Source organism: Reichenbachiella sp. 5M10, from assembly GCF_002742335.1.
Classification (GTDB): domain Bacteria; phylum Bacteroidota; class Bacteroidia; order Cytophagales; family Cyclobacteriaceae; genus Reichenbachiella.
In genome coordinates this window covers 3,503,407-3,561,077 of record NZ_MDGR01000007.1, presented here as the reverse complement: position 1 = coordinate 3,561,077, position 57,671 = coordinate 3,503,407, and the positions used below count along the sequence as shown (strand labels likewise).

At 42.9% G+C, this 57,671-nt stretch carries 58 protein-coding genes and 4 tRNA genes (2 of these 62 only partly in view); 56 read left to right on the top strand and 6 right to left on the bottom strand.

All coding sequences use genetic code 11. From position 1 onward, the window contains the following. Positions 1-1,121 carry the beginning of a carbohydrate-binding protein gene (locus BFP72_RS14240; protein ID WP_099599770.1) on the bottom strand. Its footprint begins 1,867 nt before the window's first position, so only the first 1,121 of its 2,988 coding nucleotides appear in the window; it begins with the start codon at positions 1,119-1,121; the stop codon falls past the left edge of the window. Between the two features lie 450 nt (positions 1,122-1,571). On the opposite strand from BFP72_RS14240, the gene BFP72_RS14235 reads away from it, so the two are divergent. Together BFP72_RS14235 and BFP72_RS14230 are read left to right on the top strand one after the other, a co-directional pair. Beyond that, positions 1,572-3,086, top strand: a complete 1,515-nt coding sequence (locus BFP72_RS14235; protein WP_099599769.1) for an NAD(P)H-hydrate dehydratase — start codon at positions 1,572-1,574, stop codon at positions 3,084-3,086. Between the two features lie 135 nt (positions 3,087-3,221). Then, on the top strand, positions 3,222-3,611 hold the full coding sequence (locus BFP72_RS14230) for a T9SS type A sorting domain-containing protein (RefSeq protein WP_099599768.1): 390 nt from the start codon (positions 3,222-3,224) through the stop codon (positions 3,609-3,611). 104 nt (positions 3,612-3,715) lie between these two features. On the opposite strand, the gene BFP72_RS14225 is transcribed toward BFP72_RS14230, so the two are convergent. Then, positions 3,716-6,667, bottom strand: coding sequence for a DUF2723 domain-containing protein (locus BFP72_RS14225; protein WP_099599767.1), 2,952 nt, complete (start codon positions 6,665-6,667; stop codon positions 3,716-3,718). Between the two features lie 196 nt (positions 6,668-6,863). Here BFP72_RS14225 and BFP72_RS14220 point away from each other — a divergent pair, with 196 nt between their 5' ends. The 5 genes from BFP72_RS14220 (at position 6,864) to BFP72_RS14200 (ending at position 16,112) form a co-directional block, all read left to right on the top strand. Beyond that, positions 6,864-9,344 carry a M1 family metallopeptidase gene (locus tag BFP72_RS14220; RefSeq protein WP_158233418.1) on the top strand — a complete coding sequence of 827 codons (2,481 nt, stop codon included), beginning with the start codon at positions 6,864-6,866 and terminating at the stop codon, positions 9,342-9,344. Between the two features lie 114 nt (positions 9,345-9,458). Next, the gene (locus tag BFP72_RS14215) at positions 9,459-10,019 is read left to right on the top strand and encodes an RNA polymerase sigma factor (protein ID WP_099599765.1); all 561 of its coding nucleotides are present in this window, start codon (positions 9,459-9,461) and stop codon (positions 10,017-10,019) included. Positions 10,020-10,101: 82 nt separating this feature from the next. Continuing rightward, positions 10,102-11,043, top strand: coding sequence for a FecR family protein (locus BFP72_RS14210; RefSeq protein ID WP_099599764.1), 942 nt, complete (start codon positions 10,102-10,104; stop codon positions 11,041-11,043). 73 nt (positions 11,044-11,116) lie between these two features. Next, positions 11,117-14,356, top strand: a complete 3,240-nt coding sequence (locus BFP72_RS14205; RefSeq protein ID WP_099599763.1) for a SusC/RagA family TonB-linked outer membrane protein — start codon at positions 11,117-11,119, stop codon at positions 14,354-14,356. Positions 14,357-14,363: 7 nt separating this feature from the next. Further along, the gene (locus BFP72_RS14200) at positions 14,364-16,112 is read left to right on the top strand and encodes a RagB/SusD family nutrient uptake outer membrane protein (protein WP_099599762.1); all 1,749 of its coding nucleotides are present in this window, start codon (positions 14,364-14,366) and stop codon (positions 16,110-16,112) included. A 114-nt stretch (positions 16,113-16,226) separates the two neighbouring features. Here BFP72_RS14200 and BFP72_RS14195 read toward each other — a convergent pair whose 3' ends face one another. Continuing rightward, complete coding sequence (locus BFP72_RS14195) at positions 16,227-18,026, bottom strand: metallophosphoesterase (protein ID WP_221406526.1); 1,800 nt, start codon at positions 18,024-18,026, stop codon at positions 16,227-16,229. A 252-nt stretch (positions 18,027-18,278) separates the two neighbouring features. Next, on the bottom strand, positions 18,279-20,078 hold the full coding sequence (locus BFP72_RS14190; RefSeq protein WP_221406525.1) for a M1 family metallopeptidase: 1,800 nt from the start codon (positions 20,076-20,078) through the stop codon (positions 18,279-18,281). 338 nt (positions 20,079-20,416) lie between these two features. On the opposite strand from BFP72_RS14190, the gene BFP72_RS14185 reads away from it, so the two are divergent. From BFP72_RS14185 to BFP72_RS13945, 49 genes are all read left to right on the top strand, one after another. After that, positions 20,417-20,502: transfer RNA gene (locus BFP72_RS14185), tRNA-Tyr, on the top strand. A gap of 38 nt (positions 20,503-20,540) precedes the next feature. Further along, a tRNA-Gly gene (locus BFP72_RS14180) sits at positions 20,541-20,613 on the top strand. Positions 20,614-20,623: 10 nt separating this feature from the next. Next, a tRNA-Thr gene (locus BFP72_RS14175) sits at positions 20,624-20,695 on the top strand. 120 nt (positions 20,696-20,815) lie between these two features. Further along, on the top strand, positions 20,816-22,003 hold the full coding sequence (gene tuf / locus BFP72_RS14170) for an elongation factor Tu (RefSeq protein ID WP_099599759.1): 1,188 nt from the start codon (positions 20,816-20,818) through the stop codon (positions 22,001-22,003). Positions 22,004-22,117: 114 nt separating this feature from the next. Then, positions 22,118-22,190 (top strand) — tRNA-Trp (locus BFP72_RS14165). Between the two features lie 27 nt (positions 22,191-22,217). Beyond that, on the top strand, positions 22,218-22,409 hold the full coding sequence (secE, locus tag BFP72_RS14160; RefSeq protein WP_099599758.1) for a preprotein translocase subunit SecE: 192 nt from the start codon (positions 22,218-22,220) through the stop codon (positions 22,407-22,409). 21 nt (positions 22,410-22,430) lie between these two features. Then, the gene (gene nusG / locus BFP72_RS14155) at positions 22,431-22,988 is read left to right on the top strand and encodes a transcription termination/antitermination protein NusG (RefSeq protein WP_099599757.1); all 558 of its coding nucleotides are present in this window, start codon (positions 22,431-22,433) and stop codon (positions 22,986-22,988) included. 2 nt (positions 22,989-22,990) lie between these two features. Next, positions 22,991-23,434, top strand: coding sequence for a 50S ribosomal protein L11 (gene rplK, locus BFP72_RS14150; protein WP_099599756.1), 444 nt, complete (start codon positions 22,991-22,993; stop codon positions 23,432-23,434). A 12-nt stretch (positions 23,435-23,446) separates the two neighbouring features. Beyond that, positions 23,447-24,145 carry a 50S ribosomal protein L1 gene (gene rplA / locus BFP72_RS14145; RefSeq protein WP_099599755.1) on the top strand — a complete coding sequence of 233 codons (699 nt, stop codon included), beginning with the start codon at positions 23,447-23,449 and terminating at the stop codon, positions 24,143-24,145. Positions 24,146-24,198: 53 nt separating this feature from the next. Further along, positions 24,199-24,729: a 50S ribosomal protein L10 gene (gene rplJ, locus BFP72_RS14140; protein WP_099599754.1), complete on the top strand. Its 531-nt coding sequence runs from the start codon at positions 24,199-24,201 to the stop codon at positions 24,727-24,729. Between the two features lie 40 nt (positions 24,730-24,769). Then, the gene (gene rplL / locus BFP72_RS14135; protein WP_099599753.1) at positions 24,770-25,150 is read left to right on the top strand and encodes a 50S ribosomal protein L7/L12; all 381 of its coding nucleotides are present in this window, start codon (positions 24,770-24,772) and stop codon (positions 25,148-25,150) included. A 133-nt stretch (positions 25,151-25,283) separates the two neighbouring features. After that, positions 25,284-29,156 (top strand): DNA-directed RNA polymerase subunit beta, encoded by a 3,873-nt coding sequence (gene rpoB / locus BFP72_RS14130; protein WP_099599752.1) that lies wholly within the window; start codon positions 25,284-25,286, stop codon positions 29,154-29,156. Between the two features lie 53 nt (positions 29,157-29,209). Then, positions 29,210-33,523 (top strand): DNA-directed RNA polymerase subunit beta', encoded by a 4,314-nt coding sequence (gene rpoC / locus BFP72_RS14125; RefSeq protein ID WP_099599751.1) that lies wholly within the window; start codon positions 29,210-29,212, stop codon positions 33,521-33,523. Continuing rightward, positions 33,516-33,851: a DUF3467 domain-containing protein gene (locus BFP72_RS14120; protein WP_099599750.1), complete on the top strand. Its 336-nt coding sequence runs from the start codon at positions 33,516-33,518 to the stop codon at positions 33,849-33,851. The genes rpoC and BFP72_RS14120 overlap by 8 nt, the downstream gene beginning before the upstream one ends. Before the next feature lie 213 nt (positions 33,852-34,064). Continuing rightward, positions 34,065-34,445, top strand: coding sequence for a 30S ribosomal protein S12 (gene rpsL, locus BFP72_RS14115; RefSeq protein WP_073122854.1), 381 nt, complete (start codon positions 34,065-34,067; stop codon positions 34,443-34,445). Between the two features lie 16 nt (positions 34,446-34,461). Continuing rightward, the gene (rpsG, locus tag BFP72_RS14110) at positions 34,462-34,929 is read left to right on the top strand and encodes a 30S ribosomal protein S7 (RefSeq protein ID WP_099599749.1); all 468 of its coding nucleotides are present in this window, start codon (positions 34,462-34,464) and stop codon (positions 34,927-34,929) included. 12 nt (positions 34,930-34,941) lie between these two features. Next, positions 34,942-37,041: an elongation factor G gene (gene fusA / locus BFP72_RS14105; RefSeq protein WP_099599748.1), complete on the top strand. Its 2,100-nt coding sequence runs from the start codon at positions 34,942-34,944 to the stop codon at positions 37,039-37,041. A 20-nt stretch (positions 37,042-37,061) separates the two neighbouring features. Further along, positions 37,062-37,367 (top strand): 30S ribosomal protein S10, encoded by a 306-nt coding sequence (rpsJ, locus tag BFP72_RS14100; RefSeq protein ID WP_089356797.1) that lies wholly within the window; start codon positions 37,062-37,064, stop codon positions 37,365-37,367. Between the two features lie 181 nt (positions 37,368-37,548). Further along, positions 37,549-38,181, top strand: a complete 633-nt coding sequence (rplC, locus tag BFP72_RS14095) for a 50S ribosomal protein L3 (RefSeq protein ID WP_099599747.1) — start codon at positions 37,549-37,551, stop codon at positions 38,179-38,181. Between the two features lie 2 nt (positions 38,182-38,183). Continuing rightward, complete coding sequence (rplD, locus tag BFP72_RS14090) at positions 38,184-38,813, top strand: 50S ribosomal protein L4 (RefSeq protein WP_099599746.1); 630 nt, start codon at positions 38,184-38,186, stop codon at positions 38,811-38,813. Positions 38,814-38,817: 4 nt separating this feature from the next. Next, positions 38,818-39,105: a 50S ribosomal protein L23 gene (gene rplW / locus BFP72_RS14085; RefSeq protein ID WP_099599745.1), complete on the top strand. Its 288-nt coding sequence runs from the start codon at positions 38,818-38,820 to the stop codon at positions 39,103-39,105. An 11-nt stretch (positions 39,106-39,116) separates the two neighbouring features. Further along, positions 39,117-39,938 (top strand): 50S ribosomal protein L2, encoded by an 822-nt coding sequence (rplB, locus tag BFP72_RS14080; RefSeq protein ID WP_099599744.1) that lies wholly within the window; start codon positions 39,117-39,119, stop codon positions 39,936-39,938. A gap of 3 nt (positions 39,939-39,941) precedes the next feature. Continuing rightward, on the top strand, positions 39,942-40,217 hold the full coding sequence (gene rpsS, locus BFP72_RS14075) for a 30S ribosomal protein S19 (protein ID WP_099599743.1): 276 nt from the start codon (positions 39,942-39,944) through the stop codon (positions 40,215-40,217). Positions 40,218-40,227: 10 nt separating this feature from the next. Then, on the top strand, positions 40,228-40,617 hold the full coding sequence (rplV, locus tag BFP72_RS14070) for a 50S ribosomal protein L22 (RefSeq protein ID WP_099599742.1): 390 nt from the start codon (positions 40,228-40,230) through the stop codon (positions 40,615-40,617). Then, positions 40,617-41,351: a 30S ribosomal protein S3 gene (gene rpsC, locus BFP72_RS14065; RefSeq protein ID WP_099599741.1), complete on the top strand. Its 735-nt coding sequence runs from the start codon at positions 40,617-40,619 to the stop codon at positions 41,349-41,351. Before rplV ends, rpsC begins: the two co-directional genes overlap by 1 nt. A gap of 44 nt (positions 41,352-41,395) precedes the next feature. After that, complete coding sequence (gene rplP / locus BFP72_RS14060; protein WP_099599740.1) at positions 41,396-41,815, top strand: 50S ribosomal protein L16; 420 nt, start codon at positions 41,396-41,398, stop codon at positions 41,813-41,815. 31 nt (positions 41,816-41,846) lie between these two features. Next, entirely contained in the window at positions 41,847-42,044 is a 198-nt protein-coding gene (gene rpmC / locus BFP72_RS14055; protein ID WP_099599739.1) for a 50S ribosomal protein L29, read from the top strand. Positions 42,045-42,051: 7 nt separating this feature from the next. After that, complete coding sequence (gene rpsQ / locus BFP72_RS14050; RefSeq protein WP_099599738.1) at positions 42,052-42,309, top strand: 30S ribosomal protein S17; 258 nt, start codon at positions 42,052-42,054, stop codon at positions 42,307-42,309. 2 nt (positions 42,310-42,311) lie between these two features. Beyond that, positions 42,312-42,680, top strand: a complete 369-nt coding sequence (gene rplN / locus BFP72_RS14045; protein WP_099599737.1) for a 50S ribosomal protein L14 — start codon at positions 42,312-42,314, stop codon at positions 42,678-42,680. A gap of 33 nt (positions 42,681-42,713) precedes the next feature. After that, on the top strand, positions 42,714-43,034 hold the full coding sequence (gene rplX / locus BFP72_RS14040; RefSeq protein ID WP_099599736.1) for a 50S ribosomal protein L24: 321 nt from the start codon (positions 42,714-42,716) through the stop codon (positions 43,032-43,034). Beyond that, positions 43,027-43,587: a 50S ribosomal protein L5 gene (gene rplE, locus BFP72_RS14035; protein WP_099599735.1), complete on the top strand. Its 561-nt coding sequence runs from the start codon at positions 43,027-43,029 to the stop codon at positions 43,585-43,587. The genes rplX and rplE overlap by 8 nt, the downstream gene beginning before the upstream one ends. Before the next feature lies 1 nt (position 43,588). Next, positions 43,589-43,858 (top strand): 30S ribosomal protein S14, encoded by a 270-nt coding sequence (gene rpsN / locus BFP72_RS14030; protein ID WP_099599734.1) that lies wholly within the window; start codon positions 43,589-43,591, stop codon positions 43,856-43,858. A 75-nt stretch (positions 43,859-43,933) separates the two neighbouring features. Beyond that, positions 43,934-44,329 (top strand): 30S ribosomal protein S8, encoded by a 396-nt coding sequence (rpsH, locus tag BFP72_RS14025; RefSeq protein ID WP_099599733.1) that lies wholly within the window; start codon positions 43,934-43,936, stop codon positions 44,327-44,329. A gap of 10 nt (positions 44,330-44,339) precedes the next feature. After that, the gene (gene rplF, locus BFP72_RS14020) at positions 44,340-44,891 is read left to right on the top strand and encodes a 50S ribosomal protein L6 (protein ID WP_099599732.1); all 552 of its coding nucleotides are present in this window, start codon (positions 44,340-44,342) and stop codon (positions 44,889-44,891) included. A gap of 9 nt (positions 44,892-44,900) precedes the next feature. Continuing rightward, positions 44,901-45,248, top strand: coding sequence for a 50S ribosomal protein L18 (gene rplR, locus BFP72_RS14015; protein ID WP_099599731.1), 348 nt, complete (start codon positions 44,901-44,903; stop codon positions 45,246-45,248). A gap of 6 nt (positions 45,249-45,254) precedes the next feature. After that, the gene (gene rpsE / locus BFP72_RS14010) at positions 45,255-45,773 is read left to right on the top strand and encodes a 30S ribosomal protein S5 (protein WP_099600798.1); all 519 of its coding nucleotides are present in this window, start codon (positions 45,255-45,257) and stop codon (positions 45,771-45,773) included. Positions 45,774-45,777: 4 nt separating this feature from the next. Further along, positions 45,778-45,957, top strand: a complete 180-nt coding sequence (gene rpmD, locus BFP72_RS14005; protein ID WP_221406524.1) for a 50S ribosomal protein L30 — start codon at positions 45,778-45,780, stop codon at positions 45,955-45,957. A gap of 31 nt (positions 45,958-45,988) precedes the next feature. Further along, a complete protein-coding gene (gene rplO, locus BFP72_RS14000; protein ID WP_099599729.1) occupies positions 45,989-46,435 on the top strand; it encodes a 50S ribosomal protein L15 in 447 nt (148 codons plus the stop codon). 3 nt (positions 46,436-46,438) lie between these two features. Continuing rightward, positions 46,439-47,758, top strand: coding sequence for a preprotein translocase subunit SecY (secY, locus tag BFP72_RS13995; RefSeq protein WP_099599728.1), 1,320 nt, complete (start codon positions 46,439-46,441; stop codon positions 47,756-47,758). 13 nt (positions 47,759-47,771) lie between these two features. Next, positions 47,772-47,990 (top strand): translation initiation factor IF-1, encoded by a 219-nt coding sequence (infA, locus tag BFP72_RS13990; RefSeq protein WP_073122829.1) that lies wholly within the window; start codon positions 47,772-47,774, stop codon positions 47,988-47,990. A gap of 6 nt (positions 47,991-47,996) precedes the next feature. Further along, on the top strand, positions 47,997-48,113 hold the full coding sequence (gene ykgO, locus BFP72_RS13985) for a type B 50S ribosomal protein L36 (protein WP_099599727.1): 117 nt from the start codon (positions 47,997-47,999) through the stop codon (positions 48,111-48,113). 2 nt (positions 48,114-48,115) lie between these two features. Further along, positions 48,116-48,493 (top strand): 30S ribosomal protein S13, encoded by a 378-nt coding sequence (gene rpsM, locus BFP72_RS13980; protein WP_099599726.1) that lies wholly within the window; start codon positions 48,116-48,118, stop codon positions 48,491-48,493. Positions 48,494-48,502: 9 nt separating this feature from the next. After that, positions 48,503-48,895: a 30S ribosomal protein S11 gene (gene rpsK, locus BFP72_RS13975; protein ID WP_099599725.1), complete on the top strand. Its 393-nt coding sequence runs from the start codon at positions 48,503-48,505 to the stop codon at positions 48,893-48,895. 24 nt (positions 48,896-48,919) lie between these two features. Further along, complete coding sequence (gene rpsD, locus BFP72_RS13970) at positions 48,920-49,525, top strand: 30S ribosomal protein S4 (protein ID WP_099599724.1); 606 nt, start codon at positions 48,920-48,922, stop codon at positions 49,523-49,525. Positions 49,526-49,557: 32 nt separating this feature from the next. Continuing rightward, complete coding sequence (locus BFP72_RS13965) at positions 49,558-50,547, top strand: DNA-directed RNA polymerase subunit alpha (protein ID WP_099599723.1); 990 nt, start codon at positions 49,558-49,560, stop codon at positions 50,545-50,547. A 2-nt stretch (positions 50,548-50,549) separates the two neighbouring features. Beyond that, positions 50,550-51,125: a 50S ribosomal protein L17 gene (gene rplQ / locus BFP72_RS13960; RefSeq protein WP_099599722.1), complete on the top strand. Its 576-nt coding sequence runs from the start codon at positions 50,550-50,552 to the stop codon at positions 51,123-51,125. 114 nt (positions 51,126-51,239) lie between these two features. Continuing rightward, positions 51,240-52,349, top strand: coding sequence for a glutamine-hydrolyzing carbamoyl-phosphate synthase small subunit (gene carA / locus BFP72_RS13955; protein ID WP_099599721.1), 1,110 nt, complete (start codon positions 51,240-51,242; stop codon positions 52,347-52,349). Next, positions 52,346-53,623 carry a phosphopyruvate hydratase gene (eno, locus tag BFP72_RS13950; protein ID WP_099599720.1) on the top strand — a complete coding sequence of 426 codons (1,278 nt, stop codon included), beginning with the start codon at positions 52,346-52,348 and terminating at the stop codon, positions 53,621-53,623. Before carA ends, eno begins: the two co-directional genes overlap by 4 nt. A 204-nt stretch (positions 53,624-53,827) precedes the next feature. Further along, positions 53,828-55,018: a DUF5009 domain-containing protein gene (locus tag BFP72_RS13945; protein ID WP_099599719.1), complete on the top strand. Its 1,191-nt coding sequence runs from the start codon at positions 53,828-53,830 to the stop codon at positions 55,016-55,018. Positions 55,019-55,044: 26 nt separating this feature from the next. Here BFP72_RS13945 and BFP72_RS13940 read toward each other — a convergent pair whose 3' ends face one another. Together BFP72_RS13940 and BFP72_RS13935 are read right to left on the bottom strand one after the other, a co-directional pair. Further along, a complete protein-coding gene (locus tag BFP72_RS13940) occupies positions 55,045-55,692 on the bottom strand; it encodes a response regulator transcription factor (RefSeq protein WP_099599718.1) in 648 nt (215 codons plus the stop codon). Next, on the bottom strand, positions 55,692-57,671 hold the 3' portion of the coding sequence (locus tag BFP72_RS13935; protein ID WP_099599717.1) for a tetratricopeptide repeat-containing sensor histidine kinase. Its footprint extends 156 nt past the window's final position; the window shows 1,980 of its 2,136 coding nt (coding positions 157-2,136); its start codon lies off the right edge, out of view; the stop codon is at positions 55,692-55,694. Before BFP72_RS13935 ends, BFP72_RS13940 begins: the two co-directional genes overlap by 1 nt.

Here is a 57,671-nt window from a genome sequence, read left to right as displayed (position 1 = left end):
TTGTATGGGTCGTTGGGATGAATGGTCCAGAGCGTTTTGTCGTGCGACATTTTTTTGAATGACCATGGGAAGTAGTCCACGTCGTTGTTGATGCACCAATCGGTCATGTTTCGCAAGTTGTTGTTGTCACTTTCACCGTATTCCCCCAGTATCATGGGGACATTGAGTTTGTTGCAGATGGCGAGTCGGCCGTTGAGTGCCGAGACGTCATGGGAGTAGTGGTGTGTCTGGTAGACGAGGTTGTTGTCCCAGCGGTAGTTGATGCCACTTTGGTTTTGTGTTTCGGGATCCATCCAGTCTAGTTTTTGCATGTCCGAGCCCCACCAGCTGCCTTCTGCCACGATGATGTGGTTGTTGTCTACTTGGCGGATGGCATTTCGCATGGTGATCATGGAGGCCATCAGTTCGAACTCACGACCAGGCTGGGGGACGGGCTCGTTGATCAAGTCATAGCCCCAGATGACGGGTTCGTTTTGATAGTAGTCCGCAATGTGACGCCATACATCAGCTGCGATGTTGACATTGTTTCCATCCCAGAAGGTCACCGTCTCGCGCGGTTGGCTGGCGTTGGAGTTGACATTGTCCGAGTGGTCGCCGGGATTTTGGTAGCCGGGAGCAGCGTGCATGTCGAGTAGGATGTACATGTCATGTGCACGGCAAAAGTTGACTAAGCGATCGATGTATGCAAAACCTCGGTCTGAGGGTGCGTTGCTGTTGTAGTCCCAAAAGAGGTTGTAGTGAAAGGGCACACGTACCGAGTTGAATCCAAGGACTTTGAGATCTGCGATGGCCTGCTCGGTGACGTAGTTCATGCGCCACTGGTGCTCAAATTCAATGGCTTGATTGAGATCACCACCGAAGGCATCCTTGACGGAATTGAAAAACTGCGTGTGTGTTCGGTAATTGAAATCACCCATCATGAGGTAACCTTCCCAGAGCAGCCAGTTGCCGAGATTCATGCCGGTGAAGTAGATGTCGTTTCCGTTTTCGTCTACGATCTGTGTGCCATTCGTGTGAATGTACTGCGCGTAGAGACGGGTGCTAGGATACATGACCGCCAGACCGAGTAAGGCCATGACGGTAGCCGTCTTCCAGTTGAGGTTCGTTTTGTTTTTTTTCATAGTAATTAGTTTTAAGTGAAGCCTTGTCGGTTTGTAGATTCACTCTCTCATGCTTTCATAATCAATCAAATAGCCAACCGGTCAAACCTCAGGCATTGTGAATCAAATGTCTCTCGAAGCGAATAAAGAAGCTATTCGTAGTAGTGGATTGGTGGACGAACGTAGAATGGATATTTTATTACGTGTTGTTTGTCAGTGTGTTACGTGTTTTTCCTGCATTGCAATAAGTAGACTTGTGGGAGTGTCAGAACCTGTAGAATGGCGTAGTTGGACGGGTACTCCTCCTCTAAGTTTATCAATTGACTGATGGAGAGAGAGTTCTAGAGACTGTAGGGTACGATGAGACTTGCCCAAGATCATGTTTAACCAGCGGGGTAGTTTTTCTTAATATTAGGGCAATCACCTAAGTCTCTTTATTCATTAAATTGGTCGTTTTAAAATCATAACTGCATGAACATCAATCTTTGCCTCAAAATTCTCAATGCCGCACAAATCCACCAAACAGACCAGCATACGATCGCTCATGAGCCGATTGCATCTGTGGATCTAATGGAACGAGCCGCCACTTGTTTTGTACACGCTTTTCGCGAGCACTATACGATGGACGAACCTGTCAGGGTGTTTTGTGGGAGGGGAAACAATGGAGGGGACGGCTTGGCTATCGCTCGACTGTTGCTAGATGCAGGGTATGGTGTAGAAGTGTGCCTGCTTGGTGAGGAGGACCAAGGAACGCCCGATTTTCTACTCAATCTACAAAGATTGAAAGGCATGTTAGATCCCATTTGCATACGACGAAAAATGGATCTTCCCCCAATAGCAGAGGGAGAAATCATAGTGGACGCTCTGTTTGGATCAGGTTTGTCAAGACCCATTGAGGGGATGTATGCTGCATGTATCGAAGCAATAAATGAGAATGCTGCACACGTTGTAGCGGTTGATATCGCCTCGGGATTGGGATGTGATCAATGCTACGATGAGGGAAGCGTGATGCTGGTGAGACATACGATTACTTTTCAGTCTCCCAAGCTGATGCAGTTACTCCCAGAGAATGATCCGCATGTCGGACATTTGGAAGTCGTGGATATCGGACTGGATGCAAAGTTTATTGCTACCATTCCGTCCACCTATTACTTGATGACTCAACCTTTCGTCCGGTCGATGTTTCAGCCTCGCAAGAAGTTTGCCCACAAGGGAGATGCAGGTCGCGCCATGATTGTAGCAGGGAGTTATGGAATGATGGGGGCAGCGGTATTGGCTGCTGGGGCTTGTCTACGCACAGGGGTAGGACTCCTGACGATGTGTCTGCCCCGATGTGGTGTGAATATCATGCAGACAAGTGTGCCAGAAGCAATGGTAAGGCCTACGGCTGGAGATTGGATCGAAGGGTTTATTGATTTGGAGGGCTTTGATGTCGTAGGAGTGGGGCCTGGTATCGGTACGGAACAGCAGACTGCCGATTGTCTGAAACTACTGATAGGGTCCAGCAAAGTGCCGTTGGTTCTGGATGCAGATGCCTTGAATATACTGAGTCAGCATCCTACTTGGTTGGAGTACTTGCCCAAGGGTAGTGTTTTGACTCCCCATCCAGGGGAGTTTAGACGTCTGGTGGGGGAGTGGGACAGTGATATCCACAAGTTGCAGCTGCTGGTTGAATTTGCGGAGCGCTATGAAGTGAATGTCTTGCTCAAGGGAGCACATACCGCTGTGGCAAACCCATCGGGACAGCTCTTCTTCAATTCAACAGGGAATCCAGGTATGGCGACTGGCGGTAGTGGAGATGTACTGACGGGAATGGTTACTTCCCTGATGGCGCAGAAGTACAGTGGATTGGAAGCGGCACTGATGGCATGCTATCTCCACGGTTTGGCTGGAGATCTCTATGCTCACCAATGGAACGAACAAAGTTTGATTGCTTCGGATCTCGTGGATTGTATCCCTGGTGCCTACCTAGAAATGGGGATTTGATCTGTTTTTTGACAGGTGCTGTTCCATTATGATCTCAAAATAGAGCAACTTTAAAATTAAATTATTATATTCATTTAAACCATATCGAGATTATTCTCGTTGTTTTTGCAGCAGTGTTTCTAGAGCGTAACAAATATGAAAACAAAAGGAGTCATATTGGGTCTCATATTGAGCAGTGTTGTCTTTGTATCACGAGGACAATCCACTGACTCTGCGCCCGTATATGCTTCTAATTCGGAAACGGGGCTCTATCAAGAGCCAGTGCTTCAGCTTGACAATCAAATAGACATCTATCCCAATCCTTCGGTCGAATTTGTCATCATTAACATCAAGAACTCCACATTGAGAGATGTATCATTTCAGTTGCACAGCGTGATAGGCAATACGGTGACCGTCGAGGCAGAGAAAATAGCCAAGGATCGATTCAAGATTGATTTGAGGACCTTTTCTTCAGGGTATTACTTCCTCATCATAGAGGACGAATTGAGCCAATTCAAGCAAGCTCACAAGTTTTTGAAAAAATAATAAGTTCGCAAATATAATTTACGGTTGAATAAGTAAAAGAAAAGCCCGAGCAGTTGCTTGGGCTTTTCTTTTGTCTTTGCGGGAAATGTGTACTCTCTAGGATGTTACTGCTGCACCATGCCGTAGTAGTTGCGAAAGAGTGTTTCGTACTTCTGAGCGAGCTCGTTGTTGTCTGCGGCCCTGAAGGTCCTCGCTAGTTCGCTCAGTGAGATTAGGTTTTTCTGCAATTCGAAGCGGTCATTGATACCTTCTTCAAACATGTATGCGAGGGTTTCGTCTGCGCGTGTTCCGATTTTTTCTGCCATTTTGGTGGCTCTTTCTTCCTCGTTGAGGATCATCAGATAGTTGACTTGCTGTACACTGAAGTGGTCAAATCGAATGGCATCATCAGGCATCACCTCGAGGCATTTGAAGACGGCCTCTTTGGCTCGCTCCGTATCTCCTTCGAGGAGCAATGCGTCGATGAGTGTATTGAATGTCGCACGATGGTTGAGTACGAAGTTTCGGTAATCTTCTGAGTAGTACACGTCAGGGTTGTCGAGTTCTCTCCAGTGGAAGTTGTTCATCAAATTGTCGAACATCTTGTCGGTATCGACCATCATCTCATTGCCTGCTGGGTTGGCTATCGGTAGCAATCGAAACGCATTCCCTTCTTGCATCATATATTTTTTGATGTTGAAGTTGACACTTGATGCGGAGGTGTTGTTGAAATAGATTGGACGTTCCCAGTTGTTGTTGACGATGAGATCAAGGATCGCAAGGTCTTTTTTCTCCAATCCGTTTCCTTTCATGCTCCAGGTCATTTTGTCCACGAGCATTTTTTCGTACTTCTCAGGGATGATACCTTGGGTTTGTACACGTGCCGTGTCTACGTCTAGATAGAAGTTTTTGGCGGGTACTGAGTTGTACTTGCTGATTGAGGTAGGGACCTGTAGTGCAGGATGCTCTTCGTTGATGAGTTTGATGAACTGCTTGGCATTCATGACTCCTCCTTTGATGTTTTGTCTTTCGACCAACGGGAGGTAATCATTGAGGCCACCCTGTGCGTATCTTTCTAGACTCAATCCAAACGGGAGAGGCTTGGACTCGTAAGCATCTCGCATCATTTGGGCGATGTACCAGTCCGTGTTGAAGTAGCTAAGTACGATGACTCGTACGTCTGTACGGAAGCCTTCGACCTCTTGTACATACCAAAGAGGGAAGGTATCGTTGTCTCCACCGGTAAAGATGATGGCATTTTCCTCACAAGAGGCCAAGAAATTTTTTGCCGAATCTACGGAGAAGTATCGGTCAGATCTATCGTGATCATCCCACCCCTCGGATGCCATGATGGCTGGAGCGGACAAACAAAGTACGATAGACAAGATCGCTGCGACGTTGCCTGCTTTGACGAGTTTGCGGAGTCCTCTGAAAATCGGAATCACAGCTAGCCCTATCCAAAACGCAAAAGCGTAATATGATCCAGCATAGATGTAGTCTCTTTCTCGTGGCTCGGTCGGTGGGGAGTTGAGATAGAGCACGATGGCGACTCCAGTCAAAAAGAAGAGCATTGCGACGAAGGCAAAGTTTCTTGGGTCTTTGTAGTACTGAAAGAACAAGCCAATGATTCCTAACAATAGCGGGATCATGAAGAACTTGTTGCGGCCTTTGTTTTCGTCGAGCATGGATGGTACGTCAGCGAGAGCTTCGGGTATGCTGAGCCAACTTGCTCCTTGGATATCGGAGGCTCTACCGGCGAAATTCCACATGAAGTAGCGGAAATACATGGTGCCAATCTGATGGCGAAGCATGAAGTAGATGTTGTCAGAGAAACTCGGTTTTTCACCTTTCTTTAACCCCATTACTTCGCGGTATTTTTGGATGTGTCCTGGTTGCGCACTGTAGGTCCTAGGAAGGATCGTAGTTTGCTTTGGATCGTATCTGTACTCTAGTTTGTAGTCCGAGATTTCGTATTTTTCCTTTCCTTTTTTGTACACGGCGGCTCCTTTGTCCTGACCGATCAGTTCGGCGGTGAAGTACTGTCCATGTAGGAGCGGACGACTACCGTATTGCTCGCGCTTGAGGTAAGAGACGTAGCTCAATACATCCTCTGGGTTGTTTTCGTCAATGGGAGGATTGTAGTTGGAGCGAATCAATACGATCGAATACGAAGAGTAGCCGATCAATATGAATGCAAAGGACACCAAGATGGTGTTCATGGTGACTTTGTTGTTTTGTACAGAGTAGTAGATTCCGTAAATCAATCCTCCTAAACAGACGACCACAAAGAAGATGATCCCCGAACCAAATGGGAGACCGAGGTTGTTGACAAAGAATATTTCTAGGACACTGGCCATACTCGGGAGACCAGGAATCACACCACTCATGATGATTATGACTATGGCACCACTGGCGGCAAGTGTGACTATTATTCCTTTGGTGCTGACTTTGTTTCTTTTTTTGAAATAATAGATCAATCCCAGTGCAGGGATGGTGACGAGGTTGAGCAAGTGGACACCTATAGATAGGCCAACGACAAATGCAATCAAGATGATCCAACGGTTTTCGTCCGAAGGATCTTGGATGTTTTCCCACTTAAGCATCGCCCACACGACAAATGCAGTAAAGAACGAAGACATCGCATACACCTCTGCCTCTACTGCCGAAAACCAAAAGGAGTCGGAAAAGGTATAGGCGAGTGCGCCGATGACTCCACTGCCGATGATCAACAAATAGTTGGTGAGGTTGGCTTCTGTGGGGACTAGTTTTTTGGCAATATGCGTGATTGACCAAAACAGAAATAAAATCGTGAAACCACTGCTCAATACACTGAGCATGTTGATCCAGTAGGCTACTTTTTCGACATCCCCACCTGCAAAGAATGAGAATAAGCGACCCAAAAGCAGAAAGAGTGGCGCTCCTGGTGGGTGAGGTACTTCGAGTTTGTAGGATACAGCTATGAACTCTCCGCAATCCCAAAAACTGGCAGTCGGCTCTACGGTCAAAGCATAAACGGTGGTGGCGATCAAGAAGATGATCCAGCCGGTTATGTTGTTAAGTCTGTTGTAATCAATCATGAATGTATAATAATTAGACTGGCGAAAATAGTAATTATTGGGCAAAGAGGGGTGGACTTTGATCTTATCTTGCAACGGTCTGCGTCGACGAGTTCGATTTTATCTTTTGTCAACAGTCATGTGGATCAAGTATTATATTATAAATTCGTCTCCAGTATTATTTTTCACGGCTGATCACAGCCCAATCTTGACAAGTATGCGCACATTGACGTCTCTAGTTTGTATGGTTTTGGTGTCTCTCATGATCACTCCACTTTGGGCTCAGGAGGATTCGTCTGGGTATGAGTATTCGGCTTGGATGCAATATCGTGCTTCGGAAACTCGCTATTTTGATTTGCTTCATACCGACTTGCAGGTATCCTTCGATTGGGAGAGGCAGGAGCTCATTGGTCTGGCAGTCCTAGAGCTCAGGCCGTATTTTTATGCCCAGGAGGATGTGACGCTTGACGCTAAAGCCATGGAGATCAAATCGGTCGTTTTGCGTGGGGCAGATGGACAATCCAGAGCGCTAACTTATGAGTACGATGATGCTGAGCTTCATGTGTTGCTTGGACGTGTGTATGAGCGTACAGATACGTTGATGTTGGCTATCGAATACATCGCCAAACCCAACGAATGGGAAGCGGGTGGCAGTGAAGCGATCACTTCTGACAAGGGGCTTTACTTCATCAATGCGGACGGGACCGACCCCAACAAACCACAGCAGATTTGGACACAAGGGGAGACGGAAGCTAGTTCGATTTGGTTTCCGACGATTGATGCACCGAATGAGCGCTGTACGCAACAGATCGCCATCACGGTTCAAAACAAATACAATACTTTGTCCAATGGATTGATGATTGATCAGCAAGATCACGGGGATGGGACGCGTACCGATACCTGGCGCTTGGAGATCCCTCATGCACCCTATCTGTTTATGATGGCTGTGGGTGAGTACGCAGTGATTCGGGATCAGTGGAGGGAGATGCCACTGGCCTATCATGTGGAGAAGGATTATGCCGAAGACGCTCAGGCGATATTTGGGCATACACCCGAAATGATAGAATTGTTTTCTCAGCTATTTGGGGTGGATTATCCTTGGCCCAAATATGATCAGATCATCGTACGGGACTTTGTCTCTGGTGCGATGGAGAATACCACCGCTTCGGTATTTATGGAGCGAGCACAGGTACACAAAAAGGAACTATTGGATTACAACTGGGATGATTATATCTCTCATGAACTGTCGCATCAGTGGTTTGGAGACTATGTGACCTGTGAGTCCTGGTCCAATCTGACGCTCAACGAAGGGTTTGCCAGCTATGCGGAGTATCTGTGGAACGAACATAAATATGGTCTCGATGAAGCAGACTACAACTTGCTCAGTGACCGAGAGGTTTATTTTGAGGAGGCAAGCGATGAGCCAAAAGAATTGATACGCTACTACTATGAGGACCAAGAGGATATGTTTGATAGTCATTCCTACAACAAAGGGGCAGCAGTGATTCATATGTTGAGAAACTACCTTGGGGATGATGCCTTTTTTCTTGGGATCAAGGAGTACTTGACCACCCACGCGCTGGAGTCTGTAGAAATAGCGGATTTGCGTGTTGCATTCGAAAAGGTATGTGGCGAGGACCTCAATTGGTTCTTTGACCAGTGGTTCTTTTTCGAAGGGCATCCAGAGATCATTGTGAGTCAACTGTACGAGCAGGACACGTTGACATTGACCGTGCAGCAAGTGCAAGGAGAAGAGAGTCCTATATATAAATTGCCTTTGTTCATAGATATATGGTCAGAGGGCAAGAGTCAAAACTACCCAGTGATCCTTGAAGATGAGGTGGAGAGCTATCAGTTTTATTTGCCAGTAGAACCAGATTTGGTAGTCTTTGATAGCGAGCGACAATTGCTGGCAGAGGTCACTCACGCTAAGTCTGCCGAAGAGTATGCTTTTCAGATGAAACATTCGAAGAGTTACCAAAGCCGGCAGGAGGCTGTAGAGGCGCTGTTTCTGATCAAGGATAAAAAAATCCAGCAATCGATTCTGACTGCTGCGTTGCAAGACCCGTTTTATGCGATTCAGCAGAGCGCACTCGATTATATGATTGCCCATGAGGTCAAGCCCAAAAAATATGCAGAACTCATCGATGAGGCGAGTCAAAATGAATCCTCGAAGGTGAGAAGCTATGCGTTGCGTTATTTGGCAGAGGATGATTTCGAGGAGCACCGAGACAAGATCCAACAGTCACTTGATGACCCGTCTTATCTGGTGCAGAGTGTGGCACTGGCGAGTTGGGTCGAAAACGGAGAAACGCTGACTTCTGCCCAGTTGAAAGCATTTTCGGCCGAAGACAACATCAACATCCTTTTGGCTATGTCGGAGTATTACAATCTGCAAACCGACGATGCTTCCTACGATTGGTACGTCGGTAAATTTGGTCACATTGATGAGGAGGCCTTGTACTATCTGCTGCAGAGCTATGCCGAAAAATTGGTCGATGCACCAGAAGCACGCAAAGCAGAGGCCGTCAAGATATACAATGACATAGCCCGTGAGCATGCCAGCTACATCGCCAGGCTGTCGGCCTTTCAGGGGCTACTGCTCATGTCGGATGTCGAAGGGGTTGATCAGATGCTTGATGAGATCAAAGCAGAGGAAAAGGACCAACGGCTCCAAGCGTATTACGACCAGTTCTAGCCACTGATACAGTGACGTATCGAATTCATAATAAAATAATTTTGTCTTAAATGAATAGAAGCATAGTGAGGATAACTTGCTAGGGAAAATCAATGCAACAGTGATACCCTAGCCATGAGCTACCCGAGTGATGCCGAACTTCTGGATTTATTGAAAAAGGACGGTAGACGTGCTTTTGACACGATCTATCGGAAGTACTGGGAGCAGTTGTATCTCTATGCTTTCAGAATGTCAGCAGATCGTGAGCTTGCCCAAAACATCATCCAAGATGTATTTGTTGGACTATGGCACAAATTGGACCATCTTGAGATCACTGCTTTGGATACCTATTTGTTTCAAGCGGTCAAGTACCAAGTGTTCAAACACTACCGAAATCAGAAGTTTTCTAGAGAAGTACTCGAGAGCCAGTTCGAAGAGTTCGTGGTAGAGAATCCCATATCAGCTGCAGATTCAGAATTGTCTCAGTCTATTTTTACCTTCATCAACCAGTTGCCTGAAAAACGCAAGGAGATATTTCTGATGAACAAACTGCACGACCTGAGTATCGAGCAGATTGCCGTCGAAATGAAGATTTCCAAACAGACTGTTAAGAATCAATTGACATCTGCCTTGAAGCAGCTTCGTCTCGATCTCAATGACCTCATGCTACTCTTGCTAGGGCTCTTCTTTTGGTAACGATTCCTTGATCTATTCGTAACACGGCGCGATAGTACGATCCCTAGTGCTTGGGTACTCTCCTACGAACAAGTAATTGAAGATGAAGAAGAGGACTCACATATTGGCTGTACTCGTGGACAAGTATCTCCGCCAAAAGACGACCCGAGAAGAAGAAAACCTATTGGACGATTTTGCGACAAGCCGTCGAGGGGGAGATGAATGGGATGATCAGGTTCTAGGAGGAAAAGAGGAGGTAAGCCAAAAGATATGGAGGCAAATCCACACGACCATCGATCATGAAGAGAGTAAGGTACGACCACTGTATCTATCACGGTATCGCATATCGATAGCTGCGAGTGTCTTGCTGGTGCTTGGACTGGGGTTACTTGTAAGTCGCCCATGGATGTCTCATACATATTTGCTGTCGACAGGCGCGGCGATGGATTCGGTTCAGATGGTAGACGGGTCGATGATCTACCTAGGGGCACATTCTACACTGAGCTATACATCGGATTACAATGAGACTAGCAGAGCGATTACCTTGAAGAGAGGCAATGCTTTCTTTGATGTGACCAAAAATCCAGACAAGCCTTTTGTGATTCGCTCTGGAGCGATAGAGACGACGGTGCTGGGTACTTCATTCAATATTGAGATGGAACAAGAGCACTACAGGGTCAGTGTTCGCACTGGAAAGGTGCGTGTGGCATCTGCTACCGCAGCGGTCAATCTGCTGCCCAATCAGGAAGCTTATTTTGCGAAATCTACCCAACATCTGGATATGAGGCCTATATCTAGCCCCGTCCTCACACAGTGGTTTGAACGTGACCTAGCCCTCACCAAGGTGAGTTTAGAAGAAGTGCTCGCGGTGCTTGAGTATAAGTTTGGGGTGAAATCACAAGTAGCTCACCGTGAAGTACTCGATACGCAGGTGACGCTGCATATCCCTGAGGGAGCAACGCTAGATCAGGTCATTGTACAATTGAACTATATAACCAATAATCTCAAAATAGAAATGCATGGAGAAAAAATCACGATAGAATAATAGCAAAAAAACCGCAGTTGCGCCAACAACTACGGTATCAAATCAAAGCATTGTAAAAACAAATACTTAAATAATGTATTCAAATATAATTTTTTATAAATCAAAAACAACGGCGTGCCTCGTAATCCTATTGATGGCGATGGCTGCTGCATGGCCGACTTGGGCCAAAGGAGATTTTCCTCAAATCAATTTAGAAATCAAGAATGCTAGCCTCGTGCAAATATTTGCGCAGTTGAGTGAGCAGACGGAGTACAAGTTTAGCTACGGAGAGCATATTATTTCGGATCAGTCAGCGTATACTGTAGCCTACAAAAACAAGCAGCTTAGAGAAGCCTTGGATCTATTGTCGGAGGAGGCGGGGTTCAGCTACACGGTGTTGGATCAAATGGTGTTGGTTCGAAAAAATCAAGCCCCCGAATTTGGGCCCGTCGAGGAAGTCAAAGGGCGTGTTGTGGATGAAAACAATATGCCACTTCCTGGTGCCAATGTGATCGAGGTAGGGACTACCAATGGAGTAGTGACCAACGTCAACGGCGAATTTACGATCGAGCTGTCAGAGGCAGGAGCTCGGGTGACGGTATCGTTCATCGGCTATGACTCAGAGGAGACTGCATCTAGCGCCAACATGGTCGTGCAACTATTTCCTAGCTTGCAGAGCTTGCAAGAAGTGGTAGTGATAGGGTACGGCACTACTTCCAAAGCGGATGTGACGGGTTCGCTGACCAAAGTCGACAGTGACCATTTCCGACAAGGAATCAATACCTCGCCTGAGCTCCTCCTCCAGGGGAAAGCTGCAGGGGTACGTGTGATCAGTTCGAGTGGAGAGCCTGGTGCTGGTGTGGACGTAATGATACGTGGAGCGGGATCGATTCGTAGTGGCAATTCACCACTATTTGTGGTGGATGGTGTTCCGCTGAGCAATGCAGACGTGAGTCCAGGAGGTCCCGATAGTGGAATTGGGGGCTCTCGGGCCAAAAATCCACTCAATTTTCTCAATCCATCTGACATAGCATCTATCAGCGTGCTCAAGGATGCATCGGCCGCAGCGATCTATGGTGCCCGTGGGTCCAACGGTGTGATTATTATCACGACCAAAAAGGGTAGAAAGGATGAAGGAACCCTAACCTTGGATAGCTATGTAGGAGTTTCTCAAGTAGCCAAAAAATTGGATTTGCTGGATGCGAAGACATATGCCGCCAACAATCCTGATCAAGTGTATGATCCCAACGTGTCCACAGATTGGCAGGATGAGGTGTTTAGAAATGCACTCACGACGAGCAATAGCCTGTCGTTTTCGAAGGGGACGGATTCGGGCAATTACTATGCATCTATCAGTCAAATGGACCAGGAAGGAGTGATCACTGGAAGTGATTTTGAGCGCCTCTCTGGGCGTATCAATGTGATGGAGTCCTTTTTTGATCAACAGCGCCTCAAGGTCAAATTGAATTTGACAGCCTCACAGACAACGGACCATTCCGTACCCACCAGCGAAAATGCTGGCGCGACGGGAGAGCTGATTACCCACATGCTCAAGGCTAACCCGACCAGGCCAGTGTATGATGCGGATGGAGAGTTGTTTGATTTTGATACCGAAGGGAGCTACAACCCGCTTTATATGTTGGATTTCTACGACGATGAGACGCGTACTTTGCGGGTATTGGGGAATCTCGAAGTGAACTTTAGAATTGTGGATGGGCTGGAGTATCAGTTCAACTATGGTATCGATCGATCTTTTTCAGAGAGAAATACGACGTTTTATCCAAACACTACAGAGATCGAAACCACTGGAGCGTATTACCAGCAGAATTATGAGAATTACAATCACTTGTTGGAGCATTATTTGACGTTCAGCAAGGTCATGGGAGATTCTAAGTTGGATCTTTTGGGAGGATTTTCGTATCAGAAGTTTGAGCGCTCGGGTACCATGTTTGGATTGAGAGAATTGGATGACAATAGTGTAGATCCAGCCAACAATCCAAGCGTGGCAGGCAATCAAGAAGCGATAGAGACGACGGGTTTTGCAGAGATCAACGAGCTGCAGTCGTATTTCGGCCGATTCAATTATACCTACAAAGGGAAATACCTCGTCACTGCATCGATGAGAGCAGACGGGTCGACTCGTTTTGGGGAAAACAACAAGTATGGTTACTTTCCTTCTTTTGCGGCAGGCTGGAATATCTCCGATGAGGGATTCTTAGCACAATCTAGCGTGATCAGTACTTTGAAACTACGCTCAAGTTGGGGGCAGACAGGTAACCAAGAGGTGCCCAACAAGGTGACACAAGAGACCTACTCTACTACATCTAGCAATGGCTACTACCTCAATGGAGAGGATGGAGAGCTGGTCAATGGAGTGACCTATACACGTACGGCCAACCCTGATTTGAAATGGGAAGTGGTGACACAATTTGATGTTGGGTTTGATTTTGATTTGTTCCAAGGAGGGCTCTACGGTAGTATCGATTATTACAACAAAGAGACAACCGATGCAATTCTGTTGTTGCCTGCGATACAGCCCAACTTCTCCAGTGTTTGGACCAATATGGAAGGCAAAATTGTCAATCAAGGAGTAGAGTTTTCTTTGGGAAGTCGTATCATCAATAGCGATAATATCACTTGGACGCTGGACGTAAACGGCGCTACACTAAAAAATGAAGTCAAGAATCTACCCGTCACGGAGATCCTGTCAGGCAATGTGTCTGGATCAGGCGTGTCAGGTGAGACCGTCAACATCTATAAAAATGGCTATGCTGCGGGATCTTACAATCTGTACGAGCACCTGGGATTTGATGAAAACGGTATCTCTCAGTATTCGGACGAAAAGAAAATCACAGAGAGTGCTCTGCCGACCTTTACTTATGGTATCAATACCATGTTTAGATACCGAAACATAGACCTGTCCATGTCTATCATTGGGCAGACGGGGGCTTACTTGTTCAACAATACGAAGTTGGCGACAGATCATATGTCCAATTTCTTGTCGAGCAAAAACGTGACAGAGGATGAGTTGGCATCTGGTCAGTCAGTCAATGACGCTTTGCGTGTGTCGGACTATTATTTGGAAAATTCGGATTTCGTTCGTCTCAACAATGTCCGCCTTGCCTATCATTTCAATACGGCCAATATCAAATGGTTGAAGAACCTGACGCTTTACGCTACAGGTCAAAATCTCGTGACAATTACCGATTATTCGGGCTATGACCCCACCGTCAATACGTCCAAAAACGTGGGAGGGAATTCTTCTCTAGGGATAGACTATGCCAGCTATCCAAGCTCAAGAAGTTATATGATAGGTGCAACCATAAAATTCTAAAAACAAGATGAACTACAAAGATATATTGAAGCCTAGTGCTCTCGTAGCACTGCTGATACTGATAGGATCCATGGGGTGTACAGACCTAGATGAGATCGTGATTGATGAGATCATACCAGAGGATATAGAAACGGTCGAGGGGATCGAAGCATCTCTTTTGTCGGCTACCTATGCCAAGCAAGAAGGAATATTCGCAGATTATGGTGGGGTATGGGCCTTGCAGGAGTTTAGCACGGATGAGGCACTACTTCCTGTCAGGGGTGAAGACTGGAGAGACGGTGGCAAGTGGAAGGAACTCCATGAGTTTGGATGGGGCGCATCCAGCGTAGTGCCTGAGGGGGTATGGAGCCGACTCAACCAAGCAGTCGCTCAAGCGGCGAGTACCATCGATGTGTTGAAGGATAGTCAAGATCCGGATGCGAGTCTTTATTTGGCAGAAGCCAAAGCACTATGGGTATTGTATACCTACTACATCGTCGACCTGTATGGCCAGGTGCCATACCGTGATCCATTGGATTTGGACTACAGCGCGGTACCTGAGATTTTGACGAGTACCGAAGCGATCGATATCTGCATCGCTATGCTAGAGGAGGCTGTACCCGAATTGGCAGAGCATGGGTCGCGAGGGACGGACTCTGGTCGTATGACCAAGGAAGGAGCCTATGCTTTGCTTGCCAAGATTTATCTCAATCGGGCGGTGTATGAGGATCGCTACAACGAGAGTGCTGCCTTTGATTTTGTCAGTAGTGGGTATATGGATCAAGTGATTGATTATACGGATAGACTCATTCAGTCTGGGGTATTCTCTTTGGAACCAGACTATTTTGAGATTTTTGATGTGAGCAATAACAACAACCAAGAGCATATCTTGGCGTATATTCAGAGCAACACAGGAGGGAATACAGGACAGAATGATTTCACGTACTTGTCGATGGGGCGAAACCAAAAAGCCAATCCAGACAACAATCGTGGATCGAATGCTTCCTGTACTACGCCTGATTACTTTGCGACATGGGATGCCAATCGGGACGATCCAAGGTTCCACAAACATACGCTGCTCAACGGAGGAGAAGTCTACCGCAACGATGGCACGGATGTTAGCTTACCCTATGATGGCACCTTTCATTTCAACAGAGGCTTTCAGTCTGGGCAGCAGTATGCGCCAGTGATTGCAGATGGGGCATTCCAGATGGATCCTGCAGATCCATCGCGTGTACTGGTTCAGGCGCTTTATACGGAGAAGACCCCAGATTTACTAATGGATTTTACACCAGAGTTGGATTTTGATGTAGAGGGTGATGCAGCTTTTTCGCAAGACCAAATCAATCGTGGTGTGCGTGTGTTCAAACAAGAGTATGATGCCGAAAACGAAAGAGGAACGGGTGGAGTGAATATTCCGCTGTTTAGACTAGGGGGAGTGTACACGATGCGAGCAGAGGCCAAATTCCGAAAAGGAGATGTGACCGGTGCACTTGCAGATATCAATCTATTGAGAACTTCTCGATGGAGCCTTGATATCGATGGCAATACTTACTACGGGAAGCCGTTGACGGCCTTGGACGAAGAGACACTGTACCGTGAGATTAGTTACGAACTTTATTGGGAGGGTGAGCGACGATCACAGATGATTCGTTTTGGGACTTTTGAGGAGGCATATACTGCCAAGCCAGTTTCTGAGCCTTACCGTAGAGTCTTTGCCATTCCTCAGTTAGAGCTTGATGTCAACAAGGATTTTGTGCAAAACGAAGGGTACTAGATGCAGGTCTGTGATCAGATATATTCTGTTTAATTTGGTTATAAGTGCCACCCCTAGGGGTGGCACTTTTTTTGGTTACCGAGTAGATTTTGAACGGATGGGTTGTCTGAGCCCTCAGTTTGTACGATCGTTGATGCGGGACAAGGCCCCTGTACGGAGGTTTATTTTGAAATGATCTGCAGGAGCTCCGTGAGTGAAATGGTGTGTGATTTTGAGCAGATCATAGATTTGGGAATGGAGCATTGAGGATGAGTCAGGATCAAAGGCTTGATACAACAGCTCGTATTGTGCCAGCCGTTCTTCTCCAATCAGAGCAAAGGCCAATTCGTCCGCACTCCTGAGTCGGTAGAAGTCAAGTATCAAATCGTATCCCGTCCAGGCTTGCCAGTCACTTGTCTTAGATTGAGCTTGTGCCAAAAGTGAAGCAACCTTTTGTCTGGCTGTGGCTGTGTATCTCTGGGAGCTTAGCGCAGAGTCAAAATCCACATGCTCTTGGCTGGCATAGAGTAGATCTAATCCTGTACTTTGGAGCAGTTGGTTTTTCAGCTCCTCTGGCCAGTCTCTTACAAACCGGAAAGCAATGAGCTGTTTGAGATGCCATTCGGTGTATTCGATATAGCTCTTGGCCTCTAGGATTTGACGGTCCCATAGCGGTGAGTTGCCTTGTTCTTTCATATAATCGTACTCCATTTGGTAGAGGGCAAAGAGTTCGTCGAAGCGAGGTACCGTATCTAGGGTGATGGTCTCGATTTCCAACTGTCCCTCAGGGAGGAGGGTCGCGATTTTGTACCCAGGGATATACGCTGCGATAGAAGGGATTTGGACGTTGACCAAGGAGTTTTCCTCGATCAAACGAATGCCCGTGTCGTTGATGTGCATGTGTCCCCCAAAATGGACCGTTAACCCTGCTTTAGCAAAGAGCTGGGCGACTTCTTCGCTGGGGATACGATGGAGTTGCATGCCGTCTTGCCCAAACAATTGCCTGATTTCTCCTGTCGCCTCGTCATAGAAGTCGACCATGGGGTAGTGGCTAAAGGGAATCAGAGTTTTGTCTAGACGTTTAGCTTCTTCCACGATCTTTTTGACCCAAGTGATTAAGTGTCGTTTGTGACTCAAGACGTGATTGTAGCCCGTACTCGCACTGCCGTAACTTTGAGGCTGCTCTGGGTCGTGAGCTGCAGGTTTCGGGATGTAAACATTCGCATCGATGGAAAGGAACCACACGCCTTCGACTGGTTCACAGACGTAGCTCACATCAGGCACTACAAAACCCGGAGATGCGATTGCGTATTGGCGCTGCTCGAGGGCTGATTGCTCTTGAGCTAGGTCATAGGTATAGGATTCATAGTCATAATTCGCAAAGGGACACGACCAGTATAGATGGTCTTTGTTGGGGTAGAATCCAAATTCTCCGAGGAGGGAGAGGATATCATGATACCCCGATTTTTGGACACTAGGAGTCAGTACAACAGGAAGTTCGTCGTTACGTGTAGGAGTATATAGTCCTGATTTGCTCATGATAACCTGGTTTTGTCCATTGGTCCCCAAAAAATCTCTCTTGCCAGCGGGGAGATTGAAAGGACGTACAGGGTCATGATTGCCAGTTGCAAGCAAGAAAGTAATGTCGTGGTGGGTACGGTATTCGTTGAGTATATCGCGTAGTGCGCGGATGTTCATCGGTTGTCCATCGTCACTGAAGTCTCCAGGCATGACGACATAGTGGATCCCCCGAGAGGCGATATCGTCCAGTGCTGCAAGGAATGCGAAGTAGTTTTCGTTGAATATCCGTGTAGAATGAAGCTGTGATCCCATCGTTCGTATCGTGGCAAAACGCTTGCTTTTTGGGTTCCAGACTCCTTGGTAGTCTGTGCTGTCCAATGTAGCGTAGACATCATGCAGATGGACATCAGCCAAGAAGGCTATTTGGACAGACTCTGTTTGCGATTGGCAAGACAAGCCAAAAAGTAAACCTAAAAAAAGTGAAGCTTTGTAAAAGTATCGATTCATGTGTTGGGAACGGTGGGCGCTAGGGCTTACAATTAATCAACCGATAATTTAATGCAATCTTATAGTTTGCCAGTTACCTAAGGATTATCAAAAAGCTATGTTTTGGTAGTTGATCTTTTTCTTTCTGGTGATTCCAGGGAGTCACCAGAAAGAAAAAGATCACTGCAGCAATGGATCCAAGGAATTATAGGCTACCGAGTGGTAATTTGGACGTGCCAAGGTATATATTTCTTGGGCTCTACGCTTTCCTTCGGCTGTTTTTATCATCTCCTTGTATAGCGGCATGAGAAATTTCCTTCGTCCCGTATGGATGAGAAACTCTTGCAACTCAGGGTAGGCTGTTTTGTATTGGTTGGCGATGACGAGGACTCCCCATACTGCGAATATTTCACTGTTGCCCGATTGAGTTAGACCAAATGCCTGATCCAGTACGGCCATTTTTGCTGCTGGATAGGGGGTAGGTAGTGTGCGGATGAAATGGAGCCACTCGTGGGTACTCCACTGTTCTGCGTCATATTCTTCTCGAAGGATTTGTGGATTCTGGTTGTCTACCCAGTTGTCGATCGCTTGCTCCACTCGTATAAATTTGTTGGACACAGGCTGTGGGCAATTGCTGGGTAAGCCTGACTTATAAATCCATTCCTTGTAGAGGGATGGAGACATGTCTATATGATGAGCATCGAGCAAGTCTTTTTGAAGTATGAGGATGAATTCCTCTGTAGTCATTCCCTGAAACGCATGTTCATCGAAGTACTTGCGGACAAAATCGTCCCAAACTTCGCGACCGACTGTTTCTTCCAACATACGGAGCAAGTAGTACCCCTTGTCATATGCGATGGCAGTGACTCCATCGTCGGGGTTTCTGCCCGTGAGGTCGAGTTTGAGATGTGTGTCTGCAGGGTGGATATCATTGATCTCTTTTACTTCTTCCTGGAGATCTTGTAAGGAGAGCAGAGCCAGCATTTCGGCATACTCTCTACCGTAGAGAGCTTCCATGATACGATTTTCAAAATAGACAGTGAAGCCTTCGTTGAGCCAAAAGTCATTCCAAGTGGCATTGGTGACTAAGTTGCCAGACCATGAGTGAGCGAGCTCGTGTGCCACTAGGGATATAAGTGAGCGATCTCCTGCGATGATTGTAGGTGTAGCGAAAGTGAGCCGTGGGTTTTCCATTCCCCCGAAAGGAAAGCTAGGAGGAAGGACGATGACGTCATAGCGTTCCCACCGGTACGGGCCATAGAGGGTTTCAGCGGCTTGGATCATTTGCTCCAGATTTTCAAATTCATAGGCTGATTTGGCGAGAAGGCTCGGTTCTGCATATACACCACTTCGCTTGCCAAGACTGGCATAGGACACATCCCCTACGGTAAGTGCCATGAGGTAGGCGGGTATGGCTTGTTGCATTTCGAATAGATACAGCCCCGAATCGTTTTTTTCGGTGGGGTTGCTTGCGCTCATGAGGGCAAGTAGCTCTTGAGGGACTTGAACTTTTGCAGAATAAGTGAAGCGGATTCCTGGAGAATCTTGAATTGGAATCCACGTCCGAGCCAGTATGGCTTGGGACTGAGTGAATAAGAAGGGAGAGGTTTTGTTTGCAGTTTGTTTGGGGCTGAGCCATTGGAGCGCTTCAGCATCAGGAGAGGTTTTGTAGTGGATTTTGATCGAAGCAGTCGAGGGTGTGATTTTGATTGTCAGTGCTTGGCCTAAATGGACTTGCTCATCCCCTAGTTCGTAAGGGAGGACATGTCCCTCGTTATCCGTGACCGAAAATATCGTGAGATTTTTCGTGTCTAGGATGATTTTTTGAGCTTCAGAAGAATTTTTTAAAATATATGTGGCGCTAGCTTCGATTGTTTTGGTTTGGAAACTTACATTTGCGTCCCAATCCAAATGAGAGATGACAGATTCAGAAGGAATCGCATAAGAATGTGGGTCTGATGGCATTTGGGTTGTCGTCATCTGGTTATCGATGTTTTGATGTGTGCATTGACAAAATAGAGTCAACATAGCAAACATATAAAGTGGAAATAATCGGTTGAGAAATATCATTCTTTGATTTGTTGTTTGTTTCTTTTCTATGGGAGCTGTGGGAGCTTGGCTGGAGATTTTTTCTAGTCAAAAATCGGCCTTTAAACGGCATTAAAAGCATAAAGAAGAAAAAATATAAAAAGCTTAGAAAATAGTTTTGCAAAAATTTGAATAAGAATCAAAAGCATATAATTTTGCACTTCCTAAAAAACGAGAGAGGTGTTTATCTCAGGACTTGATAGGGAAGGTTCTTGAATTTTATTGAACAAGGGGGGATACCAAAGCGGCCAACTGGGACGGACTGTAACTCCGTTGACTTATGTCTTCGCAGGTTCGAATCCTGCTCCCCCCACCATTGGCCGTGCCATGTAAGCATGGTATGATTAGTAATAAGCGGGAGTAGCTCAGTTGGTAGAGCGACAGCCTTCCAAGCTGTAGGTCGCGGGTTCGAGCCTCGTCTCCCGCTCTTATTATTAGCCGATGTAGCTCAGGGGTAGAGTGCTTCCTTGGTAAGGAAGAGGTCACGGGTTCAAATCCCGTCATTGGCTCTTACATTTCTGAGTTATCCTTGTTTGAGAGGATATATTGGCGAGAGTAGTTGCTATGCCCTGGAGGTTTAGCATTTTTATATTTTAAATAAAGTTTTAACTAAATAGGAATTTTCAGACATGGCTAAAGAAACCTTTGACCGTTCGAAACCTCACGTGAATATTGGTACTATTGGTCACGTGGATCACGGAAAGACAACCTTGACCGCTGCAATATCAAAAGTATTGTCAGACAAAGGTCTTGCAGAAATTAAGGATTTTGGTTCTATCGATAACGCTCCAGAAGAAGCAGAAAGAGGAATCACAATCAATACTTCTCACATTGAATACCAAACTGAGAAGCGTCACTACGCTCACGTTGACTGTCCTGGTCACGCGGATTATGTGAAAAACATGATTACTGGTGCGGCTCAAATGGATGGTGCGATCATCGTAGTAGCTGCTACAGACGGACCAATGCCACAAACTAGAGAGCACATCTTGCTTTCTCGTCAGGTAGGTGTTCCTGCTTTGGTTGTATTTATGAATAAAGTCGATTTGGTCGACGATCCTGAACTGCTTGAGCTAGTTGAAATGGAAGTGAGAGAATTGCTTTCTGAGTACGACTTCCCAGGTGATGATATTCCTGTAATCGCTGGATCTGCTCTTGGTGGATTGAACGGTGAGCCAGAGTGGGTTGCTAAAATCGATGAGTTGATGGATGCAGTAGATAACTACATTCCGTTACCAGAAAGAGCAATCGATAAGGATTTCTTGATGCCTGTAGAGGATGTGTTCTCTATTACAGGTAGAGGTACTGTAGCGACAGGTAGAATCGAAAGAGGTGTAACTAACACTGGAGATCCTGTTGATATCATCGGTATGGGTGCAGAAGACATGAAGTCTACAATCACTGGTGTTGAGATGTTTAGAAAAATATTGGATAGAGGTGAAGCTGGCGATAACGTTGGTCTACTTTTGAGAGGTATTGAGAAAGACCAAATCAAAAGAGGTATGATTATCTGTAAGCCTGGTTCTGTAAACCCACACGCTAAATTCAAAGCTGAAGTTTACGTACTATCTAAAGAAGAAGGTGGACGTCACACTCCATTCTTCAACAGATACCGTCCTCAGTTCTACGTAAGAACAACAGACGTAACTGGTGAGATCATGCTTCCAGAAGGAGTTGAAATGGTAATGCCAGGTGATAACGTAACTATCGAGGTAACTTTGATCAACAAAATCGCAATGGAAAAAGGATTGAGATTTGCGATCAGAGAAGGCGGTAGAACAGTTGGTTCTGGACAAGTAACAGAAATCTTAGACTAAGTTCTAAGTTTTTTATAGAAGAGTATCAAATGCGTTTCATTTTACAATGAAGCGCATTTGTTTATATAAAATAAATGTTCTAATTTTGCAATCCTTTTTTGAGGGTTCAAATACACGGGTGTAGCTCAATTGGCAGAGTAGTGGTCTCCAAAACCATTGGCTGGGAGTTCGAGTCTCTCCACCCGTGCAATGTTTAATAGCAAAGGTTTGTACTATGACTAAACTGATTAATTTTTTTAAGGAATCTTATGATGAAATGGCCCACAAAGTTACATGGTCCAAGTATTCAGAACTACAGAGTAGTTCGGTTTTAGTCCTTGTCGCTTCCCTGATCTTTGCGTTGTTCATTGGTCTAATAGATATCAGTTTTGAGAATCTATTGGACTGGTATTATCATAACCTTTAATTAGCCTAAAGTCCTGATATTATGAGTGAACTAAAATGGTACGTAGTTCGTGCTGTCAGTGGACAAGAGAAGAAAGTAAAGTCTTATCTTGAAACTGAAATCACCAGAATGGGTCTAGAAGATTTCATTCCTCAAGTAATGATACCTGCAGAAAAGGTATATGAGATGAGAAATGGAAAAAAGAGAGTCCGAGAGAGAAATTTCTTTCCTGGATACATCTTGATATCTGCTGACATCAATCATGGTGAAGTGCAACACACCATCACCAATATCCCAGGAGTAATAGGGTTTTTAGGGGCAAATGATGGGGGACCATCCAAAACACCTGTCGCACTACGTCAAAATGAGGTGAACCGAATTTTGGGTAAAGTAGACGAGGCGGAAGAGCAAGAAGAACAGCTCGATACGCCGTTTATTGTAGGCGAGGCAGTCAAAGTGATGGACGGTCCATTTAGTGGTTTCACAGGCAATGTGGAGGAAGTCTTCGAAGAGAGGAAAAAGCTTAACGTTATGGTTAAGATTTTTGGTCGAAACACGCCTGTAGAACTTAATTATATTCAAGTAGAAAAAACAGAGTAGAAATGGCTAAGGAAATTAGTGGTTACTTAAAGTTACAGATTAAGGGTGGTGCTGCCAATCCTTCTCCTCCTGTAGGACCTGCGCTAGGTAGTAAGGGTCTTAACATTATGGATTTCTGTAAGCAATTTAATGCTAGAACCCAAGAAAAAGCGGGTCAGGTACTCCCTGTGCTCATTACTATCTACACTGACAAGTCTTTTGACTTTGTAATCAAGACCCCTCCAGCGGCAGTATTGTTACTCAATGCTGCTAATCTCAAAAAAGGTTCTTCTGAATCTAACAGAGATAAGGTAGGTTCTGTGTCTTGGGATCAAGTCAAAGAAATTGCAGAGACTAAAATGCCGGATTTGAACGCATTTACAGTGGAATCTGCAATGAAGTTGGTCGCTGGTACAGCAAGAAGTATGGGAATCAAAGTAAGTGGACAAGCCCCTTGGGCCAATTAATTTAAAATTAAAATGGCAAAATTGACGAAAAATCAGAAACTAGCTGCTGAAAAGTATGACAAGACTCAAAGCTATAGCATTGAGGAAGCATCTAAGCTAGTGAAGGAAATTACTAGAACTAAATTCGACGCATCGGTAGATCTCGATATTAGGTTAGGAGTTGATCCAAGAAAGGCAGACCAGATGGTGAGAGGAGTAGTAGCTCTTCCACACGGAACGGGAAAGGACGTACGAGTACTTGTACTATGTACGCCTGACAAAGAGCAAGAAGCAAAGGATGCAGGAGCGGATCATGTAGGATTGGATGACTATATCAAGAAAATCGAAGGTGGTTGGACGGATATTGATGTCATCATTACAATGCCTACAGTTATGGCCAAAGTGGGTCGTATCGGTCGAGTTCTCGGGCCTAGAGGCTTGATGCCAAACCCAAAATCTGGTACAGTTACTTTGGACGTAGCTAAAGCAGTAAATGAAGTAAAATCTGGTAAGATAGATTTCAAAGTAGACAAGTTCGGTATCATTCATGCGAGTGTAGGGAAAGTTTCTTTCACTCCAGAACAGATCAAGGACAATGCTTTGGAATTGATAAACACAATATCAAAATTGAAGCCTGCAAGTGCAAAAGGTACTTATGTGAAAGTCATTAGTCTTTCTAGTACAATGAGCTCAGGTATCAAGATTGATAAAGGGTCGATTGCTGGATTGTAAAATTAGCTTTAAATATTTCATGCTGGCGACAGTAGGATTTAAAAAGAACTAAGATGACAAGAGAAGAAAAAGCCAAAATTATAGAGGAGCTTTCGGGTAAATTTAAGTCAAGTGGAAACTTCTACTTTACGGATGCAGCAGGAATGACTGTTGCGGAAGTGAATGACTTGAGAAGAAAGTGCTTCGAAAGTGGCGTAGAATACAGGGTAATCAAGAATACCTTGATTAAAAAGGCATTGGAAACAGTCGATGCTGATTTCTCTTCATTGAATGAAGAAGTTTTGACAGGTTTTTCAGGTGTAATGTTTACTGGAGAAGATTCAGCAAACGTACCTGCTAAGCTTATCAAAAAGTTTAAAAAGGATGACAAATTAGATAGACCAAAGCTTAAAGGGGCTTCCATCGAATACGATCTCTTTATAGGTGAGGAACATCTCAATACATTAGCTGATCTCAAGTCTAAAAATGAGCTTATCGGAGAAGTTATTGGATTGTTGCAATCTCCAGCCAAAAATGTTATTTCTTCGCTTCAGAGTGGAGGACAAACACTTTCTGGACTATTACAGACTTTGTCTGAACGTTAATTTAGGTTTCAAATTATTAAAAATTTAATTATTTAAAAAAATGGCAGATTTAAAAGAATTCGCTGAACAGTTGGTTAACCTTACTGTAAAGGAAGTAAATGAATTAGCTGAAATATTGAAAGATGAGTACGGTATTGAGCCTGCTGCTGCTGCTGCGCCTGTAATGGTTGCTGGAGCTGCTGGTGGAGATGCTGGTGGAGCTGAAGAAAAAAGCTCTTTTGACGTAATCTTGAAGTCACCAGGAGGTGCTAAATTGGCTATCGTGAAATTGGTGAAAGAATTGACAGGTCTTGGATTGAAAGAAGCTAAGGAATTAGTAGATGGCGCTCCTAAGCCAGTTAAGGAAGGTTTAGCTAAAGATGAGGCTGAAGGTCTCAAGAAGCAACTAGAAGAAGCAGGAGCTGAAGTAGAGCTTGCATAAGAATTGACAGTTTTTATTTAAAAACGTCTAAATATTTAGACCTGGTCCCGACGCATATCGGGATCAGGTCTTTTCCTGTTTCTGCTTAGGTAGAAGCATTTCCCTTTTTATTGTAACATTAAATTATACGGCCTTGGCTAGTAAAAATAAATCTGAAAGAATTAGTTTCTCTTCTATAAAATCGGTGATAGATTATCCTGATTTTTTGAAGGTTCAATTACAATCTTTTGAGGATTTTTTCCAGTTGGAAACTCCCGCTGAAAAGAGAGTTCAAGAAGGATTGTTTAAGGTGTTTTCAGAAAACTTCCCGATATCTGATTCGAGAGAGAACTTCGTTCTAGAGTTCATCGATTACTTGGTGGATCCTCCGAAGTACAATGTTGACGAGTCGATTGACAGAGGTTTAACCTATTCTGTTCCACTGAAAGCAAAGTTGAGATTGTCTTGCAATGATGAAGACAATGACGATTTTGAAACTATCGAGCAGGAGGTTTTCTTAGGCAACATTCCTTATATGACTGCCAAAGGTTCGTTTGTTGTCAATGGTGCTGAACGTGTGATCGTGTCACAGCTACACAGATCGCCAGGTGTGTTCTTTGCCCAAAGTAAGCACACCAATGGTACAAAACTATATTCTGCAAGAATCATCCCTTTCAAAGGTTCTTGGATAGAATTCGCTACCGATGTAAACAACGTCATGTACGCTTACATTGATAGAAAAAAGAAATTTCCGGTGACGACTCTTTTGAGATCGATCGGTTATGGTTCTGATAAAGATATTTTGGACTTGTTTGGTCTTTCTGAAGAGGTGAATGCCGTCAAAAAGGATTTGGCCAAAGTAGTGGGTAGAAAGCTTGCTGCAAGAGTCTTGAGAACATGGACGGAGGATTTCGTAGATGAAGATACCGGTGAGGTAGTTTCTATCGATAGAAATGAGGTTGTGCTCGAAAGAGATTCAGTAATCGGAGAAGAGGATATCGAAACGATCCTAGACTCAGGTTCTAAATCTATCATCCTGCACAAAAAGGATGTTAACATTACGGATTATTCCATCATCTACAATACGCTGCAGAAGGATAATTCTAACTCAGAAAAAGAAGCGGTAGAACAAATCTATCGTCAGCTTAGAAATACTGAAGCTCCTGATGAACAAACCGCTCGTGACATCATCAACAACTTGTTCTTCAGTGACAAGCGTTATGATTTAGGTGAAGTGGGTCGTTATCGAATCAATAGAAAACTTCAGCTTGATTTGAGCAACGATTCAAGAGTATTGACGAAAGTCGATATCATTTTGATCGTAAAATATTTGATTGGTTTGATCAACTCCAAAGCTGTAGTTGATGATATTGACCACTTGAGTAATAGACGTGTACGAACAGTTGGAGAGCAGCTTTATTCTCAGTTTGGTGTGGGACTGTCAAGAATGGCAAGAACGATCAAGGAGAGAATGAACGTCAGAGACAATGAAGAGTTCAAGCCAATTGACCTGATCAATGCGCGAACCTTGTCTTCAGTGATCAACTCATTCTTTGGCACCAACCAGTTGTCACAGTTTATGGATCAGACGAATCCATTGGCGGAGGTGACTCACAAAAGAAGAATGTCTGCACTTGGACCAGGTGGTCTTTCGAGAGAGAGAGCAGGCTTTGAGGTTCGAGATGTGCACTATACACACTACGGTAGACTTTGTACGATTGAAACTCCAGAAGGACCAAACATTGGTTTGATCTCTTCTCTATGTGTACACGCCAAAGTGAATAGCATGGGCTTCATCGAAACTCCATATAGAGAGGTGGAAGACGGTGTGGTAAATATGACTAGTGATGTCAAATACCTCACGGCTGAAGAAGAAGATACATACAACATCGCACAGGCAAATGCTCCATTGACGGATGATGGAAACTTTGTCAACGATACGGTTAAAGCGAGATTTGAAGGGGATTTCCCAGTAGTGGGACCTAAAGATCTCAAATATATGGACGTAGCTCCAAACCAGATTGTGTCGGTAGCGGCATCTATGATTCCGTTTTTGGAACATGATGATGCCAACCGTGCACTGATGGGATCAAACATGCAGCGCCAAGCTGTCCCACTATTGAAGCCACAGGCTCCAATCGTAGGTACGGGTCTAGAAAAGCGTGTAGCATTGGATTCTCGATCGTTGATTTTGGCGAGACAAGAAGGGGTAATTGACTATGTCGATGCAACCAAGATTTCGGTGAGATATAACACTTCAGAAGACGAGAAGTTGGTTTCGTTTGAGGATGAAGTGACTACTTATGATTTGATCAAATTTAGAAGAACAAACCAAGATACCTGTATCAACTTGAAACCTATTGTTTTCAAGGGAGACAAAGTAGTGGCAGGTCAGCCGTTGTGTGAAGGTTTTGCAACTGAGAACGGCGAATTGGCTTTGGGTAGGAACTTGAAAGTGGCATACATGCCATGGCAAGGATACAACTTTGAGGATGCGATTGTTATCTCTGAGAAAGTAGTGCGCGACGATGTGTTTACGTCGATTCATATCGATGAGTATGAACTCGAAGTAAGAGACACGAAAAGAGGGGAAGAAGAGTTGACTTCTGAAATTCCAAACGTCAGTGAGGAAGCTGTCAAAAACTTGGATGAGCATGGAATCATTAGAGTAGGAGCAGAAATCAAAGAAGGTGACATTCTGATCGGTAAGATTACGCCTAAGGGAGAAACTGACCCAACGCCAGAAGAGAAGCTCTTGAGAGCGATCTTTGGAGATAAAGCTGGAGATGTGAAAGATGCCTCATTGAAGGCTTCACCATCCTTGAGAGGTGTGGTAATTGATACTAAACTATTCTCTCGTCCAAAGAAGGACAAGGATTTAAGAGCCAAAGCGAAGAAGGAAGTAGAGATACTCAAGGCGGCTTACTCTAAAGATCTGAAGGATTTGAGGGTAAAGATCGTGGAGAAACTTGTAGAGCTATTGGGAGGTAAGACCTGTCAAGGAGTAAAGCATAAATTTGGTGAAGAGATCATGTCGAAAGGTGTGAAATTCAACGCCAAAAACATTCAGGAGAATTTCTTCCCAGATAGGAATGTCTATAGAGATGAAAGCAGCTACCATGTCGCAGAAGAAGTCAATTTGATTTCTGACTTGATTTTAGATCATTGGACGACTGATGAAAAAATCAACAAAATGGTTTTTGAGTTGGTGAAGAACTATAACAAGAAAAGAAACGATATCGGTGGTATTTTCAAGAGAGAGAGATTTACACTTGAAGTTGGAGATGAGTTGCCAGCAGGTATTGTGAAACTAGCCAAAGTCTATGTCGCCAAGAAGCGTAAGCTGAAAGTAGGGGATAAGATGGCAGGTCGCCATGGTAACAAGGGGGTTGTCGCAAGAATTGTTCGTGAAGAGGATATGCCATTCTTGGAAGATGGGACACCAGTAGATATCTGCTTGAACCCACTAGGGGTACCATCTAGGATGAACATTGGACAGATCTATGAGACTGTTCTTGCTTGGGCTGGATATAAGTTAGGTAGAAAATACGCTACTCCGATATTTGATGGAGCAACCATGGAAGAAGTGGCTGCTGAGTTGAAGGAGGCGGGATTGCCAGAGTACGGAAGATCATACTTGTACGATGGGTTGACCGGTAAGCGTTTTGATCAACCAGTCACTGTAGGTATTGCTTACATGTTGAAGCTGGGGCACTTGGTCGATGATAAGATGCACGCTAGATCGATTGGACCATACTCATTGATTACTCAGCAACCATTGGGTGGTAAAGCCCAATTTGGTGGACAGAGATTTGGAGAGATGGAAGTTTGGGCACTCGAAGCATTCGGTGCAGCCAACGTACTTCAGGAGATCTTGACAATCAAATCGGATGATGTGATTGGTAGAGCAAAAGCTTACGAAGCGATTGTGAAAGGTGAAAACATGAACAAACCGAATATTCCTGAATCATTCAACGTACTGGTTCATGAATTGAGAGGTTTGGCTCTTGAAATCACTTTAGACTAATTTATTATTGATAACTAGGCCGTCTCGTATGGCCACTAACTATATATTGAATTATGGCATTCAGAAAAAGCAAAAAGCTAAGCAGTGACTTTTCGAGAGTAACAGTCAGTTTAGCTTCTCCCGAATCTATTCTGGAAAGCTCACATGGTGAGGTTACACAGCCGGAAACAATCAATTATAGAACATACAAGCCAGAGATGGGTGGTTTGTTCTGTGAGAGAATTTTTGGACCCGTGAAAGATTGGGAATGTCATTGCGGAAAATACAAGAGAATCAGATATAAGGGTATTATCTGTGATCGATGTGGCGTAGAAGTCACAGAGAAAAAAGTCAGAAGAGAGCGTATGGGACACATCGAGTTGGTCGTCCCTGTGGCCCATATCTGGTATTTCAAGTCATTGCCAAACAAGATTGGTTACTTGTTGGGGATACCTACTAAGAAATTGGATCAAATCATCTACTATGAGCGCTACTTGGTAATCCAGCCAGGACTCAAAGAAGAGGATGGTATCAACAGACATGATTTCTTGACAGAAGATGAGTATTTGGATATCTTGGACAAATTGCCACGAGAGAACCAAATGCTTGAGGATTCTGATCCGAATAAGTTCATCGCGAAAATGGGGGCTGAAGCATTGGAAATGTCTCTTTCAAGAATCGAATTGGACACCTTGTCTTACGATTTGAGACACCAAGCAGCGACTGACACTTCTCAGCAGAGAAAAGCGGAAGCTTTGAAGCGTCTAAAAGTGGTAGAAGCTTTCAGAGATGCCAAGACGAGAATCGAAAACAGACCTGAGTGGATGATCATCAAGATGGTCCCGGTGATTCCTCCTGAATTGCGCCCATTGGTGCCATTGGATGGTGGTAGATTCGCTACATCTGATTTGAATGATTTGTATAGACGAGTCATTATCAGAAACAATAGATTGAAGAGATTGATCGATATCAAAGCACCAGAAGTTATCCTCAGAAATGAGAAACGTATGCTTCAGGAAGCGGTTGATTCGCTATTTGATAATTCACGTAAAGTGAATGCCGTCCGTTCGGATGGAAACCGAGCATTGAAATCACTGAGTGATATGCTCAAAGGTAAGCAAGGACGTTTCCGTCAGAACCTGCTTGGTAAGCGTGTTGATTATTCAGGTCGTTCGGTAATTGTTGTAGGACCAGAATTGAAGATGCATGAATGTGGTCTTCCAAAAGGAATGGCAGCTGAGCTTTTCAAACCTTTTGTGATCAGAAAATTGATCGAAAGAGGTATCGTGAAGACGGTGAAGTCAGCAAAGAAAATTGTGGACAGAAAGGATCCTGTGATTTGGGATATTTTGGAAAATGTACTGAAAGGACATCCGGTCCTACTCAACCGTGCTCCTACGCTTCACAGATTGGGTATTCAGGCTTTCCAGCCGAAATTGATCGAAGGAAAGGCAATCCAACTTCATCCATTGGCATGTACTGCATTCAACGCCGATTTTGATGGAGACCAGATGGCTGTTCACGTACCGTTAGGACATGAAGCGATTTTGGAAGCTTCTTTGTTGATGTTGGCGTCACACAATATCTTGAACCCTGCCAACGGAGCGCCGATTACGGTTCCTTCTCAGGATATGGTTTTGGGATTGTACTATGTGACTAAGGGTAGAAGAACTACTAAGAAGGAAAAAGTACAAGGTGAAGGTATGACCTTCTATAGTGCGGAAGAGGTGATTATTGCGATCAATGAAGAGCGTCTATCCAAGCATGCATATATCAAAGTGAGAACGAAGGTCAGAAATGAGAAGGGTGAATTGGAAACCAAGATCATTGAAACCGTAGCGGGTAGAGTATTGTTCAACCAATTCGTGCCAGAAGAGGTGGGTTTTGTGGACGAGTTGCTTTCCAAGAAAAAGCTACAGCAGATTATTTCTCATGTATTTAAGATTACAGGAATGGCAAGGACTGCTCAGTTCTTGGATGATATCAAGCATCTCGGATTCCAATCTGCATACAAAGGAGGGTTGTCGATGGGACTAGGTGATATCAATATTCCTGAAGAGAAAGAAAGTCTTGTCGCTCAGGCCAAAGAGGAAGTGGATGCTGTATGGGCAAACTACCAAATGGGTCTGATTACAGACAACGAAAGATACAATCAAGTCATTGACATCTGGACACGAATCAACTCCATGTTGACAGGTACTTTGATGACTCAGCTTGAAGAAGAAGATCAAGGTTTTAACTCGATCTATATGATGATGCACTCTGGAGCAAGGGGATCGAGAGAGCAGATTCGTCAGCTAGGAGGAATGAGAGGATTGATGGCTAAACCACAAAAGAACCTTCAAGGTTCGGTGGGAGAGATTATCGAAAACCCTATTCTATCCAACTTTAAAGAAGGACTGGATGTAATCGAGTACTTTATCTCTACTCACGGTGCACGTAAAGGTCTTGCGGATACGGCATTGAAAACTGCAGATGCAGGTTACTTGACAAGACGTCTTGTTGATGTGGCGCAGGATGTGGTTGTCAACGAAGAGGATTGTGGCACCTTGAGAGGATTGGTGGTCTCAGCATTGAAGGATAATGAGGATATTGTAGAGCCTTTGTCTGAAAGAATTCTTGGTAGAGTTTCTGTTCATGATGTCTATGACCCGATCTCCAAAGAATTGTTGATTCCTGCTGGAATTGAGATTACTGAAGAGCTGGCAAATAAAGTAGATGAAACAGCTATCGAAGAAGTAGAGATCAGGTCGGTATTGACTTGTGAATCGAAAAAAGGCGTTTGTACCAATTGTTATGGTAGAAACTTGGCTTCAGGTCAGATGGCACAGAATGGCGATGCTGTCGGAGTGATTGCAGCACAGTCTATTGGTGAGCCAGGTACACAGTTGACTTTGAGAACATTCCACGTAGGGGGTACTGCTTCTAACATCGCTGTAGAGGCAACCATCAATGCGAAATTTGACGGTGTGATCGAGTTCGAAGAACTCAGATCAATCAAGACCACAAACGCAGAGGGTAAAGAAACCAACGTGGTAATGGCTAGAGCGGGTGAGATTAAAATCAACGACGCAGAAACAGGCAAGACTTTGATTAGTAATCACGTCCCTTATGGAGCATTCTTGAATGTCAAGAACAAGAAAAAAGTAAAAAAGGGAGATCAACTATGTAGTTGGGATCCGTACAATGCGGTAATTCTTTCTGAGTTTGATGGTAAGATCGATTTTGACTCTATTGAAGAGGGAATTACATACAAAGAAGAATCTGATGAGCAAACAGGTCACAGAGAGAAAGTAATCATTGACACGAAGGATAAGACCAAGAACCCGGCTATCGTTGTAATCAGTGGTGATGATGAAAAACTCTACAATATACCTGTAGGTGCTCACCTTTCTGTTGATATAGGAGATGAAATCAAAGGAGGTCAAATTTTGGCTAAGATTCCTCGATCGATGGGTAAGTCTAGAGATATTACGGGAGGTCTACCAAGAGTGACTGAGTTGTTTGAGGCGAGAAACCCATCCAACCCTGCAGTGGTTTCTGAGATTGACGGTGTAGTGACATACGGCGGTATCAAAAGAGGAAACAGAGAGATTTTCATTGAGTCGAAAGATGGAGTGAAAAAGAGGTACTTGGTATCACTATCGAAGCACATCTTGGTACAAGACAATGACTTTGTACGGGCAGGGTATGCGCTCTCGGATGGAGCAACTACCCCAGCGGATATTTTGTCTATCAAAGGACCTACTGCGGTACAAGAATACTTGGTGAATGAAATTCAAGAAGTATACAGATTGCAAGGGGTGAAAATCAACGATAAGCATATCGAAACCATTGTGCGACAAATGATGCAGAAAGTGATCATTTTGGACGCAGGTGACACGAGCTTCTTGCCAAACCAAATAGTAGACAAGATCAAGTTCATGGAAGAGAACGACTCGATTTTGGATATGAAAGTAGTTTCTGAGGCAGGTGATTCTCCAAATGTGAAACCAGGACAAATTTTAACTTCACGTCAGCTGAGAGATGAAAACTCTAGCTTGAGAAGAAAGGATTTGAAATTGGTAGAGGTAAGAAGTGCAGAACCTGCAGTTTCAAAGCCAACACTACAAGGTATCACGCAAGCATCTTTGGGTACTGAAAGCTTTATTTCGGCAGCATCCTTCCAGGAGACTACCAAAGTACTGAGTGAAGCATCTATTCGAGGCAAGAGAGATACCCTCCAAGGCTTGAAAGAAAACGTAATTGTAGGTCACTTGATCCCTGCTGGTACTGGGCAGAGAACTTTCCAAAAGTTGATCGTAGGGTCACAAGAGGAGTATGATTCTTTGGTCAGTTCGAAAGAGGAGTTTGCAAACAAGTCTAAAGAGTATCAGGAGAATGAATAAGGAAGATCAAAAGCAGGAAAAGAAAGTGCAAGGCAATCAGATCAATGTTGAATTGCCAGAGGAGATCGCTGAAGGAGTGTATGCCAATTTGGCAATGATCGCGCATTCGAATTCTGAATTTGTGGTAGACTTTATTCGGTTGATGCCTGGTGTGCCTAAGGCGAAAGTGAAAGCAAGAATTGTGATCACTCCTGAACATGCCAAAAGATTACATGCAGCATTGCATGACAATATTGTGAAATACGAACAGACTTTTGGTCCTATCAAACAGGTAGAAGACTCACCAAAGTTTCCCATGAATTTTGGGGGAGCAGTAGGAGAGGCCTAGTCAGTTGAAAATAAAATGATAAAAGGAGTCCTAAATGGGCTCCTTTTTTTTGGTCACAAGGCCAAAATGTAGGGAATGCATGTGAAATAATTGGTGAAAATTGCTGATAATCAATACATTTTTTTATTTCAATGTTTTAATTAGAGATGAATAGTCTCTATCTTTGCGTTCCCAAAAAATGAACGGTAGAGAATAATTTTAAAAGAAAGATAGATGCCTACTATACAACAATTAGTAAGAAAAGGTAGAAAAACATTGGTTTCTAAATCAAAGTCTCCGGCTTTGGACGCATGTCCTCAACGTCGTGGAGTTTGTACCAGAGTTTACACTACTACTCCAAAGAAGCCTAACTCGGCAATGAGAAAGGTCGCAAGGGTAAGATTGACGAATGGTAAAGAAGTGAACGCCTATATTCCAGGTGAGGGTCACAATCTACAAGAGCACTCGATTGTATTGATCAGAGGCGGTAGAGTAAAAGATTTACCGGGTGTGAGATACCATATCATTAGAGGAGCTCTCGATACGGCGGGCGTAAGCGGTCGTTTGCAGAGAAGATCTAAGTATGGTGCCAAAAGACCTAAGGATAAAAAGTAAAAACTGATAAAATAAGATGAGAAAATCGAAACCAAAGAAGAGATATATTCTTCCTGATCCGAAGTTCCAAGATACGTTAGTATCGAAGTTTGTGAACTATCTAATGGTGGACGGAAAGAAGAGTATTGCTTATTCGATCTTTTATGACGCGATAGCGATCATTGAAGAAAAAACAAGTGAGAATGGTCTTGAGACTTGGAAAAAAGCGCTTAACAACATTATGCCTTCTGTCGAGGTGAAAAGCAGAAGAGTAGGCGGTGCTACATTCCAGGTTCCAATTGAAGTAAGACCTTCCCGGAAAACTTCACTCGGAATCAAGTGGATGATTTCATACGCTCGATCAAGAGGCGAAAAAACAATGAAGGAGCGTTTGGCTGGTGAAATAATCGCAGCAGCCAAAGGCGAAGGTGCAGCTGTGAAGAAGAAAGATGATACGCACAGAATGGCCGACGCAAACAAAGCATTTTCACATTTTAGATTTTAATCAGAAGAAATAATGGCAAGAGATCTAAGATTGACTCGTAATATTGGTATCGCTGCGCACATTGATGCAGGTAAAACAACCACTACAGAGCGTATTCTATATTACACAGGCGTCAGCCACAAAATAGGTGAGGTGCACGATGGTGCAGCTACTATGGATTGGATGGAGCAGGAACAAGAAAGAGGTATTACTATTACTTCTGCTGCTACCACCGTTTTTTGGAATTATAAAGAGGAACAATATCATATCAACATCATTGATACTCCAGGTCACGTTGACTTCACAGTAGAAGTAAACAGATCTTTGAGGATTTTGGATGGGTTGGTTTTCTTGTTTAGTGCAGTGGATGGTGTAGAACCACAGTCTGAGACTAACTGGAGGCTAGCTGATAACTATAAAGTTGCTAGACTTGGGTTTGTCAATAAAATGGACAGATCTGGAGCGGACTTCTTGATGGTATGTAAGCAAGTGAAGGAAAGATTGGCTACCAAGGCCGTTCCATTCCAATTGCCTATCGGTGCTGAAGATGGTTTCCGCGGTGTGGTCGATCTCGTAGAGAGAAAGGCGATGGTCTGGAACGAAGAAGATAAAGGGATGACTTTCGATGAAATCGAAATCCCTGCTGATATGGTCGATGAGGTGGATCAGTACAGAGAGGAGCTTCTCGAGGCAGTCGCAGAATATGACGAAAGCCTTATGGAGAAGTACTTCGAGGATCCAAACTCGATCTCCAAAGAGGAAATCATTGCTGCTTCTAGAAAGGCAACTATTGACTTGGCGTTTGTGCCTATGTTCTGTGGATCTGCTTTCAAAAACAAAGGAGTACAGACTATGCTTGATTATGTGATGGAATTGCTTCCTTCACCAGTTGACAGAGAGGGTATCACAGGTACTAATCCAGATACGGAGGAGCCTACAACTAGGAAACCATCTGCTTCTGAGCCTTTTGCAGCGTTAGCTTTTAAAATCGCTACAGATCCATTCGTTGGTCGTTTGTGTTTTGCTAGAGCGTATTCAGGTACTTTGGATTCTGGATCTTATGTGTGGAACACTAGAACAGACAAGAAGGAAAGAATTTCTAGAATTTTCCAAATGCATGCAAACAAGCAAAATCAAATTGATCAGTTCCATGCTGGTGATATTGCTGCTGTAGTTGGATTTAAGGACATTAAGACTGGAGATACACTTTGTGATGAGAAGCATAAGATTGTACTTGAGTCTATGGATTTTCCAGAACCAGTAATTGGTTACGCTATTGAGCCTAAAACTCAAGCGGATGCTGATAAACTCGGTATGGCAATTGCCAAGCTTGTAGAAGAGGATCCTACCTTGGTAGTAGAGACAGATCATGATACAGGTCAGACGATTTTGAGAGGTATGGGTGAGCTTCACCTCGACATCATCATTGATCGTTTGAAGAGAGAGTTTAAGGTTGAAATCAACCAAGGAGCTCCTCAGGTGGCATACAAGGAAGCTATCCAGTCATTAGTAGATCACAAAGAAGTTTACAAGAAGCAATCAGGGGGTAAAGGTAAGTTTGCTGATATCGTATTTGAATTGTCTCCAGTAGATGAAGATTTTGACAAAGTGGGCTTGCAGTTTGACAACAAGATTGTTGGGGGAGTGATTCCAAAGGAATTTATTCCTTCAATTCAGAAAGGATTTGAATCTGCTATGCTCAATGGACCATTGGCTGGGTTCCCACTTGACTCGATGAAGGTGAAACTATATCACGGATCTTTCCATGATGTGGATTCGGATGCTCTCTCTTTTGAGATGGCAGCTAGGTTGGGATTCAAGGCAGCTGCTAAAAAAGCTAGCCCTGTATTGCTAGAGCCTATCATGGCTGTAGAAATAGTAACTCCTGATGAGTACACAGGATCTGTGACAGGTGATATGAACCGACGTAGAGGTATCATGAAGGGGATGGACGTAAAAGGAAATTCACAGGTGGTAAAAGCTGACGTTCCGTTGTCTGAGCTATTTGGGTATGTGACCGATTTGAGAACAATGACTTCAGGTAGAGCTACTGCTTCGTTGACATTCTCTCACTACGATCCAGTTCCAAAGAATATAGCAGATGAAGTGATTAAAAAAGAAAAAGGCGAATAGTCCGCTAAATAATTATTGATATGAATCAGAAAATTAGAATCAAACTAAAGTCTTACGATCATAACTTGGTTGACAAGTCATCTGAGAAAATCGTAAGAGCGGTGAAGACTACTGGCGCAGTAGTAAGCGGACCGATTCCACTTCCTACTGTTAAGGAAAAATTCACTGTATTGAAGTCACCACACGTCAACAAAAAGGCTAGAGAGCAATTTCAGCTTTGTACGTATAAGCGACTTGTAGATATCTACTCAAATAGTGCAAAAACTGTCGATGCTTTGATGAAGCTCGAGTTGCCTAGTGGTGTCGATGTAGAAATCAAGGTCTGATAATTCAGACTGGTAGATACTGAAAGAACCAGCATTCATTTGCTGGTTCTTTTTTTGTCGCTACGTGTAGCGAATATTTATGTTTAATTATTTGAGATAGAATAGTTTATTACTATCTTTGCAGTCCTTTTGCCAAAAAGAGTAAAGGGAAACAATAAGTTTATAGAAATTTAATACTGTAATGTCAGGTATAATAGGAAAAAAAATTGGGATGACTAGCATCTTTAGTGCCGATGGACGTAACGTCGCATGCACATTGATAGAAGCTGGTCCTTGCGTAGTGACGCAAGTAAAGAACGAAGACACTGACGGGTATACAGCTGTGCAATTGGGTTACGGAGAACGTAAGGAAAAGCGCACAACGAAAGCCTTGAAAGGTCACTTCGCAAAAGCGAAGACAACTCCTAAGCAACATTTGGTCGAGTTCAGAGACTTCCGTGTTGAGTTTGAAGGAGGAGTGGAACTTGGTCAAACACTAAGTGTTGCAGATATTTTCCAAGAGGAAGATTTTGTGGATGTAGTAGCTAACTCTAAAGGTAAAGGATTCCAAGGAGTAGTAAAGAGACACAACTTCGGTGGAGTAGGACAAGCGACTCACGGTCAGCACAACAGGTTGAGAGCACCTGGATCTGTCGGTGGAGCTTCTTATCCAGCAAGAGTATTCAAGGGGATGAGAATGGCTGGTCGTACAGGAAACGATCGTGTAAAGGTGACAAACTTACAGGTGATGAAAATCATACCTGAGAAGAACCTTATTTTGGTAAGTGGATCAATCCCTGGTCCTAAAAATGGTACAGTAATTCTAGAGAAATAGTCATGAAAGTATCCGTATTAACTAAATCAGGAGAAGATACCGGCAGAACGGTAGATTTGTCTAAGGATGTTTTTGGAATCGAGCCAAATGATCATGCTATCTATCTAGATGTAAAGCAGTATCTGGCGAACCAAAGACAAGGAACGCATAAATCGAAAGAGAGAGCGGAGATCGCAGGATCAACGAGAAAGATAAAGAAACAAAAAGGAACAGGTACCGCCAGAGCAGGTAGTATCAAGTCTCCGTTGTTTAGAGGAGGAGGAAGAGTATTTGGTCCTAAACCAAGAAACTACTCTATCGATCTCAACAAGAAGTTGAAGGTGTTGGCAAGAAAGTCAGCTTTGACTTATAAGGCTACAGAGAAGAGTATAGCTGTGTTGGAGGACTTCACATTTGAAGCGCCAAAAACTAAGGACTATGCAGCGTTGTTGAATAGCCTTTCTTTTACTGACAAGAAGACTTTGTTGGTATTAGCAGAAGACAATAAGAACGTCTTGTTGTCATCAAAGAACTTGAAAAAAGCACAAGTCACTACCGCAGCACAAATCAATACCTATGATTTGTTGAATGCAGACAACTTGATCTTGTTGGAAGGTTCAATTGAGAAGATTCAGAACTTATTAACGAAATAAGAAGATGAGTATATTAAAAAGACCCATAGTTACAGAAAAAGTTTCTGCTCTAAACGAAGGCGGACGATATGGCTTTGTCGTGGATAAGGATGCCAACAAAGTTGAGATCAAGAAAGCCGTAGAGAAAGCATACGGTGTGACTGTAGAAAGTGTAAACACAATGGTTTACCCTGGAAAAGCAAAAACAAAGTACACGAAATCAAAAGTCATTTCTGGAAGAACTGCTTCTTACAAAAAGGCGATTGTGCAAGTGGCTGAAGGAGATATAATTGATTTTTACGGAGGAGTATAAATAGTTAAAAAATGGCTGTAAGAAAATTAAAACCGATAACTCCGGGTACCAGATATAGGGTAGCACCTGTATTTGAGGAGATAACTAAATCTACTCCGGAAAAATCTTTGACCAAAGGAGTTCACCGCAATGGCGGTCGTAACGATAGTGGAAAAATGACCATTAGAAATGTAGGTGGTGGTCATAAGAGAAAATATAGAACTATTGATTTCAAAAGAGACAAGCATGGTATCCCAGCTGTAGTGAAATCTATAGAGTACGATCCGATGAGGACTGCTAGAATAGCTTTGCTTTTTTATGCAGATGGAGAAAAGAGATATATTATTGCTCCACACGGATTGAAAGTAGGACAGACTGTATTGTCTGGCTCGGGTGTTGCACCAGAAGTTGGAAATACACTTCCATTGTCTGATATTCCATTGGGAACGATCATTCACAATGTGGAGTTGAAACCAGGTAAAGGAGCATGTATCGCTCGTAGTGCAGGTAACTATGTGCAGTTGTTGGCAAGAGAAGGAAAGTATGCTACGGTAAAGCTTCCTTCAGGTGAAATGAGAATGATCCTTGTGGTTTGTTTGGCAACCATTGGAACTGTCTCAAATGGAGACCACATGAATGTGGTGCTCGGTAAGGCAGGACGTAACAGATGGTTGGGAAGAAGGTCTAGAGTAAGAGGTGTCGCAATGAACCCAGTTGATCACCCAATGGGCGGTGGTGAAGGTAAATCTTCGGGAGGTCACCCACGATCTAGAAATGGCATATTCGCCAAAGGTCAGAAGACTAGAACACCGAAGAAATATTCTAATAAATTCATCATTGGTAAAAACAAATAAGCAATGGGAAGATCATTAAAAAAAGGACCTTATATAGATTTTAGGTTGGAGAACAAGGTTGATACCATGAATGATTCAGGCAAGAAGGCTGTTATCAAGACATGGTCAAGAAGATCAATGATTTCTCCTGATTTTGTAGGCCACACGTTTGCTGTGCACAATGGAAACAAGTTTATTCCTGTATTTGTGACTGAAAACATGGTAGGACATAAGCTAGGTGAATTTGCACCGACTCGAAACTTCAGAGGTCACATCAATAAGAAGGATAAAAAGAGATAATTAGCGAACTATGGAAGCTGTAGCAAAATTAAAGAATGTACCAACTTCGCCTCGCAAAATGAGGGTAGTAGCTGATTTGGTAAGAGGCCAAAGAGTGAACAATGCCTTGAACATTTTGAAGTTCGAAGCAAAGCAAGGTGCTGGTAGAATAGAAAAATTATTACTTTCTGCGATTTCTAACTGGGAGATCAAAAATGAAGATGCAAAGCTTGAAGAAGCGGATCTTTATGTCAAAGAGATATTCGTAGATAGCGGCAGAATTTTGAAGCGTTTGAGACCTGCACCTCAGGGTAGAGCGCATAGAATCAGAAAGAGATCTAACCACGTGACTGTAGTGGTGGATAGCTATGCTGCATCAGAAGTAAAGGAAGGAAATAACACTGAAAATTCACAAAAGTAATGGGACAGAAAGTAAATCCTGTAGGACTTAGATTAGGAATCGTTAAAGGTTGGGACTCCAACTGGTATGGGGGAAAGACGTTTCCAGATAAATTGGTAGAAGATACCAAAATCAGAAACTATATCCAAGTACGTATTCCTAAAGGCGGAATTTCAAAAGTTGTTATTGAAAGAACGATCAAGAGAATTACTTTGACAATTCATACGGCTAGACCGGGAGTGGTGATTGGTAAAGGAGGATCTGAAGTAGATCGTATCAAGGAGGAGTTGAAAAAATTGACTGGCAAGGACCTTCAAATCAACATCTTCGAGATTAAGAGACCTGAGTTGGATGCTGTATTGGTAGGACAGTCTATTGCACAGCAATTGAAAGCTAGAATCTCTTTTAGAAGAGCAATGAAGCAAGCGATTGCAGCGACTATGAGAGTAGGAGCAGAAGGGATCAAAATCAAATGCTCGGGCCGATTGGGTGGAGCAGAGATGGCGAGATCTGAGCAGTACAAGGAGGGTAGAATTCCACTTCATACGTTGAGAGCTGATATTGATTATGCATTGTCAGAGGCGGACACTATCTATGGTAAAATCGGTATCAAGGTTTGGATATTCAAAGGCGAGGTATATGGAAAAAGAGACTTGTCTCCTAACATAGGCGCTGCGAACCAATCAGGAGGAAACCGAGGTGGTAATAGAGGTCCACGTCCAGGTGCAGGAGCTCCTAGAAGAAATAGAAAATAATTTTTTTGACTACTCCATTGAATTGGAATTAAAGAATTAAAGAAATGTTACAACCAAAAAGAACCAAGTTCAGAAAGAAACAGAAAGGCAGAATCAAGGGTATAGCCCAGAGAGGACATACGCTGGCTTTCGGTACTTTTGGTATCAAGTCTTTGGAGCCCGGATGGATTACCAGTAGACAAATAGAGGCTTCTAGGATTGCAATGACTAGAGCAATGAAAAGAGAAGGTCAGGTTTGGATTAGAATTTTTCCAGACAAGCCTATCACTAAGAAGCCTGCTGAAGTAAGGATGGGTAAAGGTAAAGGAGCTCCTGAGTATTGGGTAGCGACAATTAGACCAGGTACTATCTTGTTTGAAGCGGCTGGTGTGAGTCAAGAGACAGCCAAGGAGGCGTTGAGATTGGCTCAACAGAAGCTGCCGGTGAGAACGAAGTTTGTTGTTAGAAGAGATCATCAGGGATAAGGTTTAACCTCTCTGATTAAATAATAGAACTATGAAAAATTCTGAAATAAAAGGATTGTCATTGGAAGAGTTGAAATCTAAGGTTATTGCGGAGAAAGACGCTTTGGCTAAGTTGCAGTTTGCACATGCCATCACTCCAATAGAAAACCCTATGAGATTGAAAGACTCTAAGAAATTAGTAGCAAGGTTAAACACTGAAATCAGAGCTAAGGAATTGGCTCAACAATAAGTTCACGATGGAAACCAGAAATTTAAGAAAAGAACGTATCGGTAAAGTAGTCAGTAACAAGATGGATAAAACCATCACTGTACAAGTACTACGTAAGGTGAAGCACCCAATATACGGTAAGTTTATGAGTACAACGAAGAAATTCAGTGCTCATGATGAGAACAATGATTGCGGTGAAGGTGATACTGTAAAGATCATGGAGACGAGACCTTTGTCTAAGAACAAAAGGTGGAGATTAGTAGAAATAATAGAAAGAGCTAAATAACAATGGTACAACAAGAGTCAAGACTAAGTGTAGCGGATAACAGTGGTGCTAAAGAGGTACTTTGTATTCGCGTATTGGGAGGTACTGGTAAAAGGTATGCTTCTGTAGGAGACAAGATTGTTGTTACGGTTAAATCAGCAATTTCTTCTAGTAATCTCAAGAAAGGAACCGTATCTAAGGCAGTAGTCGTTAGAACGAAGAAGGAGATTCGTAGAAAGGACGGGTCTTATATTCGATTCGAGGACAATGCTGCAGTGCTTTTGGGTGGAAATGATGAGCCTAGAGGAACCAGGATTTTCGGGCCAGTGGCGAGAGAATTAAGAGAGAAGCAGTTTATGAAAATTGTTTCTTTAGCACCAGAAGTGCTTTAAGGATTGATATCTAATTATATTAAATATTAGACAATGAAATTTCACGTAAAAAAAGGGGACACTGTAAAAGTTCTATCTGGTAATTCTAAAGGAAAGACCGGTGCTATACTAGAGGTATTCCCAAGTAAGTATAGAGCGATCGTTGAGGGATTAAACATGGTGACTAAGCACACTAAGCCTTCAGCAGAGAATCCAGAAGGTGGCATCAAGAAAGTAGAAGCTTCTATTCATATCAGTAACTTGATGCTAGTAGACCCTGCAACAGGCGAAGCGACTAAAGTGGCTCGTAAAGCAGGAGATGATGGAAAATTGGTAAGAGTATCAAAAAAAACCGGGGAGGTAATCAATGGCTAATCCTAGATTAAGAACAAAATACAGCGAGGAAATTGTTCCTGCATTGAAAGAGAAATTTCAGTACAAGTCTGTAATGCAAGTGCCTAAGATTGAGAAAATTTCAATCAACAGAGGTATTGGTGATGCGGTGTCTGACAAGAAATTGGTAGACGCAGGTGTGGATGAGTTGTCTATGATTACTGGCCAGAAGGCTGTTCCTACTTTGTCTAAAAAGGCAATCTCTAACTTCAAATTGAGAGAGAACATGCCGATCGGTGCACGTGTGACATTGAGAGGAGACAAGATGTACGAATTCTTGGATAGATTGATGGCTGTTGCGCTTCCACGTGTAAGAGATTTTAAAGGAGTGAAGGATAAAGGCTTTGACGGAAGAGGTAACTATACCTTGGGAGTCAAAGAACAGATCATTTTCCCAGAGATCTCAATTGATAAGATCAATAGAATCGCAGGTATGGACATCACGTTTGTGACAACTGCCAATACGGATGAAGAAAGTTTTGAATTGTTGAAAGCGTTTGGAATGCCTTTCGCTGGAAAAAATAATAATAACTAAGATGGCAAGAGAATCAATAAAAGCTAGAGAGCGCAAAAGAGAAAAACTTGTTGCTAAGTATGCTGCCAAAAGAGCTGAGCTAAAAGCTGCTGGTGATTACGAAGGCTTGGACAAGTTGCCGAGAAACTCTTCAAAAGTAAGGTTGCATAACAGATGTAAGCTTACCGGTAGGCCTAAGGGTTACATGAGAAAGTTTGGAATATCTAGGGTGACATTCAGAGAAATGGCGTCTGCAGGAAAAATTCCAGGTGTAACGAAAGCTAGCTGGTAAAAGAGTTTTTAAAATATAAAATATTAACTAACTTTGCACCCCTGTTAAAAAAATAGGGGTTAAAAGTATACTGTAATGACAGATCCAATAGCAGATTATTTAACAAGATTGAGAAACGCTATCGCAGCGAATCATAGAATCGTAGAAATCCCTGCTTCTAATGTAAAGAAGGAGATTACTAAAGTATTGATGGACAAGGGGTTCATACGTAACTATAAGTTCGAAGATGATGGTGTTCAGGGGAAAATCAGAATTGCTTTGAAATACAATGCTGAATCCAAAGAATCGGCAATAGTACACCTCGAAAGAGTGTCTAAGCCTGGATTGAGAAAGTATGTGCAGTCTGACGCATTACCTAGAGTATTAAATGGACTTGGTATTGCAATTTTGTCAACTTCTAAAGGCGTTATTTCTGATAAAGAGGCCAAAGGTTACAATGTTGGCGGGGAAGTATTGTGTTACGTTTATTAATTAGATAAAGATGTCACGAGTAGGAAATAAGCCAATTGCATTGCCACAGGGAGTTGAAGTCAAAGTTGACGGCTCTACTATCAATGTCAAAGGGACAAAAGGTAATTTGGAACGTACGATTGATAGTGATTTTGATATCACACTGGAAGACGGTTCACTTACTGTAAAGAGACCAACTGACCAAAAAAGACATAAAGCGCTTCACGGGTTGTATAGATCTTTGATCAACAACATGGTGATAGGTGTGTCAGAAGGATACAAAAAGGAATTGGAATTAGTAGGGGTAGGATACAAGGCTGTGACTCAAGGACAAATACTTGAGATGAACTTGGGGTATTCTCACAATATTTTCATGGAAGTACCTACTGAAGTGAAAGTGAGTGCTGAGACTTTGAAAGGTAAGAACCCAATTGTAACATTGGAGTCTACTGATAAAGAATTGGTTGGAGAAGTAGCTGCTAAGATTAGATCACTTAGAAAAATCGAGCCTTACAAAGGTAAAGGTGTGCGTTTCGTGGGTGAGATCATTAGAAGAAAGGCTGGTAAAACTGCTGCTAAATAATAGATAGACATGGCAATTACTAAAGAGCAAAGAAGACTTAGAATAAGAAGAGGCATCCGTAACAAAGTGAGCGGGACTGCTGAACGCCCAAGATTATCAGTGTTTAAGAGCAACAAGGCGATTTACGCTCAGTTGATTGATGATGCGAATGGAAGTACTCTAGTAGCAAGTTCGTCTGCTGAATTGGGTTCTAGTACAGTGAACATTATCTCTTCTAAAGAAGTAGGTAAGAAATTGGCAGAAAAGGCAGCAGGAACTGGTATCAGTGCTGTAGTTTTTGATAGAGGAGGTTATCCTTACCATGGTAAAATCAAAGCTTTGGCTGAAGGTGCTAGAGAAGGAGGCCTTAAATTTTAATTGATTATGTCTAAGAATAACATAAGAGCAATAAAAGCAAGCGAGATCGAACTACAGGAGAAAGTAGTTGCCATCAAAAGAGTTGCGAAAGTAGTCAAAGGTGGTAGAAGATTTAGCTTCTCAGCGATCGTTGTAGTAGGTGATGGTAATGGAGTTGTAGGTTACGGTTTGGGTAAAGCCAACGAGGTGACTGATTCAATTACTAAAGGAATCGATGATGCGAAAAAGAATTTGGTTAGAGTACCTGTATTTAAAGGGACTGTTCCTCATGATGCTATCGGTAAGTTCGGGGGCGGCTTGGTTCTTTTGAAGCCAGCAGCTCAAGGTACTGGTGTAATTGCTGGTGGTGCAATGAGAGCTGTGTTGGAGAGTGCTGGAGTACATGATGTATTGGCTAAGTCCAAAGGTTCATCTAACCCGCATAACGTGGTGAAGGCTACCTTCGATGCGCTAAACAAAATGAGAGACCCTTATGCGGTTGCGCAACAAAGAGGTGTTGAATTGTCTAAGGTTTTTAACGGATAAAGAGATGTCTAAAGTAGTAATAACACAAGTTAGAAGTATCATTAAGCGACCAAATGATCAAAAGCTTACAATCAAAGCTTTGGGATTAGGGAAGATTAATAGATCCGTTGAAAAAGATTTGACTCCTCAGATCGAGGGGATGATCAAGAAGGTGGCACACTTGGTGTCAGTTGAGAATAAATAATTTTAGAACCTATTTCTGAAATCGTAAAGAGATGAAATTAAATACTTTAACACCGGCAGAAGGATCGACTAAATCCGACAAAAGAATCGGTAGAGGTCAAGGATCTGGAAGAGGGGGTACTTCTACTAGAGGTCATAAAGGAGCTAAGTCTAGATCTGGATATTCTAGAAAATTAGGTTTCGAGGGCGGTCAAATGCCGTTGTATAGAAGAGTTCCAAAGTTTGGTTTTAAATCTCCTAATAGAGTAGAAACTAAGCCTATTAATTTGGATACTCTACAAGAGTTGGCTGATAAGAAGAGTTTGTCTGCGATCACTATCGATGTTTTGATTGAAAATGGTCTTGCAGGTAAGAATGATATTGTAAAAGTTTTAGGTAGAGGGGAATTGAAAGCCAAGGTTGAAGTTTCTGCTCATTCTTTTTCTAAGTCTGCTATCGAGTTGATCGAGAAGGCAGGTGGAAAAGCAACGACGGTATAATATATGAAAAAGTTTTTTAGTACGATAAAGAATATTTTTTCTATTGAGGATCTTCGTACGAGGATATTCAACACCGTAGGTTTCTTGATCATTTTTCGATTGGGTACTTATGTGGTGTTGCCTGGTATTGATCCATCAAAATTGGCTGACAAGGCTGAAGGGATATTTGGTTTGCTAGATACATTCTTAGGAGGGGCATTCAACAATGCCTCTATTTTTGGTCTAGGTATCATGCCTTATATTTCTGCATCTATTGTGATTCAGTTGTTGACAATGGCTGTTCCTTATTTCCAGAAATTGCAAAAGGAAGGAGATAGCGGTAGAAAGAAAATTAATCAAATCACAAGGGTGCTTACTATTGTGATCACTTTTGCACAAGGGAGTGCCTACTTAGCGGGGGCTATTCCTGCAGAAGCTATCGTACTTGAAAATAAGGTGATGTTTACTTTCTCGTCTTTGGTTATTTTAACCTCAGGTACCATATTTTGTATGTGGTTGGGAGAGCGTATCACTGATAAAGGTATCGGGAATGGTATTTCAATGTTGATTATGATTGGTATCATATCACGTTTTCCTGGTAGTTTATTGCAAGAGGCGATTACTCGCGGCATGAGTGAGGCGTTGTTTTTCTTGTTAGAATTGATTGCTTTGTTCTTTGTAGTGATGGCGGTTGTCCTGTTGACTCAGGCAGTAAGAAGAATTCCGGTGCAATATGCAAAGCAAGTAGTGGGCAATAAGGTGTATGGTGGTCAGCGTCAGTACATCCCGTTGAAGGTCAACTCTGCAGGTGTAATGCCAATTATATTTGCTCAGTCTTTGATGTTTTTGCCAGCTATGATTGCAAGTTATTTTGCAGACTCTAGTGATGTGGCTCAGTATATAGGAGCTACTTTCTCTAATTTCCAGTCTTGGCAATACAACTTGACGTTTGGAATAATGATTGTTTTGTTCACGTTCTTTTACACAGCAATATCGGTCAATCCGAATCAGATTGCTGATGACATGAAAAGAAATGGTGGATTTATACCAGGTGTGAAGCCTGGATCTGCAACTTCAGAATTCATTGATACAGTTTTGACTAGGGTTACTTTGCCTGGATCTTTGTTTCTGGCAATTGTAGCTGTGATGCCAGCTTTTGCTCAAATGGGCGGAGTGAGTCAGAACTTTGCTCAGTTCTTTGGGGGTACGTCGCTGTTGATTATGGTAGGAGTTATTTTGGATACACTACAACAGATCGAGAGTTACCTACTTATGAGACATTATGAGGGAATGATGAAGTCAGGTAAGTTGAAAGGTAGATCTGAAAACATAGCAGTAGCTTAATAAATTAACTGATATGGCTAAGCAGGCATCAATCGAGCAAGACGGTACAATTAAAGAAGCATTGTCAAACGCAATGTTTAGAGTGGAATTAGAAAATGGGCATGAAGTAATTGCTCACATTTCTGGAAAGATGAGGATGCATTACATCAAGATCTTGCCAGGAGATAAAGTCAAAATGGAGATGTCTCCATATGATTTGAGTAAAGGTAGAATAGTTTATCGCTATAAATAGAAAAATATGAAAGTTAGAGCATCCGTGAAGAAAAGAAGCGCTGACTGTAAAGTCATTCGTAGAAACGGAAAAGTATACGTTATTAACAAAAAGAACCCTAGGTTCAAGCAAAGACAAGGATAATTATGGCTAGGATTGCAGGAGTAGATATTCCAGACAACAAAAGAGGTGAGGTAGCACTTACTTATATTTTCGGACTGGGACGTAGTTCAGCTCAGAAGATTTTGACTGAAGCTGGTGTAGAATTGAGTAAAAAGGTTGACCAGTGGACTGAGGAAGAAGCTGGGAAGATTAGAACTATCATCAGTGAAAACTTCAAGGTAGAAGGTGTTCTAAAGTCAGAAGTTCAGCTTAACATCAAGAGATTGCTTGATATAGGATGCTATAGAGGATTGAGACACAGACGAGGTCTCCCTGTTAGAGGACAGCATACTAAGAACAATGCTAGAACTAGAAAAGGTAAAAGAAAAACTGTTGCCAATAAGAAGAAGGCTACTAAATAATAATTGACAATGGCACAAAAAAGAAAAGATAAAGGTAGAAAAAGAGTTGTTGTTGTAGAGCCGATAGGTCAAGCACACATCAAAGCTTCATTCAACAATATTATCATATCATTGACTAACCAAACAGGTCAAGTGATATCTTGGGCTTCTGCTGGAAAAATGGGCTTCAAAGGCTCTAAAAAGAATACTCCTTATGCCGCTCAAGTAGCTGCTCAGGATTGTGCACAGGCTGCCTATGAATTGGGTCTTAGAAAAGTTGAGGTATTTGTGAAAGGACCTGGAGCAGGTAGAGAATCTGCTATCCGTACAATCCAAAATGCAGGTATTGAAGTGACTATGATCAAGGATGTGACTCCATTGCCACACAACGGATGTAGACCTCCTAAAAGAAGAAGAGTTTAATATCATTTTTAGAAGAAATAGAAAATGGCAAGATATAGAGGACCAAAAACAAAGATTGCGAGGAAGTTCAACGACCCGATCTATGGCCCAGATAAAACTTTAGCTAAAAAGAACTATCCTCCAGGACAACATGGTAGAGGTAGAAGAAAGAAGCAGTCTGAGTATGCAATTCAGCTTGCTGAAAAGCAAAAGGCTAAATACACCTATGGCTTGTTAGAGAAACAATTCTCTAATTTGTTTGAAAGCGCTTCTAGAAAAAGTGGTATTACTGGTGAAATCTTATTGCAGATGTTGGAATCAAGATTGGACAATGTGGTGTTTAGATTAGGTATTGCTCCTACGAGAAATGCGGCTAGACAACTTGCTCTACATAAGCATATCACGGTAAATGGCGAAGTGGTAAATATTCCATCATATGCTGTGAAACTAGGTGATGTAGTAGCTGTGAGAGAGAAGTCTAAATCTTTGGAGGCAATCACATACAGCTTGTCAAGAGGTAGCGTTTCTAAATATCCATGGTTGGAGTGGAATGCTACAGATCTAGCAGGCAAACTAACTGTACTTCCTACAAGAGAGGAAATCCCTGAAAACATCAAGGAGCAGTTGATCGTCGAATTGTACTCTAAATAATCTATTCATTAATATTTAAGCAAGAAATAATTATGTCAATACTAGCATTTCAAATGCCTGAAAAAGTGGTGATGGAGAAAGCTGATGATTTTCATGGCTTATTTACCTTCAAACCTCTTGAGCAAGGCTATGGAGTAACTGTCGGTAATGCATTGAGAAGAATCTTATTGTCTTCCTTAGAAGGTTACGCTATTACAGGAATTAAAATCCCTGGAGTATTGCATGAATTTTCTACAATTGAAGGTGTAGTAGAGGATGTTTCTGAGATCATTTTGAATCTAAAAATGGTTCGATTCAAGAAGATTGGAGACGTAGCAGATAGTAAGATTGTAGTAAGTTTATCTGGTAAGAAGGAATTCAAGGCAGGTGATATAACTGGTTCTACAGATGCATTTGAGGTCTTGAATCCTGATCATGTGATCTTGAATATGGACGAAAGTGTAAACTTCGAGATCGAATTGTCGATAGAGAAGGGTAGAGGGTACGTTGCAGCAGAGGAGAACAAGCCAGGAGAGCAAGTCTTCGGTTTTATTCCAATTGATGCGGTATTTACACCAATCAAGAATGTGAAATTCTCTGTGGAAAACACGAGAGTGGAGCAAAAGACTGATTATGAACAATTGATCTTAGATATTGAGACTGATGGTTCTATTCATCCAGAGAATGCTTTGAAAGGAGCAGCAAATATTCTGATTCAGCACTTTATGTTGTTCTCAGATCAGACTATGATCTTGGATACACATGATGCGGGCGAGCCTGAGGCTGTGGATGAGGAAATGCTACACATGAGAAAGTTGTTGAAAACTGGACTGAATGATTTGGATCTATCTGTCAGAGCGTACAACTGTTTGAAAGCTGCTGATGTGAGATCATTGGGAGATTTGGTAAGACTGGAGATTTCTGACATGATGAAGTTCAGAAACTTTGGTAAGAAATCATTAGCTGAACTAGAGCAACTAGTTGCTGACAAGAACTTAACTTTTGGCATGGATTTGTCAAAATATAAATTAGACGAGGAGTAAAAATGAGACACGGGAAGAAATTTAATCATTTAGGTAGAACAGCATCGCACAGAGGCGCGATGTTATCTAACATGGCTTCTTCTTTGATTTTGCACAAGAGAATTACAACTACTGTTGCAAAAGCAAAAGCTTTAAGAAAATATGTTGAGCCTATCATCACTAGAGCAAAGGATGATACTACTCATTCAAGAAGAGTTGTTTTCTCTTACTTGCAAAATAAGGAGTCTGTAAAGGAATTGTTTGGTGAAGTTGCTGACAAAGTAGCAACAAGACCAGGTGGTTACACTAGAATCTTTAAAACAGGTACTAGACTAGGGGACAACGCTGATATGTGTATCATGGAGTTGGTCGACTACAACGAACTGTTGTTGCAAGAAACAGCTCCTGCTAAAGCGAAGACAAGAAGAAGTAGAAGAGGAGGTAGCAAAGCTGCTGAGGCATCTACTGCAGTAGAAGCAGAAGTAGTAGAAGAAGCTGTGGAGGCAAAAGAAGTCACTGAGACTCCAGAGGCTAAGACAGAAGATACTACTGAAAATAGTGAATCTGCTGATGATTCTAAGAAAGAAGACAAAGATTAATTGAAAAGGATATAATCATATTAAAGCCATCTCGATAAGTTTCGAGATGGCTTTTTTTATGTCAAAAAAATAGTAAGATTTGCGGTAATTTATTCACCTTGTGGATTGACACATATGAAATTAAAACAAAGAGAAAAGGCGTTTCTACTTTTGGCAGATGGAAGTTGCTTCGAAGGCACCTCTATCGGAAGTAAAGGTACTAGTGGTGGTGAGATTTGCTTCAATACTGGGATGACCGGTTATCAAGAGGTATATACAGATCCATCGTATTTTGGACAGATTATAGTGAACACGAATGCACATATAGGAAACTATGGTGCAGTGGATGTGGAGCAAGAGTCTGATAGACCCAAAATCAATGGATTGGTGGTCAGTGAGTATTCGGAGATACATAGTAGACATGATGGAGAAAGTACGCTGGATGAATATCTGAGCAATCATGGGATTGTAGGAATTGCCAATCTGGATACAAGAAAGATTGTCAAGCATATTCGTAGCAAAGGTGCAATGAACGCTATTATCTCATCTGAGTATCAGGAAATCGAGCAACTCAAGTCTGAATTGGCTAAAGTGCCGAGTATGGATCACTTAGAGTTGTCTAGTCGTGTGACTACTGCTGAGCCGTACTTGATGAATGAAGGGGCTGAGTTTAAAGTAGCAGTACTGGATATTGGAGTGAAGAAATCTATATTGTCCAATATGGTAGATCGAGGGTGTGAGCTCAAGGTTTTTCCTGCGAAAAGCACTTTCGAAGAGATGAAGAGTTACAATCCAGATGGATACTTTATTTCAAATGGACCTGGTGATCCAGCAGCTATGCCATATGCCGTCGAGACCGTGAAGCAAATTCTGCAACAGGACAAGCCTATGTTTGGCATTTGTTTGGGGCATCAAATCATTGCTTTGGCGAATGGGGTAAGTACTTTCAAAATGCACCATGGACACAGAGGTCTCAACCACCCTGTGAAGAACATTATCTCTGGTTTGAGTGAGGTGACTTCTCAGAATCATGGATTTGCAGTCAATAGAGAGGAAGTAGAAGCCTCCGATACATTAGAATTAACACACATTAATCTCAATGATCATACCGTAGCAGGAATTAGAGTGAAAGGGAAACCTGTTTTCTCGGTGCAACATCACCCAGAGGCATCTCCTGGACCACATGATTCACGGTATTTATTTGACGATTTCATTCAACTAATTAAAAAACATAGAAAATCATGAGTTTGATCGAAAGTGTATTTGCAAGACAAATACTGGATTCTAGAGGGAATCCAACCATCGAAGTAGATGTAGTAACTGAAAGTGGTGTGTTAGGTAGAGCTGCGGTTCCATCTGGCGCTTCGACTGGAGTAAACGAAGCTGTCGAGTTGAGAGATGGTGACAAGAGTACATACCTAGGAAAAGGTGTGTTGAAAGCGGTTGAAAACGTAAATGACGTACTTCAGCCTGAATTGATCGGATTGTCTGTGTTTGATCAGAGATACATTGATCAATTGATGATTGATCTTGACGGTACAGATACCAAATCGAAATTAGGGGCTAATGCGATTTTGGGAATTTCTTTGGCGGTAGCAAAAGCAGCGGCTGAAGAGCTTGGCTTGCCGTTGTTTAGATATATCGGTGGTACAAATGCGCATACATTGCCTGTACCGATGATGAATATCATCAATGGTGGATCTCACTCGGATGCTACGATCGCTTTTCAAGAATTTATGATCAGACCTGTAGGTGCTGAGACATTCTCTCAGGCAATGCAAATGGGGGCCGAGACATTTCATGCCTTGGCAAAAATATTGAAAGCCAAAGGATTGAGTACTGCAGTAGGGGACGAAGGTGGGTTCGCTCCAGCGTTCACTGGTGGTACCGAAGAAGCATTGGAAAGTGTATTGGATGCAATCAAAGCTGCAGGGTATGAGCCTGGCAAGGATATTACTATTGGTTTGGATTGTGCTTCTTCGGAGTTCTTTGTCGACGGAAAATACGATTATGCGAAATTTGAAGGGCCTAATGGTAAAGTAAGAGACATGAATGAGCAGGTGGATTACTTGGCTTCATTGGTGGAGAAATACCCGATCGATTCTATAGAAGATGGTTGTGCCGAAGAGGATTGGGCTGCTTGGGCTGCCTTGACTGCTAAAATCGGTGACAAATGTCAGCTGGTAGGTGATGATCTATTCGTGACCAATGTGAAGTTCTTGCAAAGAGGGATCGAAGAGAAATCAGCGAATTCTATCTTGATCAAAGTAAACCAAATTGGTACCTTGTCTGAGACTTTGGATGCTATCGAAATGGCTCATAAAGCAGGTTTCACCGCAGTGATCTCTCATAGATCAGGGGAAACCGAAGATGCTACGATTGCTGATATCGCTGTAGCGACTAACGCAGGTCAAATCAAGACAGGATCACTTTCTAGATCTGATAGAATGGCTAAATACAATCAATTGTTGAGAATCGAAGAGGAACTAGGAGAGATCGCTAGATTCCCTAAGGCATAATCAACGAGAACAATACGATACAAAGCCCCTGACAAATGTCGGGGGCTTTTTTTGTTTGATGCTGTACTGTCTTATGGAACACTTGTTTTGCAGTACAGCGATGTGGCTTGGCCAAAGAGCTAAAATTGAGTGTTATATTTTGTGATGATTTGGATTCCTTGTAATTTCCTTGTCTCTATTTTTTTCATTAGGAGCTACTTTACTATGAGGATAAAGAAGGATTTGTACCAAGGACGTGTCCTATCGATTGACGCGATGAGAGGGATTACTATTTTGGTGATGATATTTGTCAATGAACTTGCCGGGGTGTCAGATGTGCCGCTTTGGATGAAACATATGCCTGCGGATGCAGATGGAATGACTTTTGTCGATCTGGTTTTTCCTGGATTTTTGTTTATCGTGGGGATGTCGGTGCCTTTTGCATTCAATGCAAGGTTGATCAAAGGAGATAGTGTTTGGGGAATTTGGAAGCATACATGTCAGAGGGCTCTTGCACTGATCGTAATGGGCGTGTATATGGTCAATGCTGAGTATGGCTATGATGAATCTCGGATGGTGATTTCTGCCTCGCTATGGGCTTTCTTTGCTTATAGTCTACCCATCCCCATATGGAACAAATACAAAAGAAACTTTCCAATTGTGTGGAAGAATACTCTGCAGTATGGAGGAATGATTGGGTTGTTGATATTGTACTTTTTGTATGTACGTGATGATGGTCAAGTAGGACTTATTGCCAAATGGTGGGGGATTTTGGGCTTGATTGGTTGGGCCTATTTATTTTCTGTAATTGTATATTGGTTGGTAAATGGAGACGTAAAGTTGTTGACGATTTTTTTCTTGTTGTGTATAGGTGTTAGTTGTACTGCATCTGCCACTAGCATATCGATACAAGATCAATTTTGGTTTGAGTTTTCTGCTATCCATCTGACGCATGCTTCGATTGTCAGCGCGGGAGTGATTGTGTCTTTGCTGTTTTTTGAGAAAGGTAAGGATGTTCGTGTCCATTGGTCTGTGATTGGTTTTACTATACTCTTGTTGGTGATGGGCTATTTACTGAGGCCCTATTTTGGGGTTTCCAAAATTAGAGCCACTCCATCTTGGTGTCTGTATTCATCAGCTCTATGCACGGTGATGTATTATTTCCTGTATGAGTTGATGGAGTGCAAGAAGAGAGTGGCTTGGAGTAGTTTTTTTATGCCTGCTGCGGCCAATCCTCTATTGATTTACATCCTGCCAGGTATTATTATATATTTCAACTTGTCGATAGGTTTGCGATTGACTCCTGATTACTTCACTAGAGGAGTGCCTGGTATATTGTGGTGTGCAGTGTTTTCCGTACTGATGGTGTTTTTGATGAAGGTATTCAATAGGATCAATATTCGATTGCACCTATAGCTTTATTTGTCTAGATACCAGGCCTCTTATATTTCGACCAATCCTTGCTTGATTGCATACTTGACGAGCTCGGCGGTGGAGTGAAGGTTAAGTTTCTTTTGGAGGTTGGCTTTGTGTGATTCGATGGTTTTGGGACTTACACAGAGGGTATCAGCGATTTGTTTGTGTTGTCGACCTTTGGCGATTTCCATCAATACTTCTTCTTCTCGTTTGGTGAGGATACTGTGCTGATCTTTGCCTGTCATGATACCCGTGGCGAAACTTTCGAAGACCGTATTGGAGACTATTTGGTCAAAGTAGTATTCGCCTCGTGATACTCTGCATATAGCTTCTATGATCTCCTTTTTTTCTACTTCTTTGGTCAAGAAACCACGCGCACCTGCTTTGATAGACTGTACTATGGTCTCCATCTCTTTGAGAGCGGTGAGCATGATGATCCCCATATTAGGAAAATGACCACTGAGTTGTTCGGCTAGTGCGATGCCTGAGAGTTGCTTCAGGTTGATGTCGAGTAGTAGTACGTCGGTTTGTTTGGCTAGATCACTACTTAGGTATTCTTCGGCAGATTGGAATGCGCCGATGATATGGATGCTAGACTCTCCGCAAAGTAAGGAAGAGAGTCCTTGGAGCATAATTTTGTGATCGTCGATGAAAGCTACTTGGATTGGTTTCATTAAGCTGCAGTGGGTTTAGGTAGATATAGTGTAAACGTACTGCCTCTGCCTAGCGTACTTTTTAGATTCAGTTTTCCGTTGTTTTTTTTGACGAATTCGTCGCATAAGATCAGACCGAGTCCGCTACCCTTGTTTGGCGAATTGCCAATCTTACTCGCGTCTTGAGTGATGTCAAACAATTGCTTTTGTTCTTGGTCAGACATGCCGATACCCGTGTCTTGGATGTTGATTTTGACATAGTCCTGATCCTCTGTCGCTGATATGGATATTAGGCCTTTCTCGTTCGTGAATTTGACCGCATTGACGAGCAAGTTGCGAAAAACTAAGTCTATGGTCGCTTCATCTATCAGAGAGATGGTTTTGTCTTCGATACACATGGATACTTCTATGTTTTTTTGATGTGCGGTGCTTTGGATGAGTCTGACGTTGTTTTCGAGGAGGGTTTTTAGATCCACGAGCTGTGGGTTGATCTTCATACTTTCTGTCTGCGAGAGAGCCCATTGGAGGAGGTTTTGCAGGAGTTCGGATAGCTGATTGGAGGATAGTCGGAGTTCTTCCAACTGTTCTTTGAGTTGCTCGGTCGAATAGTGGTCTATATTGTTAGCCAATCCAGTTGTGAGCATTTTGAATGCAGAGAGTGGGTTTCTTAGATCGTGTGCGATGATGGCGAAAAACTTGTTTTTGGCAGAGTTGAGTTTTTCCAATTCTTCGTTTTTGATGGATAGCATACGTTCGGTACGTAGCTTGAGCTTGTACCTGCTCCAAAGGATCACTGCTACAAGTAGGATGAGGGCAAGCAATAGTAGGAGCCAGTTGCGTAGTGCGTTTCCTTGTGCTAATTTGAGTGTGGCTATTTCATTCTCTTTGTCTAGGAGAGAGATTTGGTTGTCTCGGTTATTGATTTCATAGTTTTTTTGAAGTCTGCTGATTTCACTGATTTTGGTTTCGTTGAGGATACTGTCCGAATAGGCTTTGAAAAGCTCATGATGACGCAGTGCTCTTTGGTAATCACCTGTGACTTTGTACAACTCGTAGTAGGTTTCGTTTAGTTGTTCTCTGATGGCAAAAGATGTGAGCTCTTCTGATTCTTCTTGTGCCTGTTCGATAGCTGTTTTTGCGGAAGTATAATCCCCGAGCAATCGGTAGTTGATAGAGGTGCTTATGAGACAATTGACGGCATTTCGTCGCATTTGGGCTTTTACAAACGTTGGATAGGCCTTCATATAGTACTTGATACTGGTTCGATATTTTTGTAGTGAAAAATTGACCGATGCGATGTTGTAGTAAGCAAATGCAAAACCCAAGGTATCCTGAATGGACTGGCTGAGTTTTAGCGCTCCTTCGTTGTAGTACAGTGAGCTGTCGTAGTTTTTCATTTGTCGATAGGTATTGCCCATGTTGAGGTAGCTTATACTCAATCCGAATATGTCGTTGTCCGTACGTTGGAGGGCCATGGCTTTCCGGTTGAAGCGGAGTGATTCGTCATAGTTTCCCATTTTTCTGAATATCTGTGAAACACTACTGTAGGTCTTGGCGAGTTTGGTGCTACCCTGTTTCTCTTTGATGATCAAGGCATTCATATAGTACTCGATGGCTTCTTGGTTTTGACTGAGATGGTTGGCTACATTGCCGAGGTTGTTGTACACAAAACCCATGGAGATAGAGTCAGGTAGCGCGATAGCTATTTTGAGTGCTTCACTGAGGGTTTGTTTGGCTTCAATGAGGTCGTCTATTTGGGTCTGTTGGTCGCCTAGGACCGCCAATGCGTGGAGCAAGACCTTGGGAGAAGGGAGTGCACGTGCTGCTGGAAGGAGCTTTTGTAGACTGTCTATACTTTGTTGACGGCCTTGGAGTAGACCGATCGCAGAGGCCTCTTCGATTTGTATCCACAACAGATCTTTATGATTATTGAGTTCCATGGCGAGTTGTTTGGCTTCCTCACTCAGACTTAGAGTCAATTTGGCTTGCTCTCTGTTTTC

What these genes read in the sequence shown, in the direction of transcription:
- rplA (WP_099599755.1), top strand. Translation starts at nt 23,447, where the DNA reads ATGGCAAAATTGACGAAAAATCAGAAACTAGCTGCTGAAAAGTATGAC.
- BFP72_RS14215 (WP_099599765.1), top strand. Translation starts at nt 9,459, where the DNA reads ATGAGCTACCCGAGTGATGCCGAACTTCTGGATTTATTGAAAAAGGAC.
- rplK (WP_099599756.1), top strand. Translation starts at nt 22,991, where the DNA reads ATGGCTAAGGAAATTAGTGGTTACTTAAAGTTACAGATTAAGGGTGGT.
- rplL (WP_099599753.1), top strand. Translation starts at nt 24,770, where the DNA reads ATGGCAGATTTAAAAGAATTCGCTGAACAGTTGGTTAACCTTACTGTA.
- rpmD (WP_221406524.1), top strand. Translation starts at nt 45,778, where the DNA reads ATGTCTAAAGTAGTAATAACACAAGTTAGAAGTATCATTAAGCGACCA.
- rpsC (WP_099599741.1), top strand. Translation starts at nt 40,617, where the DNA reads ATGGGACAGAAAGTAAATCCTGTAGGACTTAGATTAGGAATCGTTAAA.
- rpmC (WP_099599739.1), top strand. Translation starts at nt 41,847, where the DNA reads ATGAAAAATTCTGAAATAAAAGGATTGTCATTGGAAGAGTTGAAATCT.
- secE (WP_099599758.1), top strand. Translation starts at nt 22,218, where the DNA reads ATGACTAAACTGATTAATTTTTTTAAGGAATCTTATGATGAAATGGCC.
- rplQ (WP_099599722.1), top strand. Translation starts at nt 50,550, where the DNA reads ATGAGACACGGGAAGAAATTTAATCATTTAGGTAGAACAGCATCGCAC.
- BFP72_RS14225 (WP_099599767.1), bottom strand. Translation starts at nt 6,667, where the DNA reads ATGATTGATTACAACAGACTTAACAACATAACCGGCTGGATCATCTTC.
- rplC (WP_099599747.1), top strand. Translation starts at nt 37,549, where the DNA reads ATGTCAGGTATAATAGGAAAAAAAATTGGGATGACTAGCATCTTTAGT.
- BFP72_RS14120 (WP_099599750.1), top strand. Translation starts at nt 33,516, where the DNA reads ATGAATAAGGAAGATCAAAAGCAGGAAAAGAAAGTGCAAGGCAATCAG.
- rplF (WP_099599732.1), top strand. Translation starts at nt 44,340, where the DNA reads ATGTCACGAGTAGGAAATAAGCCAATTGCATTGCCACAGGGAGTTGAA.
- rpsM (WP_099599726.1), top strand. Translation starts at nt 48,116, where the DNA reads ATGGCTAGGATTGCAGGAGTAGATATTCCAGACAACAAAAGAGGTGAG.
- rplO (WP_099599729.1), top strand. Translation starts at nt 45,989, where the DNA reads ATGAAATTAAATACTTTAACACCGGCAGAAGGATCGACTAAATCCGAC.
- rplR (WP_099599731.1), top strand. Translation starts at nt 44,901, where the DNA reads ATGGCAATTACTAAAGAGCAAAGAAGACTTAGAATAAGAAGAGGCATC.
- secY (WP_099599728.1), top strand. Translation starts at nt 46,439, where the DNA reads ATGAAAAAGTTTTTTAGTACGATAAAGAATATTTTTTCTATTGAGGAT.
- rpoC (WP_099599751.1), top strand. Translation starts at nt 29,210, where the DNA reads ATGGCATTCAGAAAAAGCAAAAAGCTAAGCAGTGACTTTTCGAGAGTA.
- rplJ (WP_099599754.1), top strand. Translation starts at nt 24,199, where the DNA reads ATGACAAGAGAAGAAAAAGCCAAAATTATAGAGGAGCTTTCGGGTAAA.
- rplP (WP_099599740.1), top strand. Translation starts at nt 41,396, where the DNA reads ATGTTACAACCAAAAAGAACCAAGTTCAGAAAGAAACAGAAAGGCAGA.
- infA (WP_073122829.1), top strand. Translation starts at nt 47,772, where the DNA reads ATGGCTAAGCAGGCATCAATCGAGCAAGACGGTACAATTAAAGAAGCA.
- BFP72_RS14190 (WP_221406525.1), bottom strand. Translation starts at nt 20,078, where the DNA reads ATGACGACAACCCAAATGCCATCAGACCCACATTCTTATGCGATTCCT.
- ykgO (WP_099599727.1), top strand. Translation starts at nt 47,997, where the DNA reads ATGAAAGTTAGAGCATCCGTGAAGAAAAGAAGCGCTGACTGTAAAGTC.
- rpsE (WP_099600798.1), top strand. Translation starts at nt 45,255, where the DNA reads ATGTCTAAGAATAACATAAGAGCAATAAAAGCAAGCGAGATCGAACTA.
- carA (WP_099599721.1), top strand. Translation starts at nt 51,240, where the DNA reads ATGAAATTAAAACAAAGAGAAAAGGCGTTTCTACTTTTGGCAGATGGA.
- BFP72_RS14220 (WP_158233418.1), top strand. Translation starts at nt 6,864, where the DNA reads ATGCGCACATTGACGTCTCTAGTTTGTATGGTTTTGGTGTCTCTCATG.
- fusA (WP_099599748.1), top strand. Translation starts at nt 34,942, where the DNA reads ATGGCAAGAGATCTAAGATTGACTCGTAATATTGGTATCGCTGCGCAC.
- eno (WP_099599720.1), top strand. Translation starts at nt 52,346, where the DNA reads ATGAGTTTGATCGAAAGTGTATTTGCAAGACAAATACTGGATTCTAGA.
- rplN (WP_099599737.1), top strand. Translation starts at nt 42,312, where the DNA reads ATGGTACAACAAGAGTCAAGACTAAGTGTAGCGGATAACAGTGGTGCT.
- rplW (WP_099599745.1), top strand. Translation starts at nt 38,818, where the DNA reads ATGAGTATATTAAAAAGACCCATAGTTACAGAAAAAGTTTCTGCTCTA.
- BFP72_RS13940 (WP_099599718.1), bottom strand. Translation starts at nt 55,692, where the DNA reads ATGAAACCAATCCAAGTAGCTTTCATCGACGATCACAAAATTATGCTC.
- rpsJ (WP_089356797.1), top strand. Translation starts at nt 37,062, where the DNA reads ATGAATCAGAAAATTAGAATCAAACTAAAGTCTTACGATCATAACTTG.
- rpsG (WP_099599749.1), top strand. Translation starts at nt 34,462, where the DNA reads ATGAGAAAATCGAAACCAAAGAAGAGATATATTCTTCCTGATCCGAAG.
- rpsD (WP_099599724.1), top strand. Translation starts at nt 48,920, where the DNA reads ATGGCAAGATATAGAGGACCAAAAACAAAGATTGCGAGGAAGTTCAAC.
- BFP72_RS14235 (WP_099599769.1), top strand. Translation starts at nt 1,572, where the DNA reads ATGAACATCAATCTTTGCCTCAAAATTCTCAATGCCGCACAAATCCAC.
- rpsL (WP_073122854.1), top strand. Translation starts at nt 34,065, where the DNA reads ATGCCTACTATACAACAATTAGTAAGAAAAGGTAGAAAAACATTGGTT.
- BFP72_RS13965 (WP_099599723.1), top strand. Translation starts at nt 49,558, where the DNA reads ATGTCAATACTAGCATTTCAAATGCCTGAAAAAGTGGTGATGGAGAAA.
- rplE (WP_099599735.1), top strand. Translation starts at nt 43,027, where the DNA reads ATGGCTAATCCTAGATTAAGAACAAAATACAGCGAGGAAATTGTTCCT.
- BFP72_RS14205 (WP_099599763.1), top strand. Translation starts at nt 11,117, where the DNA reads ATGTATTCAAATATAATTTTTTATAAATCAAAAACAACGGCGTGCCTC.
- rplV (WP_099599742.1), top strand. Translation starts at nt 40,228, where the DNA reads ATGGAAGCTGTAGCAAAATTAAAGAATGTACCAACTTCGCCTCGCAAA.
- rpsH (WP_099599733.1), top strand. Translation starts at nt 43,934, where the DNA reads ATGACAGATCCAATAGCAGATTATTTAACAAGATTGAGAAACGCTATC.
- nusG (WP_099599757.1), top strand. Translation starts at nt 22,431, where the DNA reads ATGAGTGAACTAAAATGGTACGTAGTTCGTGCTGTCAGTGGACAAGAG.
- rpsS (WP_099599743.1), top strand. Translation starts at nt 39,942, where the DNA reads ATGGGAAGATCATTAAAAAAAGGACCTTATATAGATTTTAGGTTGGAG.
- rpsN (WP_099599734.1), top strand. Translation starts at nt 43,589, where the DNA reads ATGGCAAGAGAATCAATAAAAGCTAGAGAGCGCAAAAGAGAAAAACTT.
- rplD (WP_099599746.1), top strand. Translation starts at nt 38,184, where the DNA reads ATGAAAGTATCCGTATTAACTAAATCAGGAGAAGATACCGGCAGAACG.
- BFP72_RS14230 (WP_099599768.1), top strand. Translation starts at nt 3,222, where the DNA reads ATGAAAACAAAAGGAGTCATATTGGGTCTCATATTGAGCAGTGTTGTC.
- BFP72_RS14210 (WP_099599764.1), top strand. Translation starts at nt 10,102, where the DNA reads ATGAAGAAGAGGACTCACATATTGGCTGTACTCGTGGACAAGTATCTC.
- rpsK (WP_099599725.1), top strand. Translation starts at nt 48,503, where the DNA reads ATGGCACAAAAAAGAAAAGATAAAGGTAGAAAAAGAGTTGTTGTTGTA.
- tuf (WP_099599759.1), top strand. Translation starts at nt 20,816, where the DNA reads ATGGCTAAAGAAACCTTTGACCGTTCGAAACCTCACGTGAATATTGGT.
- rplB (WP_099599744.1), top strand. Translation starts at nt 39,117, where the DNA reads ATGGCTGTAAGAAAATTAAAACCGATAACTCCGGGTACCAGATATAGG.
- rplX (WP_099599736.1), top strand. Translation starts at nt 42,714, where the DNA reads ATGAAATTTCACGTAAAAAAAGGGGACACTGTAAAAGTTCTATCTGGT.
- BFP72_RS13945 (WP_099599719.1), top strand. Translation starts at nt 53,828, where the DNA reads ATGAGGATAAAGAAGGATTTGTACCAAGGACGTGTCCTATCGATTGAC.
- BFP72_RS14200 (WP_099599762.1), top strand. Translation starts at nt 14,364, where the DNA reads ATGAACTACAAAGATATATTGAAGCCTAGTGCTCTCGTAGCACTGCTG.
- rpsQ (WP_099599738.1), top strand. Translation starts at nt 42,052, where the DNA reads ATGGAAACCAGAAATTTAAGAAAAGAACGTATCGGTAAAGTAGTCAGT.